This is a genomic window from Streptomyces longhuiensis (assembly GCF_020616555.1).
Classification (GTDB): domain Bacteria; phylum Actinomycetota; class Actinomycetes; order Streptomycetales; family Streptomycetaceae; genus Streptomyces; species Streptomyces longhuiensis.
In genome coordinates this window covers 2615207-2672303 of sequence record NZ_CP085173.1, presented here as the reverse complement: position 1 = coordinate 2672303, position 57097 = coordinate 2615207, and the positions used below count along the sequence as shown (strand labels likewise).

The 57097-nt window shown below is 71.4% G+C and carries 50 protein-coding genes, 2 rRNA genes and 1 pseudogene (2 of these 53 cut by a window edge); 40 read left to right on the top strand and 13 right to left on the bottom strand.

Annotated elements, in window-relative coordinates:
• The 4 genes from LGI35_RS12515 to LGI35_RS12500 all read left to right on the top strand — a co-directional run.
• Positions 1–682, top strand: a 23S ribosomal RNA gene (locus tag LGI35_RS12515) (it extends 2441 nt beyond the left edge of the window).
• A gap of 140 nt (positions 683–822) precedes the next feature.
• Positions 823–939 (top strand): 5S ribosomal RNA (gene rrf, locus LGI35_RS12510).
• A 144-nt stretch (positions 940–1083) separates the two neighbouring features.
• Complete coding sequence (locus tag LGI35_RS12505) at positions 1084–2445, top strand: hypothetical protein (RefSeq protein ID WP_227300771.1); 1362 nt, start codon at positions 1084–1086, stop codon at positions 2443–2445.
• A complete protein-coding gene (locus LGI35_RS12500; RefSeq protein WP_227300282.1) occupies positions 2337–3170 on the top strand; it encodes a hypothetical protein in 834 nt (277 codons plus the stop codon). Before LGI35_RS12505 ends, LGI35_RS12500 begins: the two co-directional genes overlap by 109 nt.
• A gap of 111 nt (positions 3171–3281) precedes the next feature.
• On the opposite strand, the gene LGI35_RS12495 is transcribed toward LGI35_RS12500, so the two are convergent.
• The gene (locus tag LGI35_RS12495) at positions 3282–4571 is read right to left on the bottom strand and encodes a DUF1015 family protein (RefSeq protein WP_227293940.1); all 1290 of its coding nucleotides are present in this window, start codon (positions 4569–4571) and stop codon (positions 3282–3284) included.
• Between the two features lie 72 nt (positions 4572–4643).
• On the opposite strand from LGI35_RS12495, the gene LGI35_RS12490 reads away from it, so the two are divergent.
• The 4 genes from LGI35_RS12490 (at position 4644) to LGI35_RS12475 (ending at position 8775) form a co-directional block, all read left to right on the top strand.
• Positions 4644–5672: an HAD hydrolase-like protein gene (locus LGI35_RS12490; protein ID WP_227293939.1), complete on the top strand. Its 1029-nt coding sequence runs from the start codon at positions 4644–4646 to the stop codon at positions 5670–5672.
• 141 nt (positions 5673–5813) lie between these two features.
• Complete coding sequence (locus LGI35_RS12485; RefSeq protein WP_227293938.1) at positions 5814–6857, top strand: FecCD family ABC transporter permease; 1044 nt, start codon at positions 5814–5816, stop codon at positions 6855–6857.
• A complete protein-coding gene (locus tag LGI35_RS12480) occupies positions 6854–7882 on the top strand; it encodes a FecCD family ABC transporter permease (protein ID WP_227293937.1) in 1029 nt (342 codons plus the stop codon). Before LGI35_RS12485 ends, LGI35_RS12480 begins: the two co-directional genes overlap by 4 nt.
• Complete coding sequence (locus LGI35_RS12475) at positions 7879–8775, top strand: ABC transporter ATP-binding protein (RefSeq protein WP_227293936.1); 897 nt, start codon at positions 7879–7881, stop codon at positions 8773–8775. Before LGI35_RS12480 ends, LGI35_RS12475 begins: the two co-directional genes overlap by 4 nt.
• Here LGI35_RS12475 and LGI35_RS12470 read toward each other — a convergent pair.
• Positions 8759–9106, bottom strand: a complete 348-nt coding sequence (locus LGI35_RS12470; protein WP_227293935.1) for an SCP2 sterol-binding domain-containing protein — start codon at positions 9104–9106, stop codon at positions 8759–8761. The genes LGI35_RS12475 and LGI35_RS12470 overlap by 17 nt on opposite strands.
• 42 nt (positions 9107–9148) lie before the next feature.
• Here LGI35_RS12470 and LGI35_RS12465 point away from each other — a divergent pair, with 42 nt between their 5' ends.
• Genes LGI35_RS12465 through LGI35_RS12455 form a run of 3 tightly spaced genes read left to right on the top strand, consistent with a single transcriptional unit; the run spans position 9149 to position 11167 of the window.
• Positions 9149–9442: a hypothetical protein gene (locus LGI35_RS12465; protein ID WP_227293934.1), complete on the top strand. Its 294-nt coding sequence runs from the start codon at positions 9149–9151 to the stop codon at positions 9440–9442.
• Between the two features lie 7 nt (positions 9443–9449).
• Positions 9450–10265 (top strand): TlyA family RNA methyltransferase, encoded by an 816-nt coding sequence (locus tag LGI35_RS12460; protein WP_227293933.1) that lies wholly within the window; start codon positions 9450–9452, stop codon positions 10263–10265.
• On the top strand, positions 10262–11167 hold the full coding sequence (locus tag LGI35_RS12455) for an NAD kinase (protein WP_227293932.1): 906 nt from the start codon (positions 10262–10264) through the stop codon (positions 11165–11167). Before LGI35_RS12460 ends, LGI35_RS12455 begins: the two co-directional genes overlap by 4 nt.
• A gap of 16 nt (positions 11168–11183) precedes the next feature.
• Here the strand turns inward: LGI35_RS12455 and LGI35_RS12450 are convergent, their stop codons facing one another.
• Complete coding sequence (locus LGI35_RS12450; RefSeq protein ID WP_227293931.1) at positions 11184–12530, bottom strand: FtsX-like permease family protein; 1347 nt, start codon at positions 12528–12530, stop codon at positions 11184–11186.
• A 228-nt stretch (positions 12531–12758) separates the two neighbouring features.
• On the opposite strand from LGI35_RS12450, the gene recN reads away from it, so the two are divergent.
• The 3 genes from recN (at position 12759) to LGI35_RS12435 (ending at position 16598) form a co-directional block, all read left to right on the top strand.
• Complete coding sequence (gene recN, locus LGI35_RS12445; RefSeq protein WP_227300281.1) at positions 12759–14477, top strand: DNA repair protein RecN; 1719 nt, start codon at positions 12759–12761, stop codon at positions 14475–14477.
• 6 nt (positions 14478–14483) lie between these two features.
• On the top strand, positions 14484–15263 hold the full coding sequence (locus LGI35_RS12440; RefSeq protein ID WP_227293930.1) for a hypothetical protein: 780 nt from the start codon (positions 14484–14486) through the stop codon (positions 15261–15263).
• Positions 15264–15428: 165 nt separating this feature from the next.
• Entirely contained in the window at positions 15429–16598 is a 1170-nt protein-coding gene (locus LGI35_RS12435) for a glycosyltransferase family 4 protein (protein WP_227293929.1), read from the top strand.
• Positions 16599–16617: 19 nt separating this feature from the next.
• On the opposite strand, the gene LGI35_RS12430 is transcribed toward LGI35_RS12435, so the two are convergent.
• Positions 16618–18288, bottom strand: coding sequence for a PucR family transcriptional regulator (locus LGI35_RS12430; protein WP_116502886.1), 1671 nt, complete (start codon positions 18286–18288; stop codon positions 16618–16620).
• A gap of 126 nt (positions 18289–18414) precedes the next feature.
• Positions 18415–20223, bottom strand: coding sequence for a glycoside hydrolase family 15 protein (locus LGI35_RS12425; RefSeq protein ID WP_116502887.1), 1809 nt, complete (start codon positions 20221–20223; stop codon positions 18415–18417).
• A 458-nt stretch (positions 20224–20681) separates the two neighbouring features.
• Here LGI35_RS12425 and LGI35_RS12420 point away from each other — a divergent pair, with 458 nt between their 5' ends.
• The 12 genes from LGI35_RS12420 to LGI35_RS12365 all read left to right on the top strand — a co-directional run bounded on the left by LGI35_RS12420 (position 20682) and on the right by LGI35_RS12365 (position 34442).
• Positions 20682–22355, top strand: a complete 1674-nt coding sequence (locus tag LGI35_RS12420) for a CTP synthase (protein ID WP_116502888.1) — start codon at positions 20682–20684, stop codon at positions 22353–22355.
• 95 nt (positions 22356–22450) lie between these two features.
• A complete protein-coding gene (locus LGI35_RS12415; RefSeq protein WP_227293928.1) occupies positions 22451–23080 on the top strand; it encodes an NUDIX domain-containing protein in 630 nt (209 codons plus the stop codon).
• Between the two features lie 180 nt (positions 23081–23260).
• A complete protein-coding gene (locus LGI35_RS12410) occupies positions 23261–25300 on the top strand; it encodes a tetratricopeptide repeat protein (RefSeq protein ID WP_227293927.1) in 2040 nt (679 codons plus the stop codon).
• A 144-nt stretch (positions 25301–25444) separates the two neighbouring features.
• Positions 25445–26560, top strand: a complete 1116-nt coding sequence (gene ald, locus LGI35_RS12405) for an alanine dehydrogenase (RefSeq protein WP_227293926.1) — start codon at positions 25445–25447, stop codon at positions 26558–26560.
• 346 nt (positions 26561–26906) lie between these two features.
• Positions 26907–28076 (top strand): ParA family protein, encoded by a 1170-nt coding sequence (locus LGI35_RS12400; RefSeq protein ID WP_116502892.1) that lies wholly within the window; start codon positions 26907–26909, stop codon positions 28074–28076.
• Positions 28061–28612, top strand: a complete 552-nt coding sequence (locus LGI35_RS12395) for a hypothetical protein (RefSeq protein WP_116502893.1) — start codon at positions 28061–28063, stop codon at positions 28610–28612. Before LGI35_RS12400 ends, LGI35_RS12395 begins: the two co-directional genes overlap by 16 nt.
• Before the next feature lie 16 nt (positions 28613–28628).
• Positions 28629–29882, top strand: a complete 1254-nt coding sequence (locus tag LGI35_RS12390; protein WP_227293925.1) for a segregation and condensation protein A — start codon at positions 28629–28631, stop codon at positions 29880–29882.
• A complete protein-coding gene (scpB, locus tag LGI35_RS12385; protein ID WP_227293924.1) occupies positions 29879–30532 on the top strand; it encodes an SMC-Scp complex subunit ScpB in 654 nt (217 codons plus the stop codon). Before LGI35_RS12390 ends, scpB begins: the two co-directional genes overlap by 4 nt.
• Positions 30533–30544: 12 nt before the next feature.
• Positions 30545–31723 (top strand): pseudouridine synthase, encoded by a 1179-nt coding sequence (locus LGI35_RS12380; protein ID WP_227293923.1) that lies wholly within the window; start codon positions 30545–30547, stop codon positions 31721–31723.
• Positions 31724–31818: 95 nt separating this feature from the next.
• Positions 31819–32550: an NUDIX hydrolase gene (locus LGI35_RS12375; RefSeq protein ID WP_227300280.1), complete on the top strand. Its 732-nt coding sequence runs from the start codon at positions 31819–31821 to the stop codon at positions 32548–32550.
• Entirely contained in the window at positions 32547–33551 is a 1005-nt protein-coding gene (locus LGI35_RS12370) for an ADP-ribosylglycohydrolase family protein (protein WP_227293922.1), read from the top strand. The genes LGI35_RS12375 and LGI35_RS12370 overlap by 4 nt, the downstream gene beginning before the upstream one ends.
• 21 nt (positions 33552–33572) lie before the next feature.
• Complete coding sequence (locus LGI35_RS12365) at positions 33573–34442, top strand: nucleotidyltransferase domain-containing protein (protein WP_227293921.1); 870 nt, start codon at positions 33573–33575, stop codon at positions 34440–34442.
• On the opposite strand, the gene LGI35_RS12360 is transcribed toward LGI35_RS12365, so the two are convergent.
• Positions 34374–35114, bottom strand: a complete 741-nt coding sequence (locus LGI35_RS12360) for a nucleotidyltransferase domain-containing protein (RefSeq protein ID WP_227293920.1) — start codon at positions 35112–35114, stop codon at positions 34374–34376. The two genes, LGI35_RS12365 and LGI35_RS12360, sit on opposite strands and share 69 nt — an antisense overlap.
• Positions 35115–35302: 188 nt before the next feature.
• Here LGI35_RS12360 and LGI35_RS12355 point away from each other — a divergent pair, with 188 nt between their 5' ends.
• From LGI35_RS12355 to der, 6 genes are all read left to right on the top strand, one after another.
• On the top strand, positions 35303–35719 hold the full coding sequence (locus LGI35_RS12355; protein ID WP_227293919.1) for a YidB family protein: 417 nt from the start codon (positions 35303–35305) through the stop codon (positions 35717–35719).
• Between the two features lie 144 nt (positions 35720–35863).
• Positions 35864–36226, top strand: coding sequence for a chorismate mutase (aroH, locus tag LGI35_RS12350; protein ID WP_116502899.1), 363 nt, complete (start codon positions 35864–35866; stop codon positions 36224–36226).
• Complete coding sequence (locus tag LGI35_RS12345; protein WP_227293918.1) at positions 36223–37308, top strand: prephenate dehydrogenase; 1086 nt, start codon at positions 36223–36225, stop codon at positions 37306–37308. Before aroH ends, LGI35_RS12345 begins: the two co-directional genes overlap by 4 nt.
• Before the next feature lie 112 nt (positions 37309–37420).
• A complete protein-coding gene (gene cmk, locus LGI35_RS12340) occupies positions 37421–38125 on the top strand; it encodes a (d)CMP kinase (protein ID WP_227293917.1) in 705 nt (234 codons plus the stop codon).
• Positions 38126–38184: 59 nt separating this feature from the next.
• A complete protein-coding gene (locus LGI35_RS12335; protein WP_375998506.1) occupies positions 38185–38772 on the top strand; it encodes a lysophospholipid acyltransferase family protein in 588 nt (195 codons plus the stop codon).
• An 80-nt stretch (positions 38773–38852) separates the two neighbouring features.
• Positions 38853–40325, top strand: a complete 1473-nt coding sequence (der, locus tag LGI35_RS12330) for a ribosome biogenesis GTPase Der (RefSeq protein ID WP_227293915.1) — start codon at positions 38853–38855, stop codon at positions 40323–40325.
• Positions 40326–40354: 29 nt separating this feature from the next.
• On the opposite strand, the gene LGI35_RS12325 is transcribed toward der, so the two are convergent.
• Positions 40355–40675, bottom strand: a complete 321-nt coding sequence (locus LGI35_RS12325) for a hypothetical protein (RefSeq protein ID WP_323182758.1) — start codon at positions 40673–40675, stop codon at positions 40355–40357.
• 228 nt (positions 40676–40903) lie between these two features.
• Positions 40904–41737, bottom strand: coding sequence for a hypothetical protein (locus LGI35_RS12320; protein WP_227293913.1), 834 nt, complete (start codon positions 41735–41737; stop codon positions 40904–40906).
• A gap of 393 nt (positions 41738–42130) precedes the next feature.
• On the opposite strand from LGI35_RS12320, the gene LGI35_RS12315 reads away from it, so the two are divergent.
• The 4 genes from LGI35_RS12315 (at position 42131) to LGI35_RS12300 (ending at position 46314) form a co-directional block, all read left to right on the top strand.
• Positions 42131–42730 (top strand): transglycosylase family protein, encoded by a 600-nt coding sequence (locus tag LGI35_RS12315; RefSeq protein ID WP_376570743.1) that lies wholly within the window; start codon positions 42131–42133, stop codon positions 42728–42730.
• A 369-nt stretch (positions 42731–43099) separates the two neighbouring features.
• Positions 43100–44368 carry a glycosyltransferase family 4 protein gene (locus LGI35_RS12310; protein ID WP_227293912.1) on the top strand — a complete coding sequence of 423 codons (1269 nt, stop codon included), beginning with the start codon at positions 43100–43102 and terminating at the stop codon, positions 44366–44368.
• Positions 44365–45213 carry a FixH family protein gene (locus LGI35_RS12305; protein ID WP_227293911.1) on the top strand — a complete coding sequence of 283 codons (849 nt, stop codon included), beginning with the start codon at positions 44365–44367 and terminating at the stop codon, positions 45211–45213. The genes LGI35_RS12310 and LGI35_RS12305 overlap by 4 nt, the downstream gene beginning before the upstream one ends.
• Before the next feature lie 57 nt (positions 45214–45270).
• A complete protein-coding gene (locus LGI35_RS12300; RefSeq protein ID WP_227293910.1) occupies positions 45271–46314 on the top strand; it encodes a helix-turn-helix transcriptional regulator in 1044 nt (347 codons plus the stop codon).
• On the opposite strand, the pseudogene ctaD reads toward LGI35_RS12300, so the two are convergent.
• Positions 46229–47896, bottom strand: a pseudogene (gene ctaD / locus LGI35_RS12295) (aa3-type cytochrome oxidase subunit I); the annotation flags it as partial. The gene LGI35_RS12300 and the pseudogene ctaD overlap by 86 nt on opposite strands.
• 412 nt (positions 47897–48308) lie before the next feature.
• Between ctaD and LGI35_RS12290 the strand changes: the two are divergent.
• The gene (locus tag LGI35_RS12290) at positions 48309–48524 is read left to right on the top strand and encodes an I78 family peptidase inhibitor (protein WP_116502908.1); all 216 of its coding nucleotides are present in this window, start codon (positions 48309–48311) and stop codon (positions 48522–48524) included.
• A 121-nt stretch (positions 48525–48645) separates the two neighbouring features.
• Here the strand turns inward: LGI35_RS12290 and LGI35_RS12285 are convergent, their stop codons facing one another.
• Together LGI35_RS12285 and LGI35_RS12280 are read right to left on the bottom strand one after the other, a co-directional pair.
• Positions 48646–49662: a phosphatase PAP2 family protein gene (locus LGI35_RS12285; RefSeq protein WP_227293909.1), complete on the bottom strand. Its 1017-nt coding sequence runs from the start codon at positions 49660–49662 to the stop codon at positions 48646–48648.
• Between the two features lie 260 nt (positions 49663–49922).
• The gene (locus LGI35_RS12280) at positions 49923–50963 is read right to left on the bottom strand and encodes a glycosyltransferase family 39 protein (RefSeq protein WP_227300278.1); all 1041 of its coding nucleotides are present in this window, start codon (positions 50961–50963) and stop codon (positions 49923–49925) included.
• Positions 50964–51339: 376 nt separating this feature from the next.
• Here LGI35_RS12280 and LGI35_RS12275 point away from each other — a divergent pair, with 376 nt between their 5' ends.
• Positions 51340–52971, top strand: coding sequence for an MFS transporter (locus tag LGI35_RS12275; protein WP_227293908.1), 1632 nt, complete (start codon positions 51340–51342; stop codon positions 52969–52971).
• Positions 52972–53027: 56 nt separating this feature from the next.
• Here the strand turns inward: LGI35_RS12275 and LGI35_RS12270 are convergent, their stop codons facing one another.
• On the bottom strand, positions 53028–53471 hold the full coding sequence (locus tag LGI35_RS12270) for a cell division protein SepF (protein ID WP_227293907.1): 444 nt from the start codon (positions 53469–53471) through the stop codon (positions 53028–53030).
• A gap of 290 nt (positions 53472–53761) precedes the next feature.
• Between LGI35_RS12270 and LGI35_RS12265 the strand changes: the two genes are divergently transcribed.
• Entirely contained in the window at positions 53762–55099 is a 1338-nt protein-coding gene (locus LGI35_RS12265) for a DUF5685 family protein (RefSeq protein WP_227293906.1), read from the top strand.
• A gap of 62 nt (positions 55100–55161) precedes the next feature.
• On the opposite strand, the gene LGI35_RS12260 is transcribed toward LGI35_RS12265, so the two are convergent.
• Positions 55162–56124, bottom strand: a complete 963-nt coding sequence (locus LGI35_RS12260) for an ABC transporter substrate-binding protein (protein ID WP_227293905.1) — start codon at positions 56122–56124, stop codon at positions 55162–55164.
• 524 nt (positions 56125–56648) lie between these two features.
• Between LGI35_RS12260 and LGI35_RS12255 the strand changes: the two genes are divergently transcribed.
• Positions 56649–57097, top strand: the 5' portion of a protein-coding gene (locus tag LGI35_RS12255) for an amino acid ABC transporter permease (RefSeq protein WP_227293904.1). Its footprint extends 418 nt past the window's final position; only the first 449 of its 867 coding nucleotides appear in the window; its start codon is at positions 56649–56651; its stop codon lies beyond the right edge, outside the window.

The following is a 57097-nucleotide window of genomic DNA, read 5'->3' as shown; positions in this document are numbered from 1 at the left end:
TCAGGGACAGTGTCTGATGGGTAGTTTAACTGGGGCGGTTGCCTCCTAAAGAGTAACGGAGGCGCCCAAAGGTTCCCTCAGCCTGGTTGGTAATCAGGTGTTGAGTGTAAGTGCACAAGGGAGCTTGACTGTGAGACCGACGGGTCGAGCAGGGACGAAAGTCGGGACTAGTGATCCGGCGGTGGCTTGTGGAAGCGCCGTCGCTCAACGGATAAAAGGTACCCCGGGGATAACAGGCTGATCTTCCCCAAGAGTCCATATCGACGGGATGGTTTGGCACCTCGATGTCGGCTCGTCGCATCCTGGGGCTGGAGTCGGTCCCAAGGGTTGGGCTGTTCGCCCATTAAAGCGGTACGCGAGCTGGGTTTAGAACGTCGTGAGACAGTTCGGTCCCTATCCGCTGTGCGCGTAGGAATATTGAGAAGGGCTGTCCCTAGTACGAGAGGACCGGGACGGACGAACCTCTGGTGTGCCAGTTGTCCTGCCAAGGGCATGGCTGGTTGGCTACGTTCGGAAAGGATAACCGCTGAAAGCATCTAAGCGGGAAGCCTGCTTCGAGATGAGTATTCCCACCCCCTTGAGGGGTTAAGGCTCCCAGTAGACGACTGGGTTGATAGGCCAGATCTGGAAGCCCGGTAACGGGTGGAGGTGACTGGTACTAATAGGCCGAGGGCTTGTCCTCAGTTGCTCGCGTCCACTGTGTTTGTTCTCAGATAACGAACAATTGTGTCGGCTGAACGGCCGCACTACTTAATTGAAGAGTGTGCTTGTTCGCTGCCTTGTTCGGGAACCCGTTTCCTTGAAACGGGACACTGATAGGGTTTCGGTGGTCATAGCGTGAGGGAAACGCCCGGTTACATTCCGAACCCGGAAGCTAAGCCTCAAAGCGCCGATGGTACTGCAGGGGGGACCCTGTGGGAGAGTAGGACGCCGCCGAACAATTTTTAGAGGACCCTTGGTCCCAGCACACACGCTGGGACCAAGGGTCCTTTTTTGTTTTGTCGAAGCGCGCCGGCTACCCGGCTGCGCGAGAATGACTGCGGTACCGAAGACAGGAGTCACCCATGTCCACCAACTCTCCCGATGAGCGACCGGATCGCGACCAGCGACGCCGGGACAGTGGTGACCGGGACCGGGACCGGGGCGGATACCGAGGCGGACCGCGACGCGACAACGACCGCGGTGGCCAGGCGCCTCGCCGGGACGACCGCGGCGGCGACCGTGACCGTGGTCCCCGTCGTGACGGTGACCGTCCCGGTGGCGACCGCCCGGCGTTCCGTCGTGACGACCGTCGCGATGACAGCCGCGGTGGCGACAACCGTGGTGGCGGCTTCCGCCGTGACGACAGCCGCGGTGGCGACAACCGTGGCGGTGGCGGTTACCGCCCCCGTGACGACCGCGACCGTGGACCCCGCCGTGACGGCGACCGTCCCCCCTTCCGACGCGATGACCGCCGTGACGACAACCGGCGCGACGACCGTCGTGACAGCGACCGTGGTGGCTACCGTCCCCGTGACGACCGTCGTGATGACAACCGTGGTGGCGGCTTCCGTCGCGATGACAGCCGCGGTGGCGACAACCGTGGCGGTGGCTACCGTCCCCGTGACGACCGTGGTGGCGACAGCCGTGGTGGTGGCTTCCGTCGCGACGACCGTCGTGATGATCGCGGTGGTGACAACCGTGGGGGCGGTTTCCGTCCGCGTGACGACCGTGACCGTGGACCCCGTCGTGACGGTGACCGCCCCGGTGGCGACCGCCCGGCCTTCCGACGTGACGAGCGCCGCGACAGCGACCGTGGTGGCTACCGTCCCCGTGACGACCGTGGTGGCGACAATCGTGGTGGTGGCGTCCGTCGCGACGACCGTCGTGATGATCGCGGTGGTGACAACCGTGGGGGCGGTTTCCGTCCGCGTGACGACCGTGACCGTGGACCCCGTCGTGACGGTGACCGCCCCGGTGGCGACCGCCCGGCCTTCCGACGTGACGAGCGCCGCGACAGCGACCGTGGTGGCTACCGTCCCCGTGACGACCGTCGTGATGACCGGCGCGACGACCGCCGCGATGACAACCGTGGGGGCTACCGTCCCCGTGACGACCGTCGTGATGACCGGCGCGATGACCGCCGTGACGACAGCCGCGGTGGTGGCTTCCGTCGTGACGACAGCCGTGGCGGCGGGTACCGGCCGCGTGACGACCGCGACCGTGGGCCGCGCCGTGACGACCGTGGTGGGCGTCCCGGAGGGTTCCGCGGGCGCGACGACCGCGGGCGCGACGACCGCCGTGGCGGTGGCCGCTTCCGCGACGAGCGTGACCGCGACCGCGAGCCCATCCGCCGGCTGCCGATCCCCGAGGACGTCACCGGCGACGAGATCGACAAGGACGTACGGCAGGAGCTTCAGAGCCTGCCGAAGGGCCTGGCCGAGGACGTCGCCAAGAACCTGGTGATGGTCGCCAAGCTCATCGACGAGGACCCCGAGCAGGCCTACGAGTACTCGAAGATCGCGCTGCGGCTCGCCTCCAGGGTCGCCGCCGTGCGCGAGGCCGCCGGCTTCGCCGCGTACGCGAACCAGAAGTTCAGCGAGGCGCTCGCCGAGTTCCGCGCCGCCCGGCGCATGACCGGCAACGTCGAGCTGTGGCCCGTCATGGCGGACTGCGAGCGCGGTCTCGGGCGGCCCGAGAAGGCCCTCGACATGGCCGGTGCGCCCGAGGTGGCCAAGCTGGACAAGGCCGGACAGGTCGAGATGCGGCTCGTGGCGGCCGGTGCCCGGCGTGACATGGACCAGCTCGACGCGGCCATCGTGACGCTGCAGAGCCCCGAGCTCGCGTCGAACTCCGTACAGCCGTGGACCGCGCGTCTGCGGTACGCGTACGCCGACGCGCTGCTTGCCGCCGGCCGTGAGGGCGAGGCGCGCGAGTGGTTCGCGAAGGCCGTCGAGTCCGACCGGGACGGCAGCACCGACGCGTCCGACCGGCTCGCCGAGATGGACGGGGTCGAGTTCGTCGACGCCTTCGAGAGCGACTCCGACGAGGCTGCCCCCGACGCCGCCGTCGCGGGGCCGAAGGCCGCCGCGGGTGACGACGACGAGCCCTGGGTCGAGGACGACGAGGACGTCGAGGAGTTCTACGACGAGGACGACGAGGAGTTCGAGCCCGAGAACGACAAGGGCTGAGCTCAGCGGCTGACGGCCGGCCGCGCTTGACGAAGCATGACGAACGGGCGGGATCCCAGCGATGGGGTCCCGCCCGTTCGTCGTATGCGCCTACGCGCGCGTGGCGCGCGGTCAGTCGGCGAGCGTGCGCAGCACCAGACCCGTCGCCGGCTTCGGGCCGAACGACGTCGACTTGCGGGGCATCGTCACGCCCTGCCGCGCCAGGTCGCGTACCACTTCCTCACGGACCGGGTGCATGAGGACCGCCGTGCCGCCGTCACGTTCCGCCTTCGCGACCGTGGCGGCCGCGTCATGGATGTACGCGATGTGCTCCGGCGCGTCCTCGGGGATGCGCCAGACATGCTCCAGGAGCGTGGAGTGCAGGACCGTCGCGTCGAGCGTGCGCCAGGCCTCCGGGCGGTCGGCAGGGATCGTACGGGCCAGGAGGTCCGGGGACGGGGTGTCCGCGAGGTGGAAGGAGCCGGTGCCGGCGAGGAGGAACGCGTTGCCGTGGGAGGCCGCGTCGGCGAGGGCGTCCAGGGCGTGCGACAGCGGGCCGGGGACCTCGCGCAGGCGGAAGGAGCCTCTCAGCGCGTCCAGGGCGTCCGGGACCGGGAGGCGGTGCAGGAGGCGATGGATGGCGCGCACGCGCAGTGGGTAGCGGGCCGTGTCCACGAGGAGGACGAGGCCGAAGTCCCATGGGGTGGGGGACGGTTGTTCGGAGCGCAGGCGCAGATATGTGGCCCAGCGATGGTGCCCGTCCGCGATCAGGGCCTGGTGGTGGGCGAGGTCCGCGCGGACCTCTGCCAGCTCGGCGGGGTCGGTGACCGACCACAGGCGGTGGGCGTAGCCGTCCTCCGTGGTCGTCGCGAGGAGCGGGGGGCGCTTGACCGTGCGTTCGATGACCGCGGTCGTGCCCGTCGCGTTGCCCTCGCTGCGGTAGGTGAGGAGCAGGGGTTCGAGGTTGGCGGCCGTGGCGCGCATCAGGCCGGCGCGGTCGGCGACCACGTGCGGCATGACGTCCTCGTGGGGCAGGACGACCCCTTCGGACGGCTCGGACAGGCGCAGGGCACCGATGACGCCGCGCTGGAGATGGTCACCGCCGCGCTGCTCGTAGACGTACAGCGCGGGGATCTCGTCGGGCGCCAGGATGCCCTCGGACAGCCAGTGGCGCAGGGTGTCGGCCGCGAGGGCGTTGCGGGTGTCCGGGGAGACGGCCTGCGGGAGGATCAGGCGGACGATGTTGTGCGGGTCCGCGGACTCCAGGTGGTGCAGGCCGTCGGGGCGCACGACCACGTCGTACGGGGGTGACGTCACGGCGGCGAGGCTGCCCACGCGCTCGGGGACGTAACGCACACCCCTGAACGGGATCAGGTCGAGGCCGTCGCTGCCCGTCGGACCTGGGGGACCTGCAGTGTTCATTGCTGCATCGTATGTGTGTCAGTGGCATGAGCGATGATCGGGGGAGTGGGATCGAACGAGGAGCGATGTGTAATGAGCCAGACCGTTAGGACGCGGCCCGAAGGCAGTCGGCGGGCGCTGAACGAGGCGTACGACACGGCGCTGCTCGACCTCGACGGGGTGGTGTACGCGGGCGGTGACGCCATCGCGCACGCCCCCGAGTCGCTCGCCGTGGCGCGTGGGGCGGGCATGGGGCTCGCGTACGTCACGAACAACGCGCTGCGTACGCCGGACGCCGTGGCCGAGCATCTGACGGAGCTGGGGATTCCGACGGACGCGGCGGACGTCATCACGTCGGCGCAGGCCGTGGCGCGCCTGATCAGTGAGCAAGTGCCGGACGGGTCGCGGGTGTTGGTGATCGGCGGGGAGGGGCTGCGGGTCGCGCTGCGAGAGCGCGGGCTCGAGCCGGTGGACTCCGCCGACGACGAGCCGGTGGCGGTGGTGCAGGGGTACGGGGGGCCCGACCTGGCCTGGGGGCGGTTCGCGGAGGCCTGTTACGCGATCGCGCGCGGTGTGCCGTGGTTCGCTTCGAATACGGACCTGACCATTCCGAGCGCGCGCGGCATCGCTCCGGGCAACGGCGCGGCGGTCGAGGTCGTCCGAATCGCGACGGGTGCGCAGCCGCAGGTGGCCGGCAAGCCGCTGCCTCCGATGCACCGCGAGACGATCCTGCGCACCGGCGCGGAGCGGCCGTTGGTGATCGGGGACCGCCTCGACACGGACATCGAGGGCGCGTTCAACGGGGAGGTGGACTCGCTGCTCGTCCTGACCGGCGTCACCGACGGCGCGCAGCTGCTCGCCGCGCCGCCCCAGCACCGGCCCACGTATGTCGACGTCGATCTGCGGGGGCTGCTCACGGGACAGCCGGAGGTCGTGGCGCGGGGGGATGGGTTCGCGTGCGGGGGCTGGGTCGCGACCGCGGGCGACGAGCGTCTTGAGCTGGAGGGGGACGGCGAGGCGATCGACGGGCTGCGGGCGCTGTGCGCGGCGGCCTGGACGGCGGCCGGGGACGGGACCTGCGGGCTCGACGGTGCGAAGGCGCTGGCGCGGCTGGGGGTTTGAGTCGGCGCGGGTGGGGAGGCGCGTACCGGCGGGTGGGGTCCCTGCGCTTCCCCGAGCTTCACGGTGCCACCCGGTGTCTCCCGGGCTTCTCCCTCGGTAGCGACCTCGAAGAGGGCGACGAGGGTAGGCTAACCTAACCACGTGTTGGTCGACAGTCCCCCCGAACAGCGCGCGGACACCGCCGCCGCGCCCCCGAACCGCCGGGCGATACGTGCCGTCGGACTCCTCGGAGCCGTCGTCGTACTGCTCCTGCTCCTGGTCGTGAGCATCGCGATCGGTGCGAAACCCCTGTCCGTGGACCAGGTGTGGCACGGCCTGTTCGACGACACCGGGACGTTCAGCGACGTCGTGGTCGGCGAGCGGCTCGCGCGCACGCTGCTCGGGCTCCTCGCCGGTGTCGCGCTGGGGCTCTCCGGCGCGGTCCTCCAGGCGCTGACCCGTAACCCGCTGGCCGACCCCGGGCTCCTCGGCATCAACATGGGCGCCTCGGCGGCCGTCGTCACCGCCGTCAGCTTCTTCGGCGTCACCTCGCTGACGGGCTATGTGTGGTTCGCCTTCCTCGGGGCCGCGGCCGTGGGCGTTCTCGTCTACGTCCTCGGTGGGACCCGCAGCGCGACGCCGGTGCGGCTCGCGCTCGCCGGGACCGCCATCAGCGCCGCGCTCTACGGCTATCTCCAGGCCGTGATGATCATGGACAATGCGGCGCTCGGCAAGATGCGTTTCTGGACGGTGGGGTCGCTCGTCTCCGCCGACATGTCGACGATCCGGCAGGTGCTGCCGTTCATCGCCGTCGGTTCGGTGCTCGCCCTCGGGCTCGCGCGGCCGCTCAACGCCATGGCGATGGGTGACGACACGGCCCGTGCCCTCGGCGCGAACCTGAACAGGACGCGTGCGCTGTCCATGGCGGCTGCCACGCTGCTGTGCGGCGCCGCGACCGCCGCCTGCGGGCCCATCGTGTTCGTCGGCCTGATGGTGCCGCACGTCGTCCGCTCCTTCACCGGCCCCGACCTGCGCTGGATCCTGCCGTTCTCCGCTGTCCTGTCGCCCGTACTGCTGCTCGGCGCGGACGTCCTCGGCCGGCTCGTGGCACGGCCCGCCGAGGTCCAGGTCGGTATCGTCACGGCGATCATCGGCGGCCCGGTCTTCATCTACCTCGTGCGCCGGCGGAAGGTCACCCAGCTGTGAAGGCGATCCGTACCCGGGGCGGGATCTCCCTGCGCCTCGACATCCGCGCGTTCGTGATCGTCCTCGTACTGCTGTGCGTCGCGCTCGCCGCGAGCGTCGCGCTGATCGGCACCGGCGACTTCCCCATCTCCGCCACTGACGTGATCCGTACGCTGCTCGGCAACGGTGACGCGGGGCAGGAGTTCATCGTCAACGAGCTGCGGCTGCCCAGGGTCCTCGTGGGCCTCCTCGTGGGCGCGGCGCTCGCGCTCGGCGGCGCGCTCTTCCAGGCCATCTCCCGCAACCCGCTGGGCAGTCCGGACATTCTCGGCCTCGGTCAGGGCTCCACGGCCGGTGCGCTCGTCATGATCGTGCTGTTCTCGGGGAGCGCCGTCCAGGTCGCGCTCGGGGCGCTCGTCGGCGGGCTGGTGACCGGGTTCGCCATCTATCTGCTCGCCTGGAAGCGAGGCGTGCACGGCTACCGGCTCGTCCTGGTCGGCATCGGAATGTCCGCCGTCATGACCGCGGTCAACGGCTATCTGCTGACCAAGGCGGACATCGTCGACGCCGCCCGCGCGACGGTCTGGATGACGGGATCGCTCGACGGCCGCGACTGGAACCAGGTCTGGCCCCTGCTCGCCCTGTGTGCCGTCCTCGTACCCGTCGTCCTCACGTACGCGCGGCCGCTGCGCATGCTGGAGATGGGCGACGACGTGGCGAACGCGCTCGGGGTGCGCGTCGAGCGGACGCGGCTCGTCCTGCTCGTGGCCGCCGTGCTGCTCACCGCCGCGGCCACCGCCGCCGCGGGACCCGTCGGATTCGTCGCGCTGACCGCCCCCCAGCTGGCCCGGCGGCTGACCCGCTCGCCCGGTCCGAACATCGCGGCGTCCATGTGCATGGGCGCGGCCCTGCTCGTCACCGCCGACTGGATCTCGCAGCGCGCCTTCGGGGCCGACCAGCTGCCCGTCGGAGTGGTCACCGGAGTCATTGGCGGTGTCTATCTGCTGTGGCTCCTGGTCTCCGAGCGGAAGGCCGGCCGGATATGAGCGACAGGAACCCCAGCAGCCAGAGCAACAACCGGAGGAGTACCACCGTGAACCGACTGTCCGCCGAGAACGTCACCCTGGGCTACGACCAGCGTGTGATCGCGTCGGAGCTCTCGGTCGAGATCCCCGACAACTCCTTCACCGTGATCGTCGGCCCGAACGCCTGTGGCAAGTCCACGCTGCTGCGCGCGCTGTCGCGGATGCTGAAGCCCTCGACGGGCCGGGTGCTCCTGGACGGGCAGGCCATCCAGTCGATGCCGGCGAAGAAGGTGGCGCGCACGCTCGGGCTCCTGCCCCAGTCGTCGATCGCGCCGGACGGCATCACCGTCGGCGACCTCGTCTCCCGCGGCCGCTACCCCCACCAGGGCCTGCTGCGCCAGTGGTCCGGCGACGACGAGCGGATCGTGCAGGAGTCGATGGCCTCCACCGGAGTCGCCGAACTCGCCGATCGCTTTGTCGACGAACTGTCCGGCGGTCAGCGTCAGCGCGTGTGGATCGCCATGGCGCTCGCCCAGCAGACCCCGCTGCTGCTCCTCGACGAGCCGACGACGTACCTCGACATCCAGCACCAGATCGACGTACTGGACCTCTGCGCGGAGCTGCACGAGGAGCAGGGGCGCACGCTCGTCGCGGTGCTGCACGACCTCAACCACGCGGCCCGCTACGCCACCCACCTGATCGCCCTGCGCGGCGGCGAGGTCATCGCCGAGGGAGCGCCGGGCGATATCGTCACCGCGGATCTCGTCGAGCGGCTCTTCGGGATGAAGTGCCAGGTCATCGACGATCCGGAGACCGGTACTCCGCTGGTGGTGCCGGCCGCGCGCAAGGCCAGGAAGGACCCGGCCCAGGATGCGCAGGCGTCCGCGAAGGCAGTGGCTAAAGCAGCGTCCTGAGCCGCAGCAGATCGCGGAAGCCGGCCTCCAGCCTGATCCGGCCGGAGGCCCAGGCCTTCGCGAAGTTCAGCCTGCCGTCGACCATCGCGACCAGGTCGTCGCCGGTCATCGAGAGCCGGATCTGCGCCCGGTCGGGCGGCGGCCCGTCGACCGTGTCGACCACCTCGATCCGGCCGTTCTCGAGCCGGCCCGTGAACGTGATCCCGAGGTCCGTGACATGGCAGCTCAGCGAGCGGTCGAGCGCCGCCGCGCTGCGTACCCCGCCGTCCGCGCCCGCCAGATTGTCCGAGAGTTTGTCGAGTGCGGCACGGCACTCCTGCGTCGTCGCCATCGCGGTCGACCGTACCCCAGCGCTACGCGGTAGCGTCGTGGCATGAACGACTCTCATCCGGACCCCGACCAGGTGCCGGACCAGGCGGCCGGGGCCCCGGAGGCTCGGGACGAACCGTCGCACGAGCCCGCGGCCCCGGCCCCCCTCGGCGTCCCGCGCACCCCCACCGGCAACGCGGACGTGGACGCCGGGCTCGACCGGCTCGCCGACGTCGACCACCTCACTGCCGACGGACACATCGAGGTGTACGAGGATGTACACCGGGGCCTGCGTGACGCGCTGACCGCGTTGGACGCACGCCCCGAGCCCTCACCCTCGAACCGACACAGGAGCTGAACCGAACGTGGCAGGAGTGGCACGACGCCGCCTCGACGCCGAGCTCGTCCGCCGGAAGCTCGCCCGCTCGCGCGAGCACGCGAGCCAGCTGATCGCCGCGGGGCGCGTCACGGTCGGCAGGACCACCGCGACCAAGCCCGCCACGCAGGTGGAGACCGCCGCCGCGATCGTGGTCACGCAGGACGACAACGACCCCGACTACGTCTCGCGCGGGGGCCACAAGCTCGCGGGGGCACTCGCGGCCTTCGTGCCGCAGGGGCTCGCCGTCGAGGGACGCCGCGCGCTCGACGCGGGGGCGTCCACGGGAGGGTTCACCGACGTACTGCTGAGGGCCGGCGTCGCCCATGTCGTCGCCGTCGACGTCGGGTACGGGCAGCTCGCCTGGTCATTGCAGAGCGATGAACGCGTCACCGTCAAGGACCGTACGAACGTACGCGAGTTGACGCTGGAGGCGATCGATGGAAAACCCGTGGACCTGGTCGTCGGAGACCTGTCCTTCATCCCGCTCGGCCTGGTGCTCCCCGCCCTCGCGCGGTGCGCGGCGCCCGACGCGGACCTGGTGCTCATGGTGAAGCCGCAGTTCGAGATCGGCAAGGACCGCCTCGGCAGCGGCGGTGTCGTGCGCAGCCCGGAACTGCGGGCCGAGACGGTGCGCACGGTGGCCCGGCAGGCGTGGGAACTCGGCCTCGGCGTAAGGGGCGTGACGGCGAGCCCGCTGCCCGGGCCGTCCGGAAACGTCGAGTATTTTCTGTGGCTGCGCGCCGGTGCGCCCGAACTCGACCCGGCGGACGTTGACCGTGCAGTGGCGGAGGGGCCGCGTTGACACAGACTCGAGCTCGAACTGTTTTCCTGCTCGCGCACACCGGGCGGCCCGCCGCCATCCGGAGTGCCGAACTCGTCGTCGAGGGGCTGCTGCGCTGCGGCATCGGCGTACGGGTCCTGGAGTCGGAAGCGGCGGACCTGCCGCTCCCGGCGTCGGTGGAGCTCGTGAAGGAGGCGACTCCGGAGTGCCTCGACGCCTGTGAGCTGCTCGTCGTCCTCGGCGGCGACGGGACGCTGCTGCGCGGCGCCGAGTTCGCCCGCGCCTCCGGAGTCCCGATGCTCGGGGTCAACCTCGGCCGCGTCGGCTTCCTCGCCGAGGCCGAGCGCGACGACCTCGACAGGGTGGTCGACCGCGTCGTCACCAAGGCGTACGAGGTCGAGGAGCGCATGACGATCGACGTCCTCGTGCACAGCAACGGCGATGTCGTGCACCGCGACTGGGCGCTCAACGAGGCCGCCGTGCAGAAGATGTCGGCCGAGCGGATGCTCGAGGTCGTCCTGGAGATCGACGGGCGTCCCGTCACCGGCTTCGGCTGCGACGGCATCGTGTGCGCGACGCCGACCGGCTCCACGGCCTACGCGTTCTCGGCGGGCGGGCCCGTCGTGTGGCCCGAGGTCGAGGCGCTTCTCATGGTGCCGATCAGCGCTCATGCCCTGTTCGCCAAGCCGCTGGTGACGTCGCCGGACTCGGTGCTCGCCGTCGAGGTGCAGCAGCACACTCCGCACGGCGTGCTGTGGTGCGACGGACGGCGGACCGTGGAGCTGCCCGCCGGCGCGCGCGTCGAGGTGCGGCGCGGGGCGGTGCCGGTGCGGCTCGCGCGGCTGCATCACGCCTCGTTCACGGACCGCCTTGTCGCCAAGTTCGCGCTGCCCGTCTCCGGCTGGCGCGGGAAGCCCCACTAGGACATCGCGTAGGTGATCACGTCCGTACGACGGTGATCGCGCGGTGGCGCATCACCGACCGCACCGGGACACCGGTCGCGAGCAGCGTCAGCAGGAGCGTGCCCGCGACGGTCCCGGCGGCCAGGGGCCACGGGACGTACGGCAGCGGCGAGCCGAACGCCGTGTCGAGGATCGGCGCGAGCGTGGCGAGCGCGATCAGGGCGCCGAGCAGCAGCGCCGTACCGGCGACGACGACGGCCTCCCAGGCGGCCATGGAGCGCACCTGGCCGCGCTGGGTGCCGACGACGCGCAGCAGGGCCACGTCCCGGCGCCGCTCGAACGAGATCATCGCGAGCGTGTTGGCGGCGGCTATGGCGGCGAACCCCGCGTACAGCGCCGTACCCATGTAGTCGAGCCACACTTCGCCGGTACTGCCCGCCGAGCCCGTGCGGTGCTGTGCCGTCGTGTGCAGGGCGACCTTGGTGAGGCCGAAGCCGACGACGAGGACGAGCGGGACGACGGCGGCCGAGAAGCGGCGGGGCTGCGAGCGGACGTTGAGCATCGCGAGCCGCGCACTCGCGCCGAAGCGGCCCACGAGCGCCGAGACCAGCCAGGCCGCGGGGCCCACGATCCGCGGGCCGAGCAGGCCCACCCCCACGCAGAACAGGATCAGGACGAGGAACGCGCCCTGGCCCGCCTCCTCTGCGTCCTGCCGGGACAGCAGCACCGAGAGGAAGCACGCCCCGGCGACCGCGACCAGGCCGAGCGGCGCCCTGAGCAGGCCGAGGCGCCGCCTGCCCGCCGCCGCCTCGGACAGGGCGTGGGCGGGCCGCAGGAGCGAGAACCGCAGCGACGAGAGCAGCGCGGCGACCGTCGACGTCACCACGGCCACCCCGAGGCAGACCGGCAGCGCGGCCCAGCTGAAGCGGAACGGCACCCCCGCCGGGATCAGGCCGTGCGTGACCATGCCGGCGAACCAGGCCCTGGCGAGCAGCCCGCCCGCCGCGAAGCCCGTGAGCGCCGCGGGGACGGACGCGGCGAGGGCCTGCCTCGCCACCGCGCGGCGCACCTGGCGTGGCCGGGCCCCGATGGCGCGTACGAGGGCGAGCTCGCGGTGCTGCTGCGTGACGGCCGTGCCCATCGTCGAGACGACCACGAAAATCGACATGTAGATCGAACCGATGAGGAGGACGGCCGCGATGTCGCCGACGCCGCTCTCCGTGATGCGACGGCGCGCGCCGGCCGGCAGTCCGTCGGTGCCCGTGGCGAGCAGCACCGTCGTCGACGCGCTCACCACCGTCGCCGCGAACAGCGCGGCGACCGCCGTGCCGGCGAACGCGGGCCGGTGTGCGCGCAGGGCCGCCCGGGCCAGTCCGTTACTCATGGGATCAAGCGTGCGGGCACGCGGGGCGCGGGCACCAGGTGGCGGGCAGGTCGTTCCGGCCGGGGGCTGTCCCCACCCTCACGGGTGACAAGGGGTGACGACGCGCGACGGGAGGACCGGACAGAGCCACGCACGACCTGCGATTTCGGTCCGCCGGGAGGGAAGCGGGGCAGGGCCCGTCGCACACATGGCTCCGGACCTCGTAAGGTCGTGTCCGTGTTGGAGGAGATGCGGATACGGTCGCTCGGAGTCATCGACGACGCGGTGGTCGAGCTGTCGCCGGGATTCACCGCGGTGACCGGCGAGACCGGTGCGGGCAAGACGATGGTGGTCACCAGCCTCGGCCTGCTGCTGGGCGGGCGCGCGGACCCCGCCCTCGTACGGATCGGCGCGAAGGCGGCGGTCGTCGAGGGCCGGATCACCGTGCCCGAGGGCACCGCGGCCGTCGTGCGCGCCCAGGAGGCGGGTGCCGAACTCGACGACGGGGCGCTGCTCATCAGCCGGACCGTCTCGGCGGAGGGGCGCTCACGGGCGCATCTCGGCGGGCGTTCGGTGCCGGTGGGCATGCTGACCGAGCTCGCCGACGAGCTCGTCGCCGTGCACGGCCAGACCGATCAGCAGGGGCTGCTCAAGCTGTCCCGGCAACGCGGGGCCCTCGACCGGTACGCGGGCGACGCGGTCGCCGTGCCGCTCACCAAGTACCAGGCCGCGTATCGCCGTCTGCGAGCCGTCAGCACCGAGCTCGACACCATCGTCACGCGCGCGCGTGAACGCGCCCAGGAAGCAGATCTGCTGCGCTTCGGACTCGACGAGATCGCGGCCGTCGAGCCGCGCGCCGGCGAGGACGTCGAGCTGTCGGCGGAGGCCGAGCGGCTCGGTCACGCGGAGGCGCTCGCCTCGGCCGCCTCCGCCGCGCACGCCGCGCTCGCGGGCAACCCCGAGGACCCCGAGGGCGTCGACGCCACCACACTCGTGGGCGGCGCGAACCGCGCGCTCGACGCCGTGCGTTCCCACGACCCGGCCCTGTCCGCGCTGGCCGACCGGATCGGCGAGATCGGCATCCTCCTGTCCGACGTGGCGGGGGAACTCGCCGGATACGCCGACGACCTGGACGCGGACCCGCTGCGGCTCGCGGCGGTCGAGGAGCGGCGGGCCGCGCTGACGCAGCTCACGCGCAAGTACGGGGATTCCATCGATCAGGTGCTCGCCTGGGCCGAGCAGGGTTCGGCGCGGCTGCTCGAACTCGACGGGGACGACGACCGGGTCGGTGAGCTGACCGCCGAACGGGACGGCCTCCGCAGTGAACTGGGCGTCCTGGCGCAGGCGTTGACGGACTCCCGCACGGAGGCGGCGTCACGCTTCGCGGAAGCCGTCACGCAGGAGCTGGCCTCGCTCGCCATGCCCCACGCGCGCGTGTCCTTCGACATCCGGCGCACCGACGACCCGGACGGCGTCGAGCTCGACGGGCGCACGGTCGCCTACGGCCCCTCCGGTGTGGACGAGGTCGAGCTGCTGCTCGCGCCGCACCCGGGCGCCCCGCCGCGGCCGATCGCCAAGGGCGCCTCTGGCGGTGAGCTGTCCCGCGTGATGCTCGCCGTGGAGGTCGTGTTCGCCGGGACCGATCCCGTGCCCACGTATCTGTTCGACGAGGTCGACGCGGGCGTCGGCGGCAAGGCGGCCGTGGAGATCGGCCGGCGCCTCGCCAAGCTCGCCAAGTCGGCGCAGGTCGTGGTCGTCACGCACCTTCCGCAGGTGGCGGCGTTCGCCGACCGGCAGCTCCTCGTGGAGAAGACGAACGACGGGACCGTGACCCGGTCCGGCGTCACCGTCCTCGAGGGCGAGGACCGGGTCCGGGAGCTGTCCCGGATGCTGGCGGGCCAGGAGGACTCCGAGACGGCGCGGGCGCACGCGGAGGAACTGCTCGCCACCGCCCGAGCGGACGCGTAACCACCCATGGGGAAGCGTGCGGTGGGCCGGTTCGCGGCTCTCGCGGCCGGTGCCGGCGTGGCCCGGGCGGGGTATGCGGCGCTGCGGAGGGCCAGGCCGGGTGGGCCTGCCCTGTGGGAGCGGACGAACTTCGCGGGCCGGGCGGTGGACCTGTGCGCCGGACCGGCCGTCGTGGCCGGGGCCGTCGTCGGTGCGGCCGCCGCCGCCTCGGGGCCCGCTCGCCGGGCCGCCGTCCTGGCCGTGCTCGCGGCGGGGGCGTGCGGCGCGTACGACGACGTGGCGGGCGCCGGTGATCCGCGCAGCGGGTTCCGGGCCCATCTGTCGGCGCTGCGCGACGGCGAACTGACCAGCGGGGCCGTGAAGTTGATCGGTATCTCCGCCGCGGGGCTCGTCGCCGGTTCGCTGCTCGAGGAACGGGCCGTGGACAAGGCGCTCGCCGGTGTCGTGATCGCCGGCGCGGCGCACCTCGTGAACCTGGTGGACGTACGGCCCGGGCGGGCGGCGGCTGCCGTGCTCGCGCTCGGGGCGCCCGGACTGCTCAAAGGGGCCGTCGCCGCGGCTCCCATGGGCGCGGTGGCAGCGGTCCTGCCGGAGGATCTCGACGGGCGCACCATGATCGGCGACACCGGGGCCCACGCCCTGGGCGCGGCGCTCGGCGTCGCCGTCGTCGCCGGGAACGGGCGCGCCGGACTCCTCGCGCACGCGGCCGGACTGGTCCTCGCCGCGGCATACGGGGACAAAGTGACCGCATTGGCCCGCGGGGCGAAGTCAGCCCGACACGCCTGAATTCACGCGTGTGAGTGATCCCGTGCGACGTGTTGCCCACTCCGACACGGTCGGGACTCCGGCCCGGTGCCGGAACGCCCGTACGGGCTGGCATCCTTGGCCCAGACCGTCACGGCGCGACATCCCCGCGCGTCCCGCACCGACCGACCCAGGAGCCCCGGCCACGTGAGTCACGTGAGCAGCCAGCCAGCGCACGGCCAGTCGCCGCTGCGCACCGTGCAAGTGCTGGGCGGCGGCAGCGCCGGAAGCAGCACGCACGTCAGGTCGCTGGCCGCCGGGCTCGTCGCCAGGGGAGTACGCGTCACCGTCTGCGCCCCCGCCGAGGTCGCGCACGTCTACGGCTTCGCGGACGTCGGCGCCCAGCACGTCACCGTGCCCCGCAGCAGCGACCCCGGATCCGTCGCAGCGCTCCGGCTCGCCTGCGCCGACGCCGACCTCGTCCACGCGCACGGGCTGCACGCGGGGCTCCGCGCGTCCCTCGCGCTCAGCGGCCGGACCACGCCCCTCGTCGTCACCTGGCACACCCGCTCCCACGCCGAGGGAGCCCGCGCCCACCTGCTGCGGCTGCTCGAACGGCGGGTGGCGAGGGCCGCTTCCGTGGTCCTCGGCACGTCCTCGGACCTCGTCGAGCGAGCGCGTGTCCGTGGTGCCCGTGACGCCAGGCTGGCCGCGGTCGCCTTCCCGGCGCCGCGCCGCCCCGATTCGTCGGAAGCCGTGCCGGTGCCCGGACCCGAGGGACCTGAGGACCCGGAGCGCATGCAGTACAAGGCGCGGGCCGAACTCGGCGCTGTGGAACGGCCGTTGCTGATGGCCGTCGGCAGCCTCGTGAAGCACCGCGGCTACGGGACGCTGCTGGACGCCGCGCGCACCTGGCGCCACCTCGACCCCGTGCCGCTCCTCGTCATCGCGGGCGAGGGGCCGGAGCGGGGCGCGCTCCAGCGCCGGATCGAGAGCGAGCAACTGCCCGTACGGCTCGTGGGGCGCCGTGACGACGTCTCCGAACTGCTCGCGGCCGCCGATGTGGCTCTGCTGGCCAGCAGTTGGGAGTCCCGCTCGGTCCTCGCGCAGGAGGCGCTCCACGTGCGCGTGCCGCTCGTCGCCACCGACGTCGGCGGCATCCCCGAACTCGTGGGCGACGCGGCGGAACTCGTCCCCTACGGCGACGCGCGCGCCCTCGCCGACACCGTCACCCGCCTCCTGTCCGACCCCGCGCGCCGCGACCAGCTCAAGGAGCGAGGCACGCTGCAGGCGGCCTCATGGCCGACGGAGGACGAGACGGTGGCCCAAGTGCTCAGCATCTACGACGAGTTGACGGGGGCCCGGCCGCCGGGCTGACCTGGCCGAGGCCCGACGCTCACCCCACATGCCTGCGCGCCCGCAGCGCCAGGCTCAACGCGAGTACCGTCTGCGGGTCGTCCAGGTCCGTGCCGAGCAACTCCCCTATGCGGGCCAGGCGGTTGTAGAGCGTCTGACGGTTCAGATGGAGTTCGCGGGCCGTCTCCGCCTTGCGGCCCGCGTGCGCCAGATACGTCTGGAGCGTGGGAAGGAGCGGCGGCTTGGCGCGGCGGTCGTGGGCCTGGAGAGGCCCGATCGCACGCTCCACGAACGCCGCCAGGTCCGGATGGTCCCGCAGCCGCCACAGCAGCAGGTCGATGTCGAGGCGCCGCGCGTCGTACCAGGGCCGGTCCGACAGACCCTGCGCCGCCGTGGCCGTCTCGGCCGCGTGCCGCAGGCCGGCCGCGGCCGCGGCCCAGCCGCCCGCGCCGCCGACCACGACGACCGGCGGCTGCGTCCCGGCACGCTGCATGCCCGCCCGCTCGACCCCCGCCCGCAGCGCCGCCGCCACCCGGTCCGCGACCGCCGTGCGCTCCGAGTCCGACCGCAGCCCGAGCAGCAGGGGGACGCGCCCCTCGACGGGCCGTACGCCGAGCAGGACCGGAACCCCGACCGCGGCCAGCTCCTCGGCGACCGCCCGGGCCAGCACCGCCCAGCCGCCGCCGGGGGAGAGGCCCACCGAGCCCACCGACGCCTCGGGCAGCCGCATCACGACCGGCAGCAGCGGCCCCTGGCCGCCCGGCTTGAACCCGAGGACACGCGCCTGCGCCGGGGCGTCGTCGGGCGTGATCCGGCCCTCCGCGAGATCCGTGAGGAAGTCACCGCGGCCGCGCGCCGCCAGCTCCTCCTCCTGGCGGGCCTGCATCAGGACGACGGCGAGGCTGCTCGCCGCCCGTTCCGCCGCGATCCGGTGCACGGGCGCCAGCGGGGCCGCGACCGGCAGCAGGACGAGGCGCGCCCGTACGGACCCGGTGCCGGGCCCGCCGCCCGGCACGTCGACGAGCACGGCCCCGGCCGGCGGCTCGTCGCGGTCGGCGGGCTTGCCGCGCATCCCTTCCCACACCTGGAGCGGGTCGGCGACCTCGGGCTCGCCCCCGGCGGCGTACAGGAGCTGCCCGTCGGCCGTCTCCAGGAACACCGGGTTGCCGCTGAACTCCGCGAGAATGCGCAGGACTTGGGGCACTCCGCCGCCGCCGAGCAGGGCCTCCGTGCAGCGCCGGTGCACCTCTTCCGCGCGCTGGAGGAGCGCGTAGTGCCCGTTGACGATCTCGGTGTGGACCTCTTCGGTGACCGTCACGAACGGCACCTCGCGGTGCAGCTGCACCAGCGGGAGGCCGGCCGCGCGCGCGGTCTCCACCAGCGCGGCGGGCAGCCGCGCGAAGCGCTGGCCCAGCTCGATGACGAGCGCGGAGATCCCGCGGTCGGCGAGCTTGCGGACGAAGGCCCGCTGCTCGGCCGGGCGCGTACCGATGCCGAACCCGGTGGTCAGGAGCAGCTCGCCGCCCTTGAGGAGCGAGGCGATGTTGGGCACCTCGCCCGCGTGCACCCAGCGCACGGTGCGCTGCAGCCGGTCCCCTCCCGCCACCACTTCCGGGAGCCCGCTGCGCAGACCTGGCAGTTCCAGGGCCCGCTGCACGGTGATGCCGCCCTGGGTGCCGGGCGCGCTGCTGTGGGGGGCCTGAGTGTCCATGGTGCGGACGCTACCTGCGCGCACGGTCCGGGAAAACCTTCGGCCATCAGGCAGGACGCGGCAGACGCCGCCGGCGGCGCGCCCCGCAGGGGAACGCGCCGCCGGAAACGTGCTCAGGAAGCCGATCTAGCCGCCGTACGCCCCCGAGGCCGTCAGCCGCAGGGCCGTGTCGATCAGCGGAACGTGACTGAACGCCTGCGGGAAGTTGCCGACCTGGCGCTGGAGGCGCGAGTCCCACTCCTCCGCGAGCAGTCCCAGGTCGTTGCGCAGCGACAGGAGCTTCTCGAAGAGCGTGCGGGCCTCGTCCACACGGCCGATCATCGCGAGGTCGTCGGCCATCCAGAACGAGCAGGCGAGGAACGCGCCCTCGTCGCCCTCCAGGCCGTCGACGCCCGCGTCCTCGCCCGTCGTCGGGTAACGCAGGATGAACCCGTCCGGCGTCGAGAGCTCCCGCTGGATCGCCTCGATCGTGCCGATGACGCGCTTGTCGTCGGGCGGCAGGAAGCCCATCTGCGGGATCAGGAGCAGCGAGGCGTCCAGCTCCTTCGAGCCGTACGACTGCGTGAACGTGTTGCGCTCCTTGTCGTAGCCCCGCTCGCACACGTCCCGGTGGATGTCGTCGCGCAGTTCTCGCCACTTCTCCAGCGGCCCGTCCGCGTCACCCGACTCGATGAGCTTGATCGTGCGGTCCACGGCGACCCACGCCATGACCTTCGAGTGAACGAAGTGCCGGCGTGGCCCGCGCACCTCCCAGATGCCCTCGTCCGGCTCGTCCCAGTGCTTCTCCAGGTAGCGGATCAGCTTGAGCTGGAGCAGCGACGCGTAGTCGTTGCGGGTCAGGCCCGTCATATGTGCCAGGTGCAGTGCCTCGGTGACCTCGCCGTACACGTCGAGCTGGAGCTGGTGCGCCGCGCCGTTGCCGACCCGCACCGGCGCCGAGTTCTCGTACCCGGGCAGCCAGTCGAGCTCCGCCTCGCCGAGCTCGCGCTCGCCCGCGATCCCGTACATGATCTGCAGGTTCTCCGGGTCGCCCGCGACCGCGCGAAGCAGCCAGTCCCGCCAGGCGCGGGCCTCCTCGCGGTAGCCGGTGCGCAGCATGGAGGACAGGGTGATCGCCGCGTCGCGCAGCCAGGTGTAGCGGTAGTCCCAGTTGCGGACACCGCCGATCTCCTCCGGCAGCGACGTGGTCGGCGCGGCGACGATGCCGCCGGTCGGCGCGTACGTCAGGGCCTTGAGCGTGATCAGCGAACGGACCACGGCCTCGCGGTAGGGCCCGTGGTACGTACAGTGCTCGACCCACTCGCCCCAGAACTCCTCCGTCGCCTCCAGGGACCCCTCCGGGTCGGGGAGGGCCGGCGGCTTCTGGTGCGAGGGCTGCCACGAGAGGGTGAACGCGATCCGGTCACCCGGCGCCACGGTGAAGTCCGAGTACGTCGTCAGGTCCTTGCCGTACGTCTCCGCGGTCGAGTCGAGCCACACGGAGTCGGGACCCGCGACCGCGACCGTACGTCCGTCGACCTTGTGCACCCACGGCACGATCCGCCCGTAGGAGAAACGCATGCGCAGCGCCGAGCGCATCGGGACGCGGCCGCTGATGCCCTCCACGATCCGGATCAGCTGCGGCGCGCCGTCACGCGGCGGCATGAAATCGGTCACGCGGACCGTGCCGCGGGGGGTGTCCCACTCGGATTCGAGGATCAGGGAATCGCCGCGGTACGTCCGGCGCGCCGCGGTCGGCGGCTCGGCCTCCGGCGCGTGCGCCGGTCCCAGCCGCCAGAAGCCGTGTTCCTCGGTGCCGAGCAGGCCGGCGAAAATGGCATGCGAGTCGAAGCGTGGGAGGCACAGCCAGTCGACTGTTCCGTCCCGGCAGACCAGGGCTGCGGTCTGCATGTCTCCGATGAGTGCGTAGTCCTCGATGCGCCCGGCCACGTGCATCTCCAGTCGAACGGCCACGTACGCCCCCGGAAGGGCGATCGCTCTGCGGTCTCTGCGGTCAAGGGTTCGTGTTGGTACGTCGTCATGAGAAACGAACTGACGAGCTCTTGTTCCGGGAGTAACGGGCGGGGGTAGTGCCGTTTGCCGGCCTGGCTCGGCAGCGAGTGTCCGAGCAGGATACGACGCACCACAGTGATCCGCGCGCCGGTCCCGGCAACGAAGGTGGGCCGAAAGGGTGAGCGGCGGGTGAGGTTTCGGTGATGCTGTGGTGACGCATGTGCGGAGCGTGGCCGGAAGCAGCCTCGCCCACTCGCTGATACCCTGGTAGCCCGTGGACCGGTGCGCTTCTGCAAGCAGTCGAAGCCCCCGAACCCGCAGCGACGGCACCCCCGGAAATCTCCGGACCAGGCAAGCCGGTACGCATTCCAGACCGCGACCACGGGAGCCCCCTCTTGGCCATGACGCCCAAATCCACGACGACCAAGCACATCTTCGTCACCGGGGGTGTCGCCTCCTCCCTCGGCAAGGGCCTGACGGCCTCCAGCCTGGGTGCGCTCCTCAAGGCGCGTGGTCTGCGGGTCACGATGCAGAAGCTCGACCCGTACCTGAACGTCGACCCCGGCACGATGAACCCGTTCCAGCACGGTGAGGTGTTCGTCACCAACGACGGCGCCGAGACCGACCTGGACATCGGCCACTACGAGCGCTTCCTCGACGTGGATCTGGACGGCACGGCCAACGTCACCACCGGACAGGTCTACTCCCAGGTGATCGCCAAGGAGCGGCGCGGCGAGTACCTCGGCGACACCGTCCAGGTCATCCCGCACATCACGAACGAGATCAAGCACCGCATCCGCCGCATGGCCACGGACGACGTCGACGTCGTCATCACCGAGGTCGGCGGCACGGTCGGCGACATCGAGTCCCTGCCGTTCCTGGAGACCGTCCGCCAGGTCCGCCACGAGGTCGGCCGCGACAACGTCTTCGTCGTGCACATCTCGCTGCTGCCCTACATCGGCCCCTCGGGCGAGCTGAAGACCAAGCCGACCCAGCACTCGGTCGCCGCCCTGCGCAACATCGGTATCCAGCCGGACGCGATCGTCCTGCGCGCCGACCGCGAGGTGCCCACCGCGATCAAGCGCAAGATCTCCCTGATGTGCGACGTCGACGAGGCGGCCGTCGTCGCGGCCATCGACGCCCCGTCGATCTACGACATCCCGAAGGTCCTGCACACCGAGGGCCTGGACGCCTACGTCGTCCGCAAGCTGGACCTGCCGTTCCGCGACGTGGACTGGACGACCTGGGACGACCTGCTCGACCGCGTCCACAACCCCGACCACGAGATCGTCATGGCGCTCGTCGGCAAGTACATCGACCTGCCCGACGCCTACCTGTCGGTGACCGAGGCGCTGCGCGCCGGCGGCTTCGCCAACAAGGCCCGCGTCAAGATCAAGTGGGTCGCGTCCGACGACTGCAAGACCGCGGCAGGCGCCAAGAAGCAGCTCGGCGACGTGGACGCGATCTGTATTCCCGGCGGCTTCGGCGACCGTGGCGTGTCCGGCAAGGTCGGCGCGATCCAGTTCGCCCGCGAGAACAAGATCCCGCTGCTCGGCCTCTGCCTCGGCCTGCAGTGCATCGTGATCGAGGCCGCGCGGAACCTGGCCGACATCCCCGACGCGAACTCCACCGAGTTCGACGCCGCCACCGCGCACCCGGTCATCTCCACGATGGCCGAGCAGCTCGACATCGTCGCCGGTGAGGGCGACATGGGCGGCACCATGCGGCTGGGCATGTACCCGGCGAAGCTTGCTGAGGGCTCCATCGCGCGCGAGGTGTACGACGGCAAGGAGTACGTCGAGGAGCGCCACCGTCACCGCTACGAGGTGAACAACTCCTACCGCGCCGAGCTGGAGAAGAAGGCCGGTCTGCAGTTCTCCGGCACGTCGCCGGACGGCAAGCTCGTGGAGTACGTGGAGTACCCGCGCGAGGTGCACCCTTACCTGGTCGCGACCCAGGCGCACCCCGAGCTCCGCTCCCGTCCGACCCGCCCGCACCCGCTCTTCGCGGGCCTGGTGAAGGCGGCCGTCGAGCGTAAGACGGGCGCCGCGGCGAACGGCAAGAAGGCCAAGTAAGCCGTGTAGGACATGGGTTGTACGGTTGCCGGGGTGCGTGCCTTTTGGGGTGCGTGCCCCGGTTTCTGTTTACGTGCGTAGGAGGACGTGTCGACATGACGACGATCAAGGACACCGCCGAGGAGTGGGAGGTCCGGGCGACCGAGACCCCCTTCGTCGGGAACAAGACCTCTGTGCGCACCGACGACGTGGTCATGCCGGGCGGCTCGGTCGTCCGCCGTGACTACCAGGTCCACCCCGGTTCCGTGGCCGTCCTCGCCCTCGACGACCAGGGCCGCGTCCTGATCCTCAAGCAGTACCGCCACCCCGTGCGGCACAAGCTCTGGGAGATCCCGGCCGGACTCCTCGACATCCCCGGCGAGAACCCGCTGCACGCGGCCCAGCGCGAGCTCTACGAGGAGGCGCACGTCAAGGCGGAGGACTGGCGCGTCCTCACCGACGTCTACACGACGCCCGGCGGCTGCTCCGAGGCCGTCCGCATCTTCCTGGCCCGCGACCTGTCCGAGGCGGAGGGCGAGCGCTTCGAGGTGGAGGACGAGGAGGCCGACATGGAGCTGGCCCGCGTCCCCCTGGCGGAGCTCGTGCGCGGTGTGCTGGCCGGTGAGCTGCACAACAACTGCCTGGTGGTGGGGGCGCTCGCGCTGACCGCCGTGCAGGCCGGTGACGGCGTGGAGTCGCTGCGGCCGGCCGAGGCGCCCTGGCCCGCCCGGCCGTTCGAGGCGTAGGTACGGGCGGTGTGCCGGAGGGGCTGGTTCCGATCGGCCCCTCCGGTCACACCATCCGCTGATCCGATTGAGGGACACCCCCGCGCCGCCCGCCAGGGAACGCCGTTCCGCCTGAACTAGGCTCTCAAAGCGTCCCGCCCGAACCCGGCGGGTTCGGCGCAGGTGGACGGAGCGTGGCCCGTGACGGATCAGGCGGTCGAACCGAAGGACGGACTGAAGGGCAGTCAGTTCCTGGGCCGCAGCCGTGAGTTGAAGGAACTGCGCGCAGACATCGAGCGCGCGGGTCTCGACACGATCGCCGGGCGCAAAGCGCCACGCGCGCGCGTCCTGCTCATCGCGGGCCGCCCGGGATCCGGTCGCACCGCGCTCGCCGAGGAACTCCTGGGCCAGGTCGCCGCCGACTATCCGGACGGCATCCTGCGGACCCGCCTCACCGCCCCGGACGGCACCCGCGTCCCCACCGAACGCACCGCCCGCGAACTCCTCGACTCCCTCGATCTGCCCGCGCCCCCCGGCGAAGGAGAGGACGACCTCGCCGAGCGGCTGCGTGAAGGGCTCTCCGTCCGCAGGGCCGTACTGTTCCTCGACGACGCGGCGGACGCCGAACAGGTCGACCCGCTGCTCCCCGAATCCCCCGACTGCCTGGTCGTCGCCGTGTCCGAGGGGCCACTGACCGGAATCTCCGACGTGCGGCCCTGCACACTCGGCGGCCTCGACACGAAATCCGCCCTGGAGCTGCTCGGCCGGCACACCGGATCGGTCCGCATCACCGTCGACCCGCGCTCGGCGGAGTCCCTCGTCGAGGAGTGCGGGTCGCAGCCCGCGGCGCTGATGCTGGCCGGCGGCTGGCTCGCCGTACGCCCCAAGGAGGCCGTGGCGGACCTGGCCAAGCAGCTGCACGCCCGGGCCGACGACGGGTCCGCGCTCGCCCGCGTCTTCCAGCACGCCTACGCGTCCCTGCCGGTGCCCGCCGCCCGGATACTGCGCTACCTGTCCCTCGCCCCCGAGGGGCATGTCGACCCGCACACCGCGTCCGCGCTGGCCGGCTGCTCCGTCTCCGCCGCGCAGACCACCCTGGACGACTTCACGGTGCTCGGCCTGGTCGGGCGGATCGACTCCGAGCTGCCGCAGTACGAGGTGCCCGGCTGCCTGATGCCGCTGCTGCGCGGCCTGACCGAGACCCACGACCGGCCCGGCGAGGTGCAGCTCGCCCGCGCCCGCATGCTGGAGCGCACGGTGCGGCTGCTCCAGTCCTGCCGCGCGATCACCGAACCGGACGGCTCACCCGCCCGCAAGAAGCTCGCGGGGCTGCCCCGCGCCCTGCGTTTCCCGAGCCCCGCCGCGGGCGCCGAGTGGCTGCGGGTCCGGCGGCCCGCGCTGCTGGCCGCCGCCCGTCTCGCCGTCGCCGACGGGGAGCTCGACACCCTGGCCAGGCGCCTGATGGCGGCCCTGGCGCGCGCCCTGGCCGCGCACGTCGGCACCGAGGCCGCCGCCCCCGACCTCTACGGCATCCACCGCCTCGTCCTCGACGTCGCCGAGCGCAGGAACCTGCCCCGCGAGAAGGCCGCGGCCCTTCTGAACCTCGCCGACCTCGACGCGCGGACCGGCCGCACCCAGGAGGCGCTCACCCGCTACCGGGCCGCTCTGGACGCCGGGCGCGAAGCCAGGGACCCGTACGCGACCGGCCGCGCGATGGAATCCGTAGGCGGCACGTACCAGGAGCTGGGGGACTGGTACCGGGCCGCCGACTGGTACGGGCGCGCACTCGCCCAGCGGCTCACCCGCGGCGAGCGCGCCGACGCCGCGCGGCTGCACGGCCGCATCGGCACGGTGAACACCTACGCGGGCCGTTACGGCGACGCGCTGCGCAGCTGGCGCTCGGCCGCCGCCGGGTACCGCAAGGAGGGCGATGTCGCGGCGCAGGCGCGGGCGTTGAGCGAGATGGCGCGTGTCCAGGAGTACGCGGGCCGGCCCGAGGAGTCGCTGCACACCTGCCAGGAAGCGGTCGAGTGGGCGCGCCAGGCCAAGGACGTGCGACTGCAGGCCGCGCTGCAGCTCCGCCTGGCCGACACGCTCGACCGGCTCGGCGACCCCGCGGCCGCGAAGCTGCACCGTGGTGCGGCCGAGCGCATGCTGGGAGAGGAGCTGCCGATCGAAGGAATGACTCCAGAACAGGGTGCTGATGCCTACGAAATCCGCAGTGCATCCGAAGAAGATTGATGCTTTGAAAGGCTAGACAGCTAGAAATCCTTCATTAGACTGGCTCCGCCGCGTACTTCCGTGGTGTCTCCCGGTGCGCCCCCAAGCGCACGGGTATGTAGTGCAATGCCCGAGAAATCCCTGAGCCAAGGACCGTGATCGACGATGAAGGTCGGCATCCCCCGCGAGGTCAAGAACAACGAGTTCCGGGTGGCCATCACCCCCGCCGGTGTGCACGAGCTCGTGCGCAACGGCCACCAGGTCTTCGTCGAGCAGAACGCCGGTGTCGGCTCCTCGATCACGGACGACGAGTACGTCTCGGCCGGTGCGCAGATCCTCGGCACCGCCGACGAGGTCTGGGCCACCGCTGACCTGCTCCTGAAGGTCAAGGAGCCGATCGCGGAGGAGTACCACCGTCTCCGCAAGGACCAGACGCTCTTCACCTACCTGCACCTCGCCGCCTCCAAGGAGTGCACGGACGCGCTCCTGGAGTCCGGCACCACCGCCATCGCGTACGAGACGGTCGAGACCGCGAACCGCGCGCTCCCGCTGCTCGCCCCGATGTCCGAGGTCGCGGGCCGCCTGGCCCCGCAGGTCGGCGCCTACCACCTGATGGCCGCCAACGGCGGCCGCGGTGTCCTGCCGGGCGGTGTCCCGGGCGTGCTCGCCGCCAGGGCCGTCGTCATCGGCGGCGGCGTCTCCGGCTGGAACGCCGCGCAGATCGCCATCGGCATGGGCTTCCACGTGACCCTGCTCGACCGCGACATCAACAAGCTCAAGGAAGCCGACAAGATCTTCGGTACGAAGATCCAGACCGTCGTCTCCAACGCCTTCGAGCTCGAGAAGGCGTGCCTCGAGGCCGACCTCGTCATCGGTGCCGTCCTCATCCCGGGCGCCAAGGCCCCGAAGCTGGTCACCAACGAGCTCGTCTCCCGCATGAAGCCGGGAAGTGTCCTTGTCGACATCGCGATCGACCAGGGCGGCTGCTTCGAGGACTCGCACCCGACGACGCATGCCGAGCCGACCTTCCCGGTCCACAACTCGGTCTTCTACTGCGTCGCCAACATGCCCGGCGCCGTGCCCAACACGTCGACCTACGCGCTGACGAACGCCACGCTGCCGTACATCGTCGAGCTCGCGAACCGCGGCTGGGTCGAGGCCCTGCGCCGCGACCCGGCGCTCGCCCTGGGCCTCAACACCCATGACGGCAAGGTCGTTTACCGCGAGGTCGCCGAGTCCCACGGCCTCGAGCACACCGAGCTGGAGTCCCTGCTCGGCTGACGCCGACGACTCTTCGACCGCTTTCGTCAACGGAAGTCGTCAATCTCACGCCTGCGGCCGGACCTTGTGAGGGGTCCGGCCGCATGCGTATCACTTGGGCATCAATACGGACTTGGTCAACTCGCCTCGAACGTAACCCTTTAACCGATTCGCGCACCCGCGAAACGCTTCGAACCGACGCCGTGCACCCTTGACACAAGGGTGTTCCGTTGCCGACACATCGGGCCGGGTCCGGCGGATTGTGTTGCTGCGGAGTGGTGACACGCCATAGAGTCGCCAACCGTCGGCATGGTGCCACGCTGACCTATCTAGAAGTTTCCTGGTCACCAAGGAGGTAAGACGACTTGTGAATGAGTCGACATTTACTCCCGGGGGTGGTCAACCAGGAACGGTTGCGAGGGAGCAAGGTCCCGCGGGGCTCGAGGCTGTCGGCTCCGTCGCGGTCCGTACCTTTGCCGCCCGTCAGAGCAGCCCCCTGCAGACGCAGACAGCACCCCAGAGCATGGATGGCCATCACGTGAACGCCATGGCCGGCGACCGAAGTGGCGAACGCTCCCACTTCGCCGACTACGACGAACTGCCCGAGGGGCACTTCTACGACCCCGACGCCGAGTACGAGCCGGACCCCGAGTACGCGGCCACGCTCGCGCCCGACGCTGCCCGTCAGCGCCGCGAGCGCGTCGGCCCGACCGGGCGCCCGCTCCCGTACTTCCCGATCCCAGGCCCGCTGACCGACCACGGCCCCGCGAAGATCATCGCGATGTGCAACCAGAAGGGCGGCGTCGGCAAGACCACGTCGACCATCAACCTGGGTGCAGCGCTCGCGGAGTACGGACGCCGGGTCCTGCTCGTCGACTTCGACCCGCAGGGCGCGCTCTCGGTCGGTCTCGGCGTGAACCCGATGGAACTCGACCTGACGGTCTACAACCTGCTCATGGAGCGGGGCATGGCCGCGGACGAGGTCCTCCTGAAGACCGCGGTCCCGAACATGGACCTGCTGCCGAGCAACATCGACCTGTCCGCCGCCGAGGTGCAGTTGGTGAGCGAGGTCGCGCGCGAGTCCACGCTCCAGCGGGCGTTGAAGCCGCTGATGGCCGACTACGACTACATCGTGATCGACTGTCAGCCCTCGCTCGGCCTGCTCACCGTGAACGCCCTGACGGCGGCTCACAAGGTGATCGTGCCCCTCGAGTGCGAGTTCTTCGCGCTGCGCGGTGTCGCGCTCCTCACGGAGACGATCGAGAAGGTCCAGGAGCGGCTCAACCCCGACCTGGAGCTCGACGGCATCCTCGCCACGATGTACGACTCCCGCACGGTGCACAGCCGTGAGGTGCTCGCGCGTGTGGTCGAGGCGTTCGACGATCACGTCTACCACACGGTGATCGGCCGGACCGTGCGCTTCCCGGAGACCACGGTCGCCGGTGAGCCGATCACGACGTACGCCTCCAACTCGGTCGGCGCGGCCGCCTATCGCCAGCTCGCCAGGGAGGTGCTCGCCCGGTGTCACGCCGAGTGAGTCTGCCGGGGGCCGACGAACTGTTCCGTACGACCGGGGGAATGGGGCTCCAGGCCTCGTCCCCGAGGCGCCCGGCCAACGGCGAGGCGCGGGTGCCCGCCCCGGCGGGTGAGAGCGACGCCGTCGCCGCCGAGGAGAAGCAGCGCGGCGAGGGCGGCGAGAGCGCCGAACACGCGGCGGCGGACGACGAGTCGGGCGAGTCCCGCAGCCGCGCCACCGAGGGCGACAAGCCCGCGGGGCGCCGCCCGCCGCAGGCGCAGGAAGGTTCTGCCTCCGCGGGGTCGTCGCGCAAGCGCTCCCGGGCGGCCGCCAACCGGCGGCCCAGCGGGCGCGAGCGCCACGACGAGAAGATCACGGTGTACGTCTCCGCCGAGGAGCTGATGGACCTCGAGCACGCGCGCCTCGTGCTCCGCGGGGAGCACGGGCTCGCCGTGGACCGCGGTCGCATCGTCCGCGAAGCGGTCGCCGTGGTGCTCGCCGACCTCGAATCGCGCGGAGACGCGAGCATTCTCGTACGCCGACTGCGCGGGCGGTAGCGGTAACGTCCGCCTGATGCCCGCGAACGACGACGACTCCTCCACGCCCGGCCGGGGCGCGCGGCGACGCGCGCTGGGCCGGGGCCCCGGGGCGACGCGCCTGCCGGCGCCGGGGGCGGGGGTACTTCCTGAGCCGGAGCTCGCTCCCGAGTCGGTGGCCGTTCCTGAGGCGGAGCTTGCTCCTGAGCCAGAGGCCGTTCCTGAGGCGGAGCTCGCTCCTGAGCCAGAGGCCGTTCCGGAGCCGGAGCTCGTTCCTGAGCCAGAGGCCGTTCCAGAGCCGGAGCCAGAGCCCGTTCCCGAGCCGGAACCTGGGCCGTCGGCGGAGCTCGTCGCTGAGCCGGATCCGGGGCCTCAGGAGCCGGCGGGCTCCGACCCGGAACCCGAACCTGAGCAGCCCGTGCCCGACGACGGGCGGTTCAAGGTGCGGCTGGCCAACTTCGAGGGGCCCTTCGATCTGCTCCTCCAGCTGATCTCCAGGCACAAGCTGGACGTCACCGAGGTCGCGCTCTCCAAAGTGACCGACGAGTTCATGGTGCACATCCGCGCCATGGGTCCCGAGTGGGATCTCGACCAGACCACCGAGTTCCTCGTCGTCGCCGCCACGCTGCTCGACCTCAAGGCCGCCCGGCTGCTGCCGACCGCCGAGGTCGAGGACGAGGCCGACCTCGCGCTCCTCGAAGCGCGTGACCTCTTGTTCGCCCGGCTGCTCCAGTACCGCGCGTACAAGAAGATCGCCGACATCTTCAGCGAGCGGCTCGACGAGGAGGCGCGGCGCTACCCGCGGACCGTCGGTCTGGAGCCGCATCACGCCGAGTTGCTGCCGGAAGTCGTCATCAGTATCGGGGCGGAAGGATTCGCGCGGCTCGCCGTGAAGGCGATGCAGCCCAGGCCGAAGCCCCAGGTGTACGTCGACCACATCCACGCCCCGCTGGTCAGTGTGCGCGAGCAGGCCGGGCTCGTCGTGGCGCGGCTGCGGGAGCTGGGCGAGGCGAGTTTCCGGGTGCTGGTGGAGGACACCGACGACACCCTGACCGTCGTGGCCCGCTTCCTGGCCCTCCTTGAGCTGTACCGGGAGAAGGCCGTCAGCCTGGAGCAGGAGGAGGCCCTCGGGGAGCTTCTCGTGCGCTGGACCGGCGGGGAGGGCGACGGGGAGCCGACCGTCACGGACGAGTTCGACAGGCCCCCCGAGACGGCCGGCAAAGACGGTGCCGGCAAAGACGGTAAAGAGACAAAGGCCGAGCGGGGCGGGGCGGAGGAGGAGCAGTCATGACGGGCACGAGTGGGCAGGAAACCGTCGCCGGGGCCGACCGGGTCGCCGAGCTGGAACTCGGGCCGGCCCTGGAGGCCGTACTGATGGTCGTCGACGAGCCCGCGACCGAGGAGCACCTCGCGAAGATCCTGGACCGGCCGCGCAGGGCCGTGGCGGACGCCCTGCGGGCCCTGGCGGACGAGTACACGGTCCAGGGCCGCGGATTCGAGCTGAGGCTCGTGGCGGGCGGCTGGCGGTTCTACACCCGGCCGCAGTACGCGGCGGCGGTCGAACGCTTCGTGCTCGACGGGCAGCAGGCCCGGCTCACCCAGGCGGCTCTGGAGACCCTCGCGGTCGTCGCGTACCGCCAGCCGGTGAGCCGGTCGCGGGTCTCCGCCGTGCGCGGAGTGAACTGTGACGGTGTGATGCGGACCCTCCTCCAGAGGGGCCTCGTCGAGGAGGCGGGCGCGGAACCCGAAACAAGTGCGATCCTGTACAGGACGACGAACTACTTTCTGGAGCGGATGGGCCTGCGAGGCCTGGACGAGCTCCCGGAACTCGCGCCCTTCCTTCCGGAGGCGGACGCGATCGAGGCCGAGACGCAGGAAGGGGTCCCGTCGTTCGACCCGGACGCACCCGATGCGCCGGGTTACGAGGACGCAGACGACTAGACGGAACTTTTGATGCGAAGCAGCAGCAGCGGCAGGAACAGCAGCGGAAACAACGGCGGGAGCCGTGGTGGCAACAGCGGCGGCCGCGGCAGCAGTGGCGGCGGTGGCCGCGGCGGCAGCGGTGCTCGCGGCGGCAGCGCCGGCGGCGGTCGCGGGAACTACCGCGGTGCCGGCAACGACCGTGACGACAAGCAGGGCCGGCCGAGCAAGCCGCGTCCCGAGGAGCGGCGCTACGACGTGAGCCCCGCCGACGGCGGCGGCGCACCGAGGCGGGGCCGGGGCGCGGCGGCGCGCGGCGGCGCCAAGGGCGGCCCCCGTACCTCCCAGGGCACCGGTGCCCGCGGCGGCGGCCGCAGCGGCGCCCCGGGGACCTCGCGGGAGTACGACGCCCGGCAGGAGGAGCGCAACCGCGACCGGTACGCGGGCAGGCCTGACATCAAGACCCCCAAGACCTTCCCGGGCGCCGAGCAGGAGGGCGAGCGGCTCCAGAAGGTGCTCGCGCGGGCCGGTTACGGCTCCCGGCGCGCCTGCGAGGAGCTCGTCGAGCAGGCTCGGGTCGAGGTCAACGGCCAGATCGTGCTCGAGCAGGGGCTGCGTGTCGACCCGGAGAACGACGAGATCAAGGTCGACGGTCTGACCGTGGCGACCCAGTCGTACCAGTTCTTCGCGCTGAACAAGCCGGCCGGTGTCGTCTCCACCATGGAGGACCCCGACGGCCGCCAGTGCCTGGGTGACTACACGAACAACCGCGAGACGCGGCTGTTCCACGTCGGGCGGCTCGACACCGAGACCGAGGGCATCATCCTGCTCACCAACCACGGAGAGCTGGCCCACCGCCTCACCCATCCCAAGTACGGCGTGAAGAAGACCTACCTCGCGCACATCGTGGGCCCGATCCCGCGCGACCTGGGCAAGCAGCTCAAGGACGGCATCCAGCTGGAGGACGGGTACGCGAAGGCGGACCACTTCCGCGTCGTCGAGCAGACCGGCAAGAACTACCTGGTCGAGGTCACCCTGCACGAGGGCCGCAAGCACATCGTGCGGCGCATGCTCGCGGAGGCCGGGTTCCCGGTCGACAAGCTGGTGCGGGTGTCCTTCGGGCCGATCGCTCTGGGCGACCAGAAGTCGGGCTGGCTGCGGCGTCTGTCCAACACCGAGGTCGGCATGCTGATGCAGGAGGTCGACCTCTAGAAGCACCTGGGTATCCCGCTCCGGCGGGCGCCTGGCTCTTGTGTGTGCCACCCCCCTCTCTTTATAGTCGGTTAGACCATAAAGAGAGGGGGGTGGTGTGCGTGCAGGGCTATGACAAGTACGCCTTCGAGCCCTTCGCCGTCACCGTCGATCTGGCCGTCTTCACGATCCGGGACGGCGCGCTGAGGGTGCTGCTCGTCGAGCGGGGGCAGGACCCGTACGCGGGACGCCTGGCGCTGCCCGGCGGCTTCGTCCTGCCCGACGAGTCGGCGGAGACGGCGGCGGCGCGCGAACTGGCCGAGGAGACCGGCCTGTCCGACGTCACCGGGCTGCACCTGGAACAGTTGCGCACCTACAGCGACCCGGACCGCGACCCCCGGATGCGGGTCGTCTCCGTCGCGTTCGCGGCCCTCGTGCCCGACCCTCCCGAGGTGCGCGGGGGCGGTGACGCAGCCCGCGCGGACTGGCTGCCGTACGGCTCGGGCGCGTACGGGCCGCTCGCCTTCGACCACGACCGGATCCTCGCCGACGCGCACGAACGCGTCGGCGCCGGCATCGAGAACACCTGCCTGGCCACGGCCTTCTGCCCGCCCGAGTTCACCCTCGGCGAGCTGCGGGGGGTCTACGAAGCGGTGTGGGGCGCCGGGCTCGACCCCGCGAACTTCCGGCGCAAGGTCCTCGCCACCCCCGGCTTCGTCGAACCGGTGCACGGCGCCGCCCGGCTCACCGGCGGCCGCGGCAAGCCCGCCGCGCTCTACAAGGCAGGGCCCGCCACCGCACTGCACCCGCCCCTGCTCAGGCCCCCCGCGGAAGGACGACCCTCATGAAGAAGCGTGCGGCGACCGGCTCCCTCGTCGGGCTCGCCCTGGGGGACGCCCTCGGCTTCCCGACCGAGTTCAACGACGTGCCGTCGATCCTCGCCAAGTTCGGGCCGTGGCGGCAGATGGCCCTGCCCGAGCCTGCGATCGTCACCGACGACACCCAGATGACGCTCGCCCTGGGGCGCGGCCTGCGCACCGCGATGGACCGCGGCGTGCTCGCGCCGCTGCGCATGACGCGGCCCGTGCGCGAGGAGTTCATCGACTGGTATCAGTCCCCGGAGAACAACCGGGCTCCCGGCAACACCTGCCTCCAGGCCTGCGACCTCCTCACGCGCGGCAAGCCCTGGCGGGAGGCCAGCCGCATCGGGTCGAAGGGCTGCGGCGCCAACATGCGCGTCGCGCCGGTCGGCCTGGTTCCCGGCCTCAGCGACGAACAGCGCGCGGGCGCCGCCCAGTTGCAGTCCGGGCTCACCCACGGACACCCCACGGCCCTCGCCGCGTCCGACCTCACCGCGCATGCCGTCCACCTCCTCGCCCGGGGCGCCGAGCCGGCCGGACTCGTCGGCATGCTGCGCTCGTACGCGTACGAGAACCGGCAGAAGTACCACGTGCCGTGGCTCGGCGACCTGTGGACGCACGCAGCCGACCCGAGCCCGGAGCACTTCATCGCGCGCGGCTGGGACGACTGCCTGGCCGCGCTCGAACGGCTCCAGGAGGCGCTGCGCTCGCCGTCGCCCGAGACCGACCCGTGCCTGGCCACCGGGGCGGGCTGGATCGCCGAGGAGGCCCTCGCCACGGGCCTGCTCTGTTTCCTGCTCTTCGTCGACGAACCCGTCACCGCCCTGCGCCGCGCCGCCTGCACCTCGGGCGACTCGGACTCGATCGCCTGCCTCACGGGGGCGTTCGCCGGGGCCCACCTGGGCGACGAGGCGTGGCCGACGGACTGGTCGGAACGGATCGAGTACCGCAGCGACCTGCTGTCGCTCGGGGCGCTCTGGGACGCGTGATCGATGACGGCAGAAGGAGCCATGACAGCAGACGGAGCCATGACGGCAGAAGAAGCCATGACGACGGGGGAATCCATGGCGACGTACGGATCCCGTGCGGCCTACGGGTCCCTTACGGCGTGCGACGAGGGGGCGCTGCGTGCCGCGGGTGTGCCCGACGCGGAGCTCGGGGGGATCGTCGCCGGGCAGGCGGACCCGCTGCTGTTCGCGACGGTCTCCGGGGCGCACCTCTACGGGTTCCCCTCCAGGGACTCCGACATCGACCTGCGCGGTGTCCACCTGCTGCCCGCCGAGGCGCTCCTCGGGCTGCGCGACCCGGAGGAGACCCGCACCCGGATGTGGGACACCGACGGTCTCGAGATGGACCTCGTCACCCATGACCTGCGCAAGTTCGTCCGCCTGCTGCTCCGGCGCAACGGTTACGTGCTGGAGCAGCTGCTGTCCCCGCTCGTCGTGCACACCACCGACGCCCACGGCGAACTCGCGGCGCTCGCGCCCGGCGTCCTCACCTCGCACCACGCCCACCACTACCGGGGATTCGCCCACACACAGTGGCGCCTGTTCGACAGGACGCGGGAGCTGAAGCCGCTGCTGTACACCTTCCGGGCGCTGCTCACCGGTGTCCTCCTGATGCGCTCGGGCGAGGTGCAGGCCCATCTGCCCACGCTCCTGGGCGAGTTGGAGGCGCCGGCGTATCTGCCGGATCTCATCGCCGCGAAGGCGGAGGCCGAGCACGGGGCGGCCGACATCGACCACGCGCGCGTGGCCGCCGATGTGGAGGCGCTGCACACGGTCCTCGACGCGGCGCAGGAGCGCTCAGCGTTACCGGACGCCCCGACCGCGCACGACGCCCTGCACGATCTCGTCGTACGGCTCCGCCTGAAGGGCTGACGCCCGGCGCACCTCGAAAAGGAAGTCCGCCACTCGCGCCCGGTCCGGCTCGGCCGGCAGTGGGGTGCGGGTGGCCTCCTCCTCCGCCTCGGCGGCCAGGCGAGCCATCCGGACCACCACGTCGTCCCAGGAGACCTCGCCCCGCTTCACCGCGAGCAGCGCCTCACGGTCCTCGCCCACGTCGAGGGTCAGCCGGCCGGTGCGGAGCAGGTCGCGGCAGGCGGCGAGGAGGCGCAGGAGATGCATCGCGTGCTTCCAGCGCGGGGCGCCGTACTGGCGGACATCCGCGTCGAGCTTCTTGCGCTGGCCCATGGCGTAGCCGGTGAACGTGGCGTGGACCTGCCGGGACAGGAACGCCTCGCGCAGGGCGAGCAGTTCGCGGCCCGTGTCGGTGACGTGCTCGACGAGCGGCGAGTGCAGGCACTCCAGGATGTTCGGATTGGCCCGCAGAGCGAGCTCGCAGAAGCGCTCCAGCTCCCAGGAGAACTGCTCGTCCGCCGGACCGTCCACATGCGTCGGCGGCTTCTCGAAGCGCCAGAACATCGGCGTCGGCGCCACGAACACGCCCCGGCGGTCGGTGTCGCTGCCGTCCGTGGCCAGGCCGAACGCCCGCGACCCCATCACGCAGGAGTAGATCGTGTGGTCGCGCACCAGGTCCAGGGCCTCTGTCATGGACGGAGCGTACGGTCCGCGCCCGGCCGGAGCGGAGCGAATTTCCCGCGTCCGTGATCTTCCGGAGGGCGGGCCGGCCTGGGCCGCCCGAGTGGCGACAGGGGGTGGTTCGGGTCACATTGGCAGGGGCCGTGGACTCCGGAAGTGAGTCCACGAAAGACTCCGAGAACGTCCTGAAAGGCGTGACCATGGCGGGTGACAACGATCTGGGAAGCCTGCTCAGCGGCCTCCTCGGCGACAAGGCGGGCGGTTCGGCCGGCGGGGTCCTCACCTCGCTCCTGGCGGCGTTCACCCAGGGCCAGAGCGGCTCCGCGGGCGGCAACCCGCTGGGCGGCCTCCTGGAGGCGCTCGCCAAGTCGGGCCTCGGCGGGCAGGCGCAGTCCTGGGTCGGCACCGGCTCGAACGAGCAGCTGACCCCGGACCAGGTCAAGGAGGCCCTGCCCGACGCCACGCTGCAGAAGGTCGCGGCGGAGTCGGGCGTCAGCCCCGAGCAGGCGGCGAACGACATCGCGAGCGCCCTGCCCACGGCCGTGGACAAGCTGACCCCGGAGGGCGAGGTGCCGGGCCTCTCGCTCGACGAGCTGGTCAAGCAGCAGAAGTTCTGACCGTCTGGTCGGAGACCGCAAGCTCCGATGTTCCGCACCGTGTGCGGCGTCCGTCTCGGCAGGCGGGCGCCGCGCGCCGGTGTCTGCGGGGCTGACTAGGCTTGGCACCTCATCAGCTGTACGTACGCAAGCAAGGAGCGACACGTGGCGGTACGAGCGGTCCGGGGCGCCGTCCAACTGGAACGGGACGAAGCCGGACACATGGACGAGCAGGTCAGCGAGCTGCTCACCGCCATCCTTGAGCGGAACGGGCTGACCTCCGACGACCTGATCTCGATCTGGTTCACGGCCACCCCCGATCTGCACTCCGACTTCCCGGCCGCCGCCGCCCGCAAGCTGGGCATCGTCGACGTGCCGCTGATCTGCGCGCAGGAACTCGACATCGAGGGAGCGCTGCCGCGCGTCGTCCGCGTCCTCGCCCACATCGAGTCCGAGCTGCCGAAGTCCGGGGTCGCGCACGTGTACCTCGGCGCCGCCGCCGCCCTGCGCAAGGACATCGCCCAGTGAGAACCGCCCTCGTCATCGGCACCGGCCTCATCGGCACCTCCGCGGCCCAGGCGCTCGCCTCGCGCGGTGTGCACGTGCACCTCGCCGACCACGACCCGGCGCAGGCCCGCACCGCCGCCGCGCTCGGCGCGGGCACCGACGAGGCGCCCGAGGGACCCGTGGACCTCTGTGTGGTGGCCGTGCCGCCCGCACACGTCGCGACGACCCTGGCCGACGCGATGCGGCGCGGGGTGGCCCGCGGATACCTGGACGTCGCCAGCGTCAAGGGCGGCCCGCGCCGCGAGCTGGAGGCCCTCGGCCTCGACCTCAGCCCCTACATCGGTACGCACCCCATGTCGGGCCGCGAGCGCAGCGGGCCCCTGGCGGCCACCGCCGATCTCTTCGAGGGCCGCCCCTGGGTGCTGACGCCCACCCGCGACACCGACACCGAGGTCCTGAACCTCGCCCTGGAACTGGTCGCGCTGTGCCGGGCCGTCCCCGTCGTCATGGACGCGGACGCCCACGACCGCGCCGTCGCCCTCGTCTCCCACATGCCGCACCTGGTCTCCAGCATGGTCGCGGCCCGCCTGGAGCACGCCGAGGAGGCGGCCGTACGCCTGTGCGGCCAGGGCATCCGGGACGTGACGCGCATCGCGGGCTCCGACCCCGGCATGTGGATCGACATCCTCTCCGCGAACCCCGGCCCGGTCGCCGACCTGCTCTCCGCGGTCTCCGCCGACCTCGACGAGACGGTGGGCGCCCTGCGCTCCCTGCAGTCCTCGGACGAGGCGAAGCGCGGCGAGGGCGCCACCGGCATCGAGGAAGTCCTGCGCCGCGGGAACGCGGGCCAGGTCCGCGTCCCCGGAAAGCACGGCGCGGCCCCGGCGTCGTACGACACCGTGGCGGTCCTCATCTCCGACCAGCCGGGCGAGCTGGCCCGGATCTTCGCCGACGCGGGCGCCGCGGGCGTCAACGTGGAGGACGTCCGCATCGAGCACGCGACCGGCCAGCAGGCGGGCTTCGTCCAGCTGATGGTCCAGCCGGCGGCGGCCCCGAAGCTGACGGCGGCACTGCGCGACCGGGGCTGGGCGATGCGCCAGTAGGTCCTGCCTTCAGGGGCTGTAAGGGCAGGGTGCTTGAGCCAGTAACCTTGTGCGGGGCGCCTCTGCGCCCCGCCTCCCTGTCCCGTGCACTGAGAAAGGTGTCCGCAGCCCCGTGGAAACCGCCGCAACCGCCGCAAGCGCCGCCCCGGCAGCAGTGATCGTCGCCATCGACGGCCCCTCCGGCACGGGCAAGTCGAGCACCTCCAAGGCCGTCGCCGCCCAGCTCGGGCTCAGCTACCTGGACACCGGTGCCCAGTACCGGGCGATCACCTGGTGGATGGTGAACAACGGCATAGACCTGACCGACCCGACGGCCATCGCCGCCGTGGCCGGCAAGGCCGAGATCGTCTCCGGCACCGACCCGTCCGAGCCGACGATCACGGTCGACGGCGTCGACGTCGCCGGTCCCATCCGCACCACCGAGGTCACCTCGAAGGTCAGCGCCGTCAGCGCCGTCCCCGAGGTGCGTGCCCGCATCACCGAGCTGCAGCGTTCCATCGCCGCCTCGGCCGAGCCGGGCATCGTCGTCGAGGGCCGTGACATCGGTACGACCGTCCTGCCCGACGCCGACCTGAAGATCTTCCTCACCGCGTCGCCGGAGGCCCGCGCGGCCCGCCGCAGCGGTGAGCTCAAGGGCGCCGACGTGAAGGCGACCCAGGAGGCCCTGATCAAGCGGGACGCCGCGGACTCCAGCCGCAAGACGTCCCCGCTGGCCAAGGCCGACGACGCCGTCGAGGTGGACACGTCCGAGCTCACGCTCCAGCAGGTCATCGAGTGCGTGGTCACCCTCATCGGGGAGAAGCGGGCGGCGAAGTGACCGCGGCTTCTCCCTCGGAGACAGGCGCGGAGGTCGGCCGCCGCATCGGGGTCGGTCTCATGTACGGGCTGTGGAAGCCCCGCGTCCTCGGCGCCTGGAAGGTCCCCGCGACCGGTCCGGTGATCCTGGCCGTCAATCACGCGCACAACGTCGACGGGCCGATGGTCATGGGCGTCGCGCCCCGGCCGACGCACTTCCTGATCAAGAAGGAAGCCTTCGTCGGACCGCTCGGCACGTTCCTGGGCGCCATCGGTCAGGTCGAGGTGGACCGCTCCACTGCGGACCGTACGGCGATCACGCGTGCGCTGAGCGTGCTCGACGAGGGGGGAGTCCTCGGGATCTTCCCGGAGGGCACCCGAGGGGGCGGCGACTTCGCCTCCTTGCGGGCCGGCCTCGCGTACTTCGCGGTGCGCAGCGGGGCGCCGATCGTGCCCGTGGCGGTCCTGGGAAGCACGAACAAGCGCAGCCGGCTGATAAAGGCGCTGCCGCCGCTGCGCAGCCGCGTCGACGTCGTCTTCGGGGACCCGTTCCCGGCGGGCGACGGCAGCGGGCGGCGTACGCGCAAGGCGCTGGACGAGGCGACCGTGCGCATCCAGGAGCGGCTCACCGCCCACCTGGAAAACGCCAGGCGCCTCACCGGGCACTGAGCGAGACTTTCAGTAGTGGACCGCCGTAAGTGATCAGACGGTCCACCGATCACCACGATGAACGACGAGGTACGGACTTCATGAACGACCAGATCCAGCCGGAGGGCTCGGCCGAGCACGAGCACGGGGCCCTTGGCGACGCGGAGTACGCGGAGTTCATGGAGCTCGCCGCGGTAGAGGGCTTCGACATCGAGGACGTCGAGGGCGCGATCGAGGAGGCGGGCCACGGCCCGCTGCCCGCGCTCGCCGTCGTCGGCCGCCCCAATGTCGGCAAGTCGACCCTGGTGAACCGCATCATCGGCCGCCGCGAGGCCGTCGTCGAGGACAAGCCGGGCGTCACCCGCGACCGTGTCTCGTACGAGGCCGAGTGGGCGGGCCGTCGCTTCCGGCTCGTCGACACGGGCGGCTGGGAGCAGGACGTCCTCGGCATCGACGCGTCCGTGGCCGCGCAGGCCGAGTACGCGATCGAGACCGCCGACGCCGTCGTCTTCGTCGTCGACGCCACGGTCGGCCCCACCGACACCGACCTGGCGGTCGTCCGGCTGCTGCGCAAGGCCGGCAAGCCGGTCGTGCTCTGCGCCAACAAGGTGGACGGGCCGAGCGGAGAGGCGGACGCCACCGCCCTGTGGTCCCTCGGTCTCGGCGAGCCGTACCCGGTGTCGGCTCTGCACGGCCGCGGCACCGGCGACATGCTGGACGCCGTCATCGAGGCGCTGCCCGACGCTCCGGCGCAGACCTTCGGCACCGCGATCGGCGGCCCCCGCCGCGTCGCCCTCATCGGCCGCCCGAACGTGGGCAAGTCCTCCCTCCTGAACAAGGTGGCGAACGAGGACCGCGTCGTCGTGAACGAGCTGGCGGGCACCACCCGCGACCCGGTCGACGAGCTCATCGAGCTCGGCGGCAAGACCTGGAAGTTCGTCGACACGGCGGGCATCCGCAAGCGGGTCCACCTCCAGCAGGGCGCCGACTACTACGCGTCCCTGCGCACCGCCGCCGCAGTCGAGAAGGCGGAGGTCGCGGTCATCCTGATCGACTCGTCCGAGTCGATCTCGATCCAGGACCAGCGCATCGTGACGATGGCCGTCGAGGCGGGCCGCGCGATCGTCGTCGCGTACAACAAGTGGGACACGCTCGACGAGGAGCGGCGCTACTACCTGGAGCGCGAGATCGAGACGGAGCTCGCGCAGGTCGCGTGGGCGCCCCGGGTGAACGTGTCGGCGGCGACCGGCCGTCACATGGAGAAGCTCGTCCCCGCGATCGAGACGGCCCTCGACGGCTGGGAGACGCGCGTTCCGACGGGCCGGCTCAACGCGTTCCTGGGTGAGCTGGTGGCCTCGCACCCGCATCCGATCCGCGGTGGCAAGCAGCCCCGCATCCTCTTCGGTACGCAGGCCGGCACGAAGCCGCCGCGGTTCGTGCTCTTCGCCTCGGGCTTCATCGAGCACGGCTACCGCCGGTTCGTGGAGCGGCGCCTCCGCGAGGAGTTCGGTTTCGAGGGGACGCCGATCCACATTTCGGTCCGGGTGCGCGAGAAGCGCGGCCGCAAGAAGTGAACTAGCGCCCGGCGCCCAGGACTTGGTGCCTAGCGCTCGCGGCGAGGAGCGGGCGGCAGCGCGGCAGGGAGGTTGCTCCCGGTGCCGTGCTGCCGCCCGTTCGTGTGCCAGGAGCCGGTCGGCGGCGAGCTGTGGACCTGCTGCGGTTCGTGGTACGAGGCGCTGTGCCGGCCGCTGCTGCTGTGGTGGTGCACGACGTACGCGCCCGAGCCGAACGCGGAGAAGGAGAGGTTCTCTTCGCCGCTGCGGTCGCCGGGCAGGGCCCGGAAGGACCTGCGGTACTCCGAGTACAGGGCGTCGTAGATCGGTGTGGCCGAGCGGCCACCCGCCGATTCATGCGTTCCGCGCATGGCGGGGATCGGGGTCGGATACTGCGGGCGGCGAGGGGGGTCGTATGCGTGCACGTAGGTGCCAACGACCCGCACACCCTCGCGGATGCGGCCCGGTCCGCGCTTTCGCAGGCCGACAGGGGCGCGGGCGGCGCACGCGGAGGTGCACGGACTGGCCTCCGGGGGCCGGGTACGACCGTGGGCCGGGCGCGTGCCCGGCCCACGGTCACCTCGGTTCACGGCTGAGGGTCACGTACCTGCCAGGGGCATCGTCGCGCCGACGAGCAGCCCGTTCGCCGCGGCCTTGTCGAGGGCGTCGCGGAGCAGGTCCTCGCGGGGCTGGCGACCGATCGTGCCGGCCGGGGCGGCGAAGACGAGGACGGCGTTCGTCTTGTTCGCCGCCGCGCGCCAGCTGTCGGTGACGTGCAGCGGCTGGTGCGCCTGCCACCACGCGACCTGACCCGCACCGACGGAGGCGGGCTGCAGGACGGCGTGCAGCTGGCCCATGGCGAGCAGCACGGACCAGCCGTGCAGCACCGGCGGCACCTGGCCGACCTGGGCGGTCGGCATGAAGCCCTGCTCCACGAGGAGGGTCAGGAACTCGTCGAAGCCGCCCGTCGAGCCGGGGCGGGCGATCGGCCCGGTCGGCTCGACGACGAGCGCGGGGTGCAGCTCGCCGGAGATCAGGACGAGCCCGCTGGTCACGCCGAGCACGGCCTGCTCCGGAACGGCCTGCTGGGGGACGGCCTGCCCGGGGATGGACTGCGCCGCGTGGGAAGGGGCGGGGGCCGCGGCGGGGGCGCCGCCGTCGCCGGTGATGGAACGTACGGCTCCCTGCAGCTGTTCCTCGGACACCTGGACGACCTGCGAGGGCAGGCAGGTGGAGTGGGCGAAGGCCAGGACGGCGGTCTCGTCGCCGATGAACAGGACGGTGCTGGTGCGCTCCTGTTCCGAATCGCCCGGAGTACGGCAGGACGTGCAGTCGTACGTGCCCGGGGCGTTCTCTCCGGCGAGCAGCCGGTCGGCTTCTGCGTCGCCGATCTCGGCGCGTACGTCGTCGCTGACGTCGAGCATGCGCGGCACGGGTGGCTCCTCGGATTCGGTGTGTTGCTGCATCGAATGCGGCCGGGCGGTCCCCGACTCATAAAGAAGACAACGGAAGATCTGTGCCGGGGGTCACGCCCGGAAGGGGGCGGAATCGACCCATCCGACGTGCGGCGTGATCCGGCGGCCGGAATCAATGACTCCACAGCAACTCCCGTTGTACGCAAGGAGATTGATCCCGAGAGGTGAGGGGCAGGTCGGCATGCCCACAGGTCGACAAATCCTGAAATCGTGTAATGAAGCAGGTGGCTGAAAACAGTCGTTGGCGAAAGTGTGCCTACGGCGGGCCGGGAGGCGGCCGACCGGGTGGGGCCGGATTCGCGCAGGGCGCGGCTCGGCGCGGGCGCGGGCTCGCGTGCCTAGCGTGACGCGATGCTCCCCATGCCCGTGAACCGCACGCGCCCCGCTCGCCGCTTCCGCCTCGCGGCCCTGCCGGCCGCCCTGTTCGCCGTCCTGCTCGCCCCCGCGGCCGCGGCCGCCGTTCCGCCCCCGCCGGCTCCCGGCCCCGGGCGCCTGATCCTCCAGCTGGACGACTGCGCCAAGGACCGGTGGCCGTGGGGCTGCCTCGCCGAGTGCGAGAGCAGCGGGCGCTGGCACATCAACAGCGGCAACGCCTACTACGGAGGGCTGCAGTTCCGGCAGTCCACCTGGAAGGAGAACGGCGGCCTCGGCTACGCCCCGCGCGCGGACCTCGCGACGCGCGCCGAACAGATCGCGGTCGCCGAGAAGGTGCTGAGCACCCAGGGCTGGCGTGCCTGGCCGGTCTGCTCCAAGGTCCTCGAGCTCGACGGCCGCGTCCATGTGGTCAAGCAGGGCGAGACCCTCGGCTCGATCGCCGCGCGGTACCACGTCAAGGGCGGCTGGCGGAAGCTCTACAAGGCCAACAAGCGGATGGTCGGGCCCCACCCCGACCGTCTCAACAAAGGCACCGTGCTGCTCATCCCGAAGGCGTCGGCCAAGAGCCGCAGCTGACCTCGGCCGGCTCGCAGGAGAACGCGACGGCGCGCGTTCCGTCAGGCGACGAAGGGTCTGAAGGCGCATTCCCGAAAGCAGTTGGGAAGACGCGTCACGCCCGCCTGTCGGGGGCGCGCTGGAAGTACGGCTCGGGGCGGGTCACTCAAGCGGGTGACATGACCGCGAACCGCTTCAAGGTGCCTCAGCTCTCCTACCTGCCTTGATGTCAGAAATCGTCAAAAGGTTCCGCGAATCGTCTCTCAATCACGCATCTGTTCTGGAACAAGATGATGATGACGCCCAACCTCTGCCTCCGCACCCCGGTCTAACCCTGCGGTAGGCGGACGAGACGGACTGTCCGCGAGGAACAGTGGAATACGGGGACGCATGCAGATTTCTTTCCTGATTCACAACGCGTACGGAATCGGAGGGACGATTCGGACGACGTACAACCTCGCGAACACGCTTGCCGAACAGCACGACGTCGAGGTGGTCTCCGTCCTGCGCCATCGTGACGAACCGGTCTTCAGGGCCGACCCGAGGATCCGCGTCCGGCACCTCATCGACATCCGCAAGGGCACACCGGGCTACGAGGGCGACAGCCCCGAATACCGCACCCCCGCCGCGACGTTCCCGCGCGCCGAGGGCCGGTACGACCAGTACAACGCGCTCACCGACCGGCGGATCTCCGAGCACCTGCGCGCGGTCGACGCCGACGTCGTCGTCGGCACCCGCCCGGGACTCAACGTGCACCTGGCCCGCCAGACCCGGCGCGGCCCCCTGCGCGTCGGCCAGGAACACCTCACGCTCGACAGCCACCCCACCGCGCTGCGCCGGCAGTTGCGCGCGGTCTACCCGCGGCTCGACGCGCTCACCACGACCACGGAGGCCGACGCCGGGGCGTACCGCGCGAAGATGCGGCTGCCGGGCGTGCGGATCGAGGCCGTGCCGAACTCCGTGCCCGCGCCCGGCGTCGAGCCGGCGGACGGCTCGGGCAAGTGGGTCGTCGCGGCCGGCCGGCTGGCGCCCGTGAAGCGGTACGACCTGTTGGTCAGGGCCTTCGACCGGGTCCGCGCCGAGCGGCCCGACTGGCGCCTGCGGATCTACGGCAGCGGCAAGCAGAAGGACAAGCTCCGCGCCCTGATCGACGACCTCGGTCTCTACAACCATGTGTTCCTCATGGGCCCCGCCCACCCCATCGAACCGGAGTGGGCGAAAGGTTCGATCGCCGCCGTCACCTCCAGCCTGGAGTCGTTCGGCATGACGATCGTCGAGGCGATGCGCTGCGGCCTCCCGGTGGTCGCCACCGACTGTCCGCACGGCCCCGGCGAAATCATCGACAACGGTGTCGACGGGCGGCTGGTCGAGGTGGGCAACGTCGAGGCGATCTCCGGCGGCCTCCTCGAACTGATCAACAACGACGCGCTGCGCGCCCGGATGGCGAGCGCCGCGCTCAAGGACTCCGAGCGGTTCGACCCGGCGCACATCGCCGAGCGCTACGAATCGCTGTTCGGCTCGCTGACGGCCCGCCGCGGCGGAGGCCTTCTGCACCGCACCCGCGGCGCGCTGCTCGGGGGCGCGTACGCCGTGCGGGACGCGGGACGCTCCGCGTTCACGGCCCAGGGAACGTCACAGAGAAAGGGGCGCACGGCATGACGCCGCCGACCGCTTCGGCCGACTTCTCGGCCTCGCCCGAGCCGTCCGCGGGGGACGGGACCACGGCGCCCCACGCCGACTGCATCGCCGACTCGGCGGGCGGTCTCACCTTCGACGTCACCGACCACGGCGGGCCCGACCCGGCCCATCTGGTCCTCACCGAGCGCGACAGCGGCGAGGACGTGCGCCTGCCGCTGACTCCGGCGGGCGACGGCAGCCTCCGGGCGGCGCTGCCCAGCAGCGTCCGGCTGCCCGAGGGGCGCTGGGACGTCTTCGCGCAGGTGGCGGGCGAGGAGCCGCGGCGCCTGGCCCCCGGCCTCAACGACCTGCGGTCCCTCGTCGACCGCGTACCCAGCGGCTCCCGAGGCTTCGTCGCCGTCCGCATCCCCTATGCGACCAAGCACGGCAACCTCACCGTGCGCAGCTGGCTGCGCGCCCCGCACGCCGAGGCGGGCGAACTGCTCGTCGCGGACGGCGAGATGACGGTCAGCGGACGGGTCTACGGCACCGCGATCACCCCCAAGGCGTACGCGGAGATACGTTCACGTGCCGACGGCGGTCCGGCGCTCCGCAGCGAACTGACCCCGCACGGCGACGAGTTCACCTTCCGCGTCGGGTACGAGGAGCTGGAAGAGGGACGCTGGGACCTGTGGGTGCGCCCGGAGGGCGAGGACGGACTCGCGGTACGCGTAGCCCGGCTCCTGGACGACGTCGCCGACAAGAAGCCGATCTTCACCTACCCCACCGCACACCTGGACACCGGGCGCGGCCGGATCGCGGTCGAGCCGTACTACACGAGGGACAACGACCTGGCGGTCCTCGTGACCGCGGCGGCCGCCGAGTAGTCCGCGCGGCGCCCGTGCGGACTCCCGCTGTCCGCGAGGGCTGGCAGACTCGGGCCCATGCTGGAGACCTCGGCCCGACTCCTGCGGCTGCTCTCGCTGCTGCAGGCCCGCCGCGAGTGGTCGGGCGCCGACCTCGCGGACCGGCTCGGCGTCACGCCGCGCACCGTCCGCCGCGACGTCGACCGGCTGCGCGGGCTCGGCTACCCCGTCGACGCGAGCCCCGGCACCGGCGGCGGCTACCGGATGGGCGCCGGCGCCGAGCTGCCGCCGCTGCTCCTCGACGACGACGAGGCCGTCGCGGTCGCCGTAGGTCTGCGCGCCTCGGCCGGCCAGGGCATCGAGGGCATCGGCGAGACATCCGTACGGGCCCTGTCCAAGCTCGAACAGGTCCTTCCCGGGCGGCTCCGCCGCCGGGTGTCCGCCCTCAACGCGTTCACCGTGCCGATGCTCCGCGGCCCGGGCCCCTCCGACGTCGACCCGTCCGTCCTCACCGAACTCGCGGCCGCCTGCCGGGACTCGGAGCGGCTGCGCTTCGCCTACGAGGACCACGGGGGCGCCGCCACGCGCCGCACCGTCGAGCCGCACCGCCTGGTGTGCAGCGAGCGCCGCTGGTACCTGGTCGCCTGGGACGTCGACCGCGAGGACTGGCGCACGTTCCGCGTCGACCGCATCACGCCGAAGCCGCCGCACGGGCCGCGCTTCACCCCGCGCACGCCACCAGCCGACGACCTCGCCGCGTATGTCTCGAAGGGCGTCTCGCAGGGCCCGTACGCCACCAGGGCGACGATCCGGCTCCTGGTGCCCGTCGAGGAGGCGGCGCAGCGGATCAGCCCGTCGGCGGGCACGCTCGAGGCCGATGGCGACGACAGCTGTGTGCTGCGCACCGGGGCGGCGAGCCTCGACGTGATGGTGATCCACGTGATCCTGACGGGCTTCGAGTTCGAGGTGCTCGAACCCGACGGGCTCACGGACGCGATCAGAACCGCTCGGGACCGTCTGTCCCGGGCGCTTGAACGGGCCGGCTCAGCGGACGGGACGACGCGAACGCCGGATGGTGCAGATCGAACGCCGGGGACTCGGAGCGGATCCGGGGCAGCGTGACGAAGTTGTGCCGGGGCGCCGGGCACGGTGTCGCCCACTCCAGCGAACGCCCGTAGCCCCACGGGTCGTCCACGTCGACCTTCTCGCCGTACCTGGCCGTCTTCCAGATGTTGTAGAGGAACGGCAGCGTGGACAGGCCGAGCAGGAACGAGCCGATGGTCGACAGCGTGTTGAGCGCCGTGAAGCCGTCGGCCGCCAGATAGTCGGCGTACCGCCGCGGCATGCCCTCGGCGCCGAGCCAGTGCTGCACCAGGAACGTGGTGTGGAAGCCGACGAACAGCGTCCAGAAGTGGATCTTCCCGAGCCGCTCGTCGAGCATCTTGCCGGTGAACTTCGGCCACCAGAAGTAGAAGCCGCCGAACGTCGCGAAGACGACCGTGCCGAAGACGACGTAGTGGAAGTGCGCGACCACGAAGTACGAGTCCGTCACATGGAAGTCCAGCGGCGGCACGGCGAGGATGACGCCGGTCAGGCCGCCGAACAGGAACGTCACCAGGAAGCCGACGGACCACAGCATCGGCGTCTCGAAGGACAGGGATCCGTTGATCATCGTCCCGATCCAGTTGAAGAACTTCACGCCCGTGGGCACCGCGATCAGGAACGTCATGAACGAGAAGAACGGCAGCAGCACCCCACCCGTCACGAACATGTGGTGCGCCCACACGACGATCGACAGCCCGGTGATGGCCATCGTCGCGCCGACCAGCATCGTGTAGCCCCAGATCGGCTTGCGGCTGAAGACCGGGAGGATCTCGGAGACGATGCCGAAGAACGGCAGCGCGATGATGTAGACCTCGGGATGGCCGAAGAACCAGAAGAGGTGCTGCCACAGCAGCGCACCCCCGAACTGGGCCTCGAAGACCACGGCGCCGAAGCGCCGGTCCGCCTCCAGGACGAGCAGCGCCGCGGCGAGCACCGGGAAGGCCATCAGCACGAGGATCGACGTGAACAGCGTGTTCCACGTGAAGATCGGCATCCGGAACATCGTCATGCCCGGTGCCCGCATCCCGATGATGGTCGTCAGGAAGTTCACCGCGCCGAGGATCGTGCCGAAGCCCGCGAGCGCCAGCCCCATGATCCACATGTCGGCGCCGACGCCCGGCGAGCGCGTCAGGCTGTTGAGCGGGGCGTACGCGAACCAGCCGAAGTCCGCGGCCCCGCCGGGCACCATCAGCGAGCTGATCACGATCAGCCCGCCGAACAGAAACAGCCAGTACGAGAACATGTTGAGCCGGGGGAACGCCACGTCGGGCGCGCCGATCTGCAGCGGCATGATCTCGTTGGCGAAGCCCGCGAAGGTCGGGGTCGCGAAGAGCAGCAGCATGATCGTGCCGTGCATCGTGAAGAGCTGGTTGTACTCCTCGCTGGACAGCATCTGAAGGCCGGGCCGTGCCAGCTCCGCCCGCATCAGGAGCGCCATGATCCCGCCGGCGAGGAAGAACGCGAACGACGTGATCAGGTAGAGGTGGCCGATCTTCTTGTGGTCCGTGGTGGTCAGCCAGTCCACGACGATCCGCCCTGGCGTCCTCGTCCGCACCGCTCCTGCCGCCGGCTGCACGGGCTGCACGTCCGTCGTACCCATCGCTTGCCCCCTCGCTTCTCGCGCCCCGGGCCTGCCTCGAGCACACGCCATGATGCTCGCGTCCCCACCGACTCCGACAGGGGGCGTACGGGAGCGCTGTGTCGCGTTCATGCAATTCCGATGGGGCGTCAACTGATGAAGAGCGCCCCGGAATCAGAATTGGGCGCGTCCCGGGCGCGGTCGTGACGCTATTTCCGGGCACGTTATCCGGACGCTTTCGGTGAAGCCGCTGGATTATGTCGTGGCGCGCTCAGAACGTGGGCAGAAGGAGCATCGAATCGCTCGTACGTGTGACGGAGTTCGAGTGAAACGCGTGTCGTGGACCTGTGACAGAAGCGTGACCGGAGGGGGACCGGTGGCGGGGTGTGGTCCGCCCTGGTGTCAGGCGGCCCGGCCGCCTAACGTGGCGGTCATGGCACCCATTCCGACCCCTCCCGCAGAACCCCAGGACACCCTCGACACGTACGTCGGCCTCGATGCGCCGGGCGCCGAGAGGCGGGCCCGTGAGCGCGGCTGGTCCACGGTCAGGTCGCTGCCCCCGGGCGCGATCATCACCATGGAGTACCGCGCGGGACGCCTGAACTTCGAGGTGTCCGACGGCACCGTGACCCGCTGCTGGAAGGGCTGACAGGGCCGACAAGCAGCGCGAAGGCCCCCGGTTCCGTGACGGAACCGGGGGCCTTCGGTGTGCGGGAGGCAGGCGGTGCGTACCGGCCCCGCGGCCCTCGGCGCTCTCGCGCCGGGGGCGGTCAGCCGCCGGCGACCGGGCGGGCGGACGTGGTGCCGCGCGGCATCCGGTCCGCGTGCGGCGGCCTGCGGCTGCCTGCCGGCGTGACCGGGGTGCGCTCGGAGCGCGCGGTGTGCGGACCCGGGGCGAGCAGCCCGGGAGGCCGCACGGCCCGCGCGGCGCCGACCGGTTCGCGCACCGGCGGTTCCTCCGAGGCGGGCGGGGAGACGCGCTGCGGAACCACCGCGGGCTTGGCGGCGGGTGCCGGGAGCGCACCGGAGCGACGGTTGCGCCACAGCTCGCGCAGCGAGAAGATCGCGGCCTCGACCTGCGTGATCAGCGGTTCGACCCAGGGCAGCGCGAGCAGGATGAGCAGTCCCGCGGCCCAGCCGAGGAAGACATCGCTGAGCCAGTGCGTACCGAGGTAGACGGTGGTCAGGCCGACGCTCAGCGAGATCACGGCGGACGCGGCCGACAGCCAGCGCCTGGCGCGCGGCGTCGAGGCCAGATAGGCGAGGATTCCCCAGGTCACCACGGCGTTGGCGGTGTGGCCGGAAGGAAATATATCGCCGCCCTGCCACATCTCGTTCGAGCCGATGGTGGTCGCGTAGTGCGGGCCGAGGCGGCCCATGCCGATCTTGGCGGCGCCCACGGTGATGTTGAGGAGCAGCAGCGCGGCACCGAACGTGAGCAGGGGCCGCAGCGTGTGCTGGCGCCATGAGCGCCAGCCGAGCCAGGCCATGACCATCACCGCGGTCGGCCCGCGCTGGCCGAGCACGACCCAGTAGTCCAGGAACGCGTGGATCTCGGGCCACTGCTGGTACGGCCGGAAGAACATGACCTGCCAGTCGAACGTGACCAGCCAGGACGTGGTCAACACCGCCACCACGATGGCGAGGTAGAAGGACAGGGTGGCCCCGAAGAGCACGACCCTGTGCCGGCTCATCCTGGGCACATCCAGGTTGACCGGTCGTTCCGGCTCACGGTCGAGGCGGGCGAAGAGCCGCTCCAGACGGGTGAGGTTTCGTTCGGTACGCACCCAATCGACGCTACAGCGAGTGAGTGCCGAACCCGGCCGAATCACTCGGTTTGTGATGACGATGTGATGTGGGATTGCTCTCAGCGGGGCGGTTATTCCTGCGGATATCACTATCCGACCGGGGTGCCGCCTTCAATTTCATTGATCATTTCTTGTATTCGTTTTTCGCCGCGCCCGAATTCGTTCACCGACGGCTTCCCCGGAATTTCCCGTCCGATCACCCGGGGCGATCGGACGGCCTCCCGGGCTCGCCGAGTCGATCAAGGAGGACCCGAGCCGTTCAGCCAGAAGGCCCCGTACACCGCCGACGCCAGGGCCACGCCGCCGAGCACCGCCGCCGATCTGCTCGTACGCAGCCGGGCGAGCGCCACCGCGACCGGCAGCAGGAGCGGGAAGGCGGGCAGGAGCAGTCGCGGCTTCGAGCCGAAGTACCCCGACGCGCACAGGGCGAGCGCGACGACGATCCCGCAGTAGACGAGGAGCGCGAGCGGCTGACCTCGCCGTACGCACAGCACGTAGAGCCAGATCACGAGCGCGACCCCGACGGTCAGGCCGAGCCCCGCGAGCGCCGAGGGGAATGACGTGAACTTGTCGCCGACGAAGCGCGCGAAGGCGAGACCGCCGTCGAAGCCGTTGCCCCACTGGCCCTGCACGTCGAGATAGCCGAAGAGGCCGCCCCCCGTGCGGTGCCCCACCCACAGGACGTACGCGGCGGCGCCCAGCGGGGCGAGCAGCACACCGACGGCCATGCGCCAGGAGATCTTCCTGTCGCGCACGACGTGGACCGCGGCCGTCGCCCAGAGCGCGGCGACCACCGCCGCTCCCACCGGCCGGGTCAGCCCCGCGAGCGAGGCGAGCAGCCCCGCACTCACCCACCGTCCGGTCAGGACCGCGTACAGCGACCAGGCCGCCAGCGCCGTGAACAAGGACTCGCTGTACGCCATCGACTGCACGATCCCGACCGGGAGCACCGCCCACAGCACGACCGCGCAGATCCCGGCCCGTCGCCCGTACAGCAGCTCGGCCACCAGGAAGATCCCCCAGGCCGCGCAGAGCGACGCGAGCCAGCTCACCACCAGGCCCGCGTCCGCGGACGACAGCGGGCTCACCGCCGACACCAGCCGCTCCAGCCACGGCAGCAGCGGGAAGAACGCGAGGTTCGAGTGCACGGTGCCGTCCGGCAGGCGCACCTCCCAGCCGTAGCCGAAATCCGCGACGCGGGTGTACCAGAGCGAGTCCCAGCGGGCGGTCAGCAGCGTGTGCGGGCTCTTCCCCTTCGCCGCGCTCCACACGGCGAGCATGAGCAGGCCCAGGGCGCGCACCCCGGCATAGGCGAGGAGCGCGGGCGCCGCGCGGCCCAGCGAACCGGCCGCCCGGGCCGGCGCGTGCCGCGGTTCTTGCAGGTCGACTTCGGTCACGGCGTCGATTATCGGCGCCGGGCGCAACCGGACCGCACGCGCGGTGCGTGGTCGGAGGGTGGAGCGTGGCGTACGCCACACTCCATGGTCGGGCACATGAGAGGTCCGCCACGTGTCACCACAATGGACTCGCGTACTCTGGCGGCTCACTCGCCAATCGTTGCGTGGGCACGGGAGTCCGCTCCTTCCGGCCGCAACCGCGGGGAAGTCCCCACCCCGCGGATCCGCCGAGCGCGAGGGACCACTGGGAGGTACGCATATGTCCGGGACGACCACGGCCACCGTGCGCTCTCGCCTGCGGACCGCCGGCCCAGGCGCCAATCGCTGGGTCGTCCTCGTCGTTCTGTGCACCAGCCTGCTGCTCGTCGCCCTCGACGCGACCGTGCTGCACGTCGCCGTCCCCGCCGTCACCCAGGACCTGCGTCCCTCGGCGGTCCAGCTGCTGTGGATCGTCGACGCCTATCCGCTGATCTGCGCGGCGCTCCTGATCCTCTTCGGCACACTCGGTGACCGCGTCGGACGCAGACGCGTCCTCCTCCTCGGATACGGCCTCTTCGGCGTGGCCTCCGCACTCGCCGTGTTCGCCTCGACACCGCACGTCCTGATCCTGGCCCGCGCGCTGCTCGGCGTCGGCGGCGCGATGATCATGCCCGCGACCCTGTCGATCCTGCGGGCGGTCTTCCCCGACCGGCGCGAGCGCGCCGTGGCCATCGGCGTCTGGTCCGCGGTCGCCGCGATAGGCGCCGCCACCGGACCGGTGCTCGGCGGCTTCATGGTCGAGCACTTCTGGTGGGGCTCGGTCTTCCTGATCAACATCCCGCTGATGGCCGTCATGCTGCCCCTCGGCCGTCTCATACTTCCCGAGTCCAAGGGCCGTTCCGACGGGCCCTGGGACGTGGTCGGCGCACTCATGGCGGCCGTCGGAATGCTCGGTGTCGTCTACGGCGTGAAGCGGCTCGGCGTCGACCGCGACCTGCTGGACCCGTCCGCCGTCGGCCCCCTCCTCGTCGGCGCGGCCGTACTGATCGTGTTCGTGCGGCGGCAGAAGCGCCGCGAGCATCCGCTCATCGACATGAAGATGTTCGCCAGGCCCGCCTTCTCCACCGCGGTCGGCTGCATCGTCCTCGCCATGCTGGCCCTGGTCGGCCTGGAGCTGATCGCCGTCCAGTACCTGCAGCTGGTACTCGGCCTGAGTCCCCTGGAGACGGGGGTGCGGCTGCTGCCCCTCACCTTCGCGGCGATGGCCGCGGGTGTCCTCGGCTCGTCGCAGCTGCGCCGCTTCGGACCGCGCCGCATGGTCTCGGCCGGCTTCGTCCTCACCGCGGCCGCGGTGCTCATGCTCACGCTGATGGGACAGCACGACCGGCCGTCGCTGCTCACCTTCGGCTTCGTCCTTCTCGGCTTCGGCCTGCAGACCACCCTCTTCGGGGCGTACGAGTCGATGCTCAGCGAGGCCTCGGCGCAGGACGCGGGCGGCGCCGCGGCGATAGGGGAGACCTCCTACCAGCTCGGCGCGGGCATGGGCATCGCCCTGCTCGGCTCCGTGATGAACGCCGCGTACGCACCCGGGATCGCCCGGGTCACCGGAGTGCCCGGATCCGCGAGCGCCCACGCGGGCAACTCGCTCGGCGAGGCGTACCAGGTCGCGACGCGGCTCGGCGGCACCGCCGGTGAGGCGCTGCGCAGCGCCGCCCGGGTCGCCTTCGTCCACGGGCTGCACGTGACGCTGTTCGTCAGCGCCGGGCTCCTGCTGCTCGGCGCGGTGGCCGCGCTGCGGCTGCCCCGGCGGATGGAGTGCGAAGCCGCTGCCCCGCAGGACGCGGAGGGCACGGCGAAGATCGGGCCCCAGCGCGGTCCCGAGCGGGTCGGCGTGGAGTCCACCGTCGCGTGACGGCTGCCGCGGGCGGTGACCCGGCCGAGGGGCCGGGCCCTACCCACCCGTGACGCTCAGCTCTGGTTGAAGAAACCGTCCGTCGGACGGCTCTCCGCCTCACCGTTGACCACCTGCGTGTCGGCAGGGCTCAGCAGGAACACCCGGTTCGCCACCCGCTCGATGGAACCCCGCAGCCCGAACGTGAGCCCGGCCGCGAAGTCGACGACGCGCTTGGCGTCCCCGGGCTCCATGGCCGTGAGGTTGATGATGACCGGGACACCTTCCCGGAACATCTCGCCGATGCCACGGGCGTCCCGGAATCCGTCCGGGGTGACCGTGCCGATCCGGCGGCCCTGCTCCTCGGCGGCGTCGGCCGCCACCTTCACGCGCGGGTCCGTGACCCAGGCGGCGCCGGTGTGGGGCTCGGCCCCCTCGGCGTAGTCGTCGTCGTAGTAACGCTCGTCATCGTTGTCGTCGACGAGGCCAAGCCAGGCACTCGCCTTGCGCACCGATCCCATGGACGCCTCCTCTCACAGCGGTTCCTCTGCGTTCCGTATCCCTATGGTCGTCCATGATGCGGATGGTGCGCCAAGTGGATAGTCGCCGCGCGGGGTTTTCGTGACGCTACTGGTGCAGAGTCAACACGGCGCTGTCCCGTGAATCCCAAGGGTCGTACCCCGTACGGCTGCTGACAGTGAGTGAAATATGATTCTTCGCGGCGTATGGGTGACGGCCGGGGCGTACGGGTGAACGGCACCCTCGATACGATGCCGCAGCTTACGTCTTCGGGACCCTCGGGGGAGTCGTCTTGTTCGGAATGGTCCGGCCTTGCAGCCATCGTCTCGGTGAGGGGCTCAAGGCCCAGTGGATGGCCCATCTGTGCGGACTCTGCCTGGCACTTCGCGGTGATCACGGGCAGTTCGCCCGGGTTGTCACGAACTATGACGGTTTGCTGATCTCGGTTCTGACGGAGGCTCAGGCCGAACACGCCGCCGGGGGACGGCGCACGGCGGGGCCCTGTCCGCTGCGCGGGATGCGCACCGCGTCCGTCGCGCAGGGCGAGGGCGCCCGGCTCGCCGCGGCCGTCTCGCTGGTCCTCGCCTCGGCGAAGGTCCGCGACCACGTCGCCGACGGCGACGGCCTCCTGGCCCGCAGGCCGGTGGCCGCGGCGGCCCGCAGGGTCGCCACCAAGTGGGGAAAGGCCGGTTCCCGTACGGGTTCTGACGTGGGGTTCGACACCGCGGTCCTGGTCGACGCCGTGGAGCGTCAGATGGGGATCGAGGCGCTCGCCGGCCTCGGCACCCCGGTGCTCACGGTCACCGAACCGACCGAGACGGCGACCGCCGCCGCCTTCACGCACACCGCGGTCCTCGCCGGACGCCCCGGCAACGCGGCGCCGCTCGCCGAGGCCGGACGGCTCTTCGGGCGGCTCGCGCACCTCCTGGACGCCGTGGAGGACAAGGAAGCTGACGCCGCGTCGGGTGCCTGGAACCCGCTCACGGCGACCGGCACGGACCTCGCCGAGGCACGGCGCCTCGCCGACGACGCGCTGCGCGGCATCCGCCTCGCCCTGCGCGAGGCCGAATTCGTCGACGGCACGCTCGCGCACCTTTTGCTCGTCCACGAACTGCGCCGCTCGGTCGACCGCGCCTTCGGCACGTCGGGCTGCGCGCACGGCGCCGACGCGTCCCACATCGCTGACCCCTCTCACAGCCCAGGCCCCGCGCGCGGCGCGCACGCACCGGCCGCGTCCACGCCGCAACAGGGCCCCGGCGCGCCCGGCCCCTGGGTGCCCACCGGATCGGGCCCGTATGTGCCGCCCGGGTCCTCGGGCCCGTACGGCTCGCAGAATCCGTACGGCGGCGGGCAGGGCGGTCCCGGTGGTCCGGGCGGGCCCGGTGGCTTCGGCGGTGGGCCGTCCTTCCAGCCGCCGAAGCCCGGCAAGCGCGGTTTCCTCGCCGGGTGTGCCGCGGCCATCGGGCTCTGCTGCACCTGCAAGGTGTGCTGTGCCGACGAGTTCGAGGGGCCCTGGTCCCGGAAGAAGCGCGAGGGCTGGTGCAGCGAATGCTGCTCCACCGACTGCAGTTGCTGCGAGGCGTGCTCGATCTGCGAATGCTGTGAGTGCTGCTCCTGCTGCGACTGTTGAGCCCCCGGGCGCGCGGCACGGGGCGCGGGCACGGGGGTCTCGGGTCGCGGGTCCGGGCGGGGTCAGTCCTTGATCTCGGGCGGTGAGATCTGTGACTTCTCGATCGCGGACTCGCTCGTGCCCCACTTCTTCAGGATCTTGTCGTACGTCCCGTCGGCGATCAGCTTGTTCACCGCCGCCCGGAACGCCGGCGCCAGCTTCGTGCCCTTCTTGAAGGCGAAGCCGACGTCGAGACGGTGGTACTCGTTGAGGAACTTCAGCCCCTCCTGCTGTGCGACGGCGTAGCGCAGCCCGTTGATGGTGCTCATCACCACGTCGGACCTGCCCTGCTGGAGGGACGACCAGATCGCGCTCTGGTCGGCGTACGTCTTCACGCTGTACGCCTTCTTCCCGGCGTCCGTGCAGAGGTGCTTGTTCTCCTCCAGGGTCGCCTCGAAGGTGGTGCCCGCGCCGGTCGCCACGTTCAGGCCGCACAGCTGCCTGAGGTCGGTGACCTTCTTCAGGTCGCTGTCCTTGCGTACGGCGAATCCCTGGCCGTCATTGATGTACGTGACGAAGTCGATCGTCTTGCGCCGCTCGTCCGTGACGCCGAAGTTGCCTGTACCCAGGTCGTACTTGCCGCTGCCGAGTGCGGGCAGGATCGCCTCGAAACCGGCCGCCTCCCGCTTCAGCTTCAGCCCGAGGACCTTGGCGACGGCGTCGGCGAAGTCGATGTCCTGGCCGGCGGCGGTCCTGCCGTCCTCCAGGTAGAAGGCGCCGGGCGGGGTGCCGCCGATGGAGGCGCCGACGGTCAGCCTGCCGCTCGACCGGACGTCGGCGGGCAGCAGCTTCGCCGCCGCCTCGTCCTTCTTGACGGCCTTCACCACGTCGGTCGTGGGGATCTTGTCGCTCTTGCCCGCGGGTGCGGCTCCGCCGGCGGAGGCTCCGGGGTCGCCGGAGCCGCAGCCGGTCAGTGTCAGGGTGGCCGCGGTGATCAGTGCGAATGCGGCGGTGAGCCGATGATGGGTCGTCAAGGTCGTACGCATGGCGTGGAGTTCTGCCCTTCGAAGACAACAGGCACGCAGGGATGAGGAGACAGCTGAGGGGAGGGGTACGCGAGGACGCGTGGGTGTGTGAAGGCGCGGGCGAGTGCGCGCACTTGGGCGCACCGGGAAACGCGGGTTACGTGGGAGACGCCGCAGGCGCAGAAGACGCAGAGGCGTTCAAAACGCGGCATACGTCCGGAAAGCGCCGGAAAGCGTCGAGAAGAGGGAGAAGCAGACGCGCAGCGGGCGTCAGAAGGGCATCAACAGGACGCCGACCACACTCGACCGAAGTCGATGTGGGAGCGCGTGACCAGCCACTGCTGCGGATGCATGGGCCAAGTGGAACAGGCATCCGTTTCTGCGTCAACTCACATGAGACGTACGGCTCACACTGTGGACAGCCTTGACAGCGAGCGGAGCGAGCCCCGTACTCTCGGTGAGGGGACCGCTGCTGAGGGGCTCGGCCCGCAAGTTCCGTGTGAAGGCAAGACCGTGCTGGATTCCAGTGCCCACGGAGCCTTCGCATGTCCTCGAACACACTCGCAAAGACCGCGCCTGCCGCGGCCGGACCGCCCGCCGACGCCGGTGAGGCACAGCCTCGCATCGTCCGCCGGCCCCGCGCCGGTCAGTGGCTCGCCGCCGCCGTCGTCCTCGCACTCCTCGCGCTCGCCGCCACCTCGGTGATCCGCAACGACGCCTTCCAGTGGGACGTCGTCGCCGACTACTTCACGTCGGCGTCCGTCCTGCGCGGACTCGGTCTCACCCTCTGGCTGACCGCCCTCGTCATGGCGCTCGGCTTCGCCCTCGGCACCCTGCTCGCCGTCATGCGTCTGTCCGCCAACCCCGTGCTGCGCGCGGTGAGTTGGGGCTACGTCTGGCTGTTCAGGTCGATGCCGATCCTCGTGCAGCTGCTGTTCTGGTTCAACATCGGGGCGCTGTACCCGCACATCCTCGGCATCAAGACGGTCGACCT

What these genes read in the sequence shown, in the direction of transcription:
- LGI35_RS12505 (WP_227300771.1), top strand. Translation starts at nt 1,084, where the DNA reads ATGAGCGACCGGATCGCGACCAGCGACGCCGGGACAGTGGTGACCGGG.
- LGI35_RS12495 (WP_227293940.1), bottom strand. Translation starts at nt 4,571, where the DNA reads ATGAACACTGCAGGTCCCCCAGGTCCGACGGGCAGCGACGGCCTCGAC.
- LGI35_RS12490 (WP_227293939.1), top strand. Translation starts at nt 4,644, where the DNA reads ATGAGCCAGACCGTTAGGACGCGGCCCGAAGGCAGTCGGCGGGCGCTG.
- LGI35_RS12475 (WP_227293936.1), top strand. Translation starts at nt 7,879, where the DNA reads ATGAGCGACAGGAACCCCAGCAGCCAGAGCAACAACCGGAGGAGTACC.
- LGI35_RS12470 (WP_227293935.1), bottom strand. Translation starts at nt 9,106, where the DNA reads ATGGCGACGACGCAGGAGTGCCGTGCCGCACTCGACAAACTCTCGGAC.
- LGI35_RS12465 (WP_227293934.1), top strand. Translation starts at nt 9,149, where the DNA reads ATGAACGACTCTCATCCGGACCCCGACCAGGTGCCGGACCAGGCGGCC.
- LGI35_RS12450 (WP_227293931.1), bottom strand. Translation starts at nt 12,530, where the DNA reads ATGAGTAACGGACTGGCCCGGGCGGCCCTGCGCGCACACCGGCCCGCG.
- recN (WP_227300281.1), top strand. Translation starts at nt 12,759, where the DNA reads ATGCGGATACGGTCGCTCGGAGTCATCGACGACGCGGTGGTCGAGCTG.
- LGI35_RS12440 (WP_227293930.1), top strand. Translation starts at nt 14,484, where the DNA reads ATGGGGAAGCGTGCGGTGGGCCGGTTCGCGGCTCTCGCGGCCGGTGCC.
- LGI35_RS12430 (WP_116502886.1), bottom strand. Translation starts at nt 18,288, where the DNA reads ATGGACACTCAGGCCCCCCACAGCAGCGCGCCCGGCACCCAGGGCGGC.
- LGI35_RS12425 (WP_116502887.1), bottom strand. Translation starts at nt 20,223, where the DNA reads ATGCACGTGGCCGGGCGCATCGAGGACTACGCACTCATCGGAGACATG.
- LGI35_RS12420 (WP_116502888.1), top strand. Translation starts at nt 20,682, where the DNA reads ATGACGCCCAAATCCACGACGACCAAGCACATCTTCGTCACCGGGGGT.
- LGI35_RS12415 (WP_227293928.1), top strand. Translation starts at nt 22,451, where the DNA reads ATGACGACGATCAAGGACACCGCCGAGGAGTGGGAGGTCCGGGCGACC.
- ald (WP_227293926.1), top strand. Translation starts at nt 25,445, where the DNA reads ATGAAGGTCGGCATCCCCCGCGAGGTCAAGAACAACGAGTTCCGGGTG.
- LGI35_RS12390 (WP_227293925.1), top strand. Translation starts at nt 28,629, where the DNA reads ATGCCCGCGAACGACGACGACTCCTCCACGCCCGGCCGGGGCGCGCGG.
- scpB (WP_227293924.1), top strand. Translation starts at nt 29,879, where the DNA reads ATGACGGGCACGAGTGGGCAGGAAACCGTCGCCGGGGCCGACCGGGTC.
- LGI35_RS12380 (WP_227293923.1), top strand. Translation starts at nt 30,545, where the DNA reads ATGCGAAGCAGCAGCAGCGGCAGGAACAGCAGCGGAAACAACGGCGGG.
- LGI35_RS12370 (WP_227293922.1), top strand. Translation starts at nt 32,547, where the DNA reads ATGAAGAAGCGTGCGGCGACCGGCTCCCTCGTCGGGCTCGCCCTGGGG.
- LGI35_RS12365 (WP_227293921.1), top strand. Translation starts at nt 33,573, where the DNA reads ATGACAGCAGACGGAGCCATGACGGCAGAAGAAGCCATGACGACGGGG.
- LGI35_RS12360 (WP_227293920.1), bottom strand. Translation starts at nt 35,114, where the DNA reads ATGACAGAGGCCCTGGACCTGGTGCGCGACCACACGATCTACTCCTGC.
- LGI35_RS12355 (WP_227293919.1), top strand. Translation starts at nt 35,303, where the DNA reads ATGGCGGGTGACAACGATCTGGGAAGCCTGCTCAGCGGCCTCCTCGGC.
- LGI35_RS12335 (WP_375998506.1), top strand. Translation starts at nt 38,185, where the DNA reads ATGTACGGGCTGTGGAAGCCCCGCGTCCTCGGCGCCTGGAAGGTCCCC.
- der (WP_227293915.1), top strand. Translation starts at nt 38,853, where the DNA reads ATGAACGACCAGATCCAGCCGGAGGGCTCGGCCGAGCACGAGCACGGG.
- LGI35_RS12325 (WP_323182758.1), bottom strand. Translation starts at nt 40,675, where the DNA reads ATGCGCGGAACGCATGAATCGGCGGGTGGCCGCTCGGCCACACCGATC.
- LGI35_RS12315 (WP_376570743.1), top strand. Translation starts at nt 42,131, where the DNA reads ATGCTCCCCATGCCCGTGAACCGCACGCGCCCCGCTCGCCGCTTCCGC.
- LGI35_RS12310 (WP_227293912.1), top strand. Translation starts at nt 43,100, where the DNA reads ATGCAGATTTCTTTCCTGATTCACAACGCGTACGGAATCGGAGGGACG.
- LGI35_RS12305 (WP_227293911.1), top strand. Translation starts at nt 44,365, where the DNA reads ATGACGCCGCCGACCGCTTCGGCCGACTTCTCGGCCTCGCCCGAGCCG.
- LGI35_RS12300 (WP_227293910.1), top strand. Translation starts at nt 45,271, where the DNA reads ATGCTGGAGACCTCGGCCCGACTCCTGCGGCTGCTCTCGCTGCTGCAG.
- LGI35_RS12290 (WP_116502908.1), top strand. Translation starts at nt 48,309, where the DNA reads ATGGCACCCATTCCGACCCCTCCCGCAGAACCCCAGGACACCCTCGAC.
- LGI35_RS12280 (WP_227300278.1), bottom strand. Translation starts at nt 50,963, where the DNA reads ATGCTCGCCGTGTGGAGCGCGGCGAAGGGGAAGAGCCCGCACACGCTG.
- LGI35_RS12275 (WP_227293908.1), top strand. Translation starts at nt 51,340, where the DNA reads ATGTCCGGGACGACCACGGCCACCGTGCGCTCTCGCCTGCGGACCGCC.
- LGI35_RS12270 (WP_227293907.1), bottom strand. Translation starts at nt 53,471, where the DNA reads ATGGGATCGGTGCGCAAGGCGAGTGCCTGGCTTGGCCTCGTCGACGAC.
- LGI35_RS12260 (WP_227293905.1), bottom strand. Translation starts at nt 56,124, where the DNA reads ATGCGTACGACCTTGACGACCCATCATCGGCTCACCGCCGCATTCGCA.